General features: G+C 43.4%; 45 protein-coding genes (2 of these 45 running past the window's edge). 31 read left to right on the top strand and 14 right to left on the bottom strand.

Features of this window, described 5'->3' with window-relative positions; translation table 11 throughout:
* Both ACS8FB_RS10765 and ACS8FB_RS10760 read left to right on the top strand, forming a co-directional pair.
* A protein-coding gene (locus ACS8FB_RS10765) for a hypothetical protein (RefSeq protein ID WP_439262847.1) crosses the window boundary here: on the top strand, positions 1 to 609 show its 3' portion. Its footprint begins 903 nt before the window's first position; 609 of the gene's 1,512 nt are visible here — the last part of the coding sequence; its start codon lies off the left edge, out of view; its stop codon occupies positions 607 to 609.
* Between the two features lie 395 nt (positions 610 to 1,004).
* Complete coding sequence (locus ACS8FB_RS10760) at positions 1,005 to 2,690, top strand: OmpA family protein (RefSeq protein WP_439262845.1); 1,686 nt, start codon at positions 1,005 to 1,007, stop codon at positions 2,688 to 2,690.
* Between the two features lie 109 nt (positions 2,691 to 2,799).
* Here the strand turns inward: ACS8FB_RS10760 and nagZ are convergent, their stop codons facing one another.
* Entirely contained in the window at positions 2,800 to 3,885 is a 1,086-nt protein-coding gene (nagZ, locus tag ACS8FB_RS10755) for a beta-N-acetylhexosaminidase (protein ID WP_439262843.1), read from the bottom strand.
* A gap of 486 nt (positions 3,886 to 4,371) precedes the next feature.
* Between nagZ and ACS8FB_RS10750 the strand changes: the two genes are divergently transcribed.
* Entirely contained in the window at positions 4,372 to 6,609 is a 2,238-nt protein-coding gene (locus ACS8FB_RS10750) for a carboxy terminal-processing peptidase (protein WP_439262841.1), read from the top strand.
* A gap of 487 nt (positions 6,610 to 7,096) precedes the next feature.
* Here the strand turns inward: ACS8FB_RS10750 and ACS8FB_RS10745 are convergent, their stop codons facing one another.
* Positions 7,097 to 7,582: an FKBP-type peptidyl-prolyl cis-trans isomerase gene (locus ACS8FB_RS10745; protein WP_299218235.1), complete on the bottom strand. Its 486-nt coding sequence runs from the start codon at positions 7,580 to 7,582 to the stop codon at positions 7,097 to 7,099.
* A gap of 474 nt (positions 7,583 to 8,056) precedes the next feature.
* Between ACS8FB_RS10745 and ACS8FB_RS10740 the strand changes: the two genes are divergently transcribed.
* Complete coding sequence (locus ACS8FB_RS10740; protein WP_439262839.1) at positions 8,057 to 10,060, top strand: M61 family metallopeptidase; 2,004 nt, start codon at positions 8,057 to 8,059, stop codon at positions 10,058 to 10,060.
* Positions 10,061 to 10,062: 2 nt separating this feature from the next.
* On the opposite strand, the gene copM is transcribed toward ACS8FB_RS10740, so the two are convergent.
* The gene (gene copM, locus ACS8FB_RS10735; protein ID WP_439262837.1) at positions 10,063 to 10,887 is read right to left on the bottom strand and encodes a CopM family metallochaperone; all 825 of its coding nucleotides are present in this window, start codon (positions 10,885 to 10,887) and stop codon (positions 10,063 to 10,065) included.
* Positions 10,888 to 11,052: 165 nt separating this feature from the next.
* On the bottom strand, positions 11,053 to 11,670 hold the full coding sequence (locus tag ACS8FB_RS10730) for a pseudouridine synthase (protein ID WP_439262835.1): 618 nt from the start codon (positions 11,668 to 11,670) through the stop codon (positions 11,053 to 11,055).
* A gap of 408 nt (positions 11,671 to 12,078) precedes the next feature.
* Between ACS8FB_RS10730 and icd the strand changes: the two genes are divergently transcribed.
* A complete protein-coding gene (gene icd, locus ACS8FB_RS10725; protein WP_439262833.1) occupies positions 12,079 to 13,338 on the top strand; it encodes an NADP-dependent isocitrate dehydrogenase in 1,260 nt (419 codons plus the stop codon).
* 143 nt (positions 13,339 to 13,481) lie between these two features.
* Here icd and ACS8FB_RS10720 read toward each other — a convergent pair whose 3' ends face one another.
* Positions 13,482 to 15,701, bottom strand: coding sequence for an NADP-dependent isocitrate dehydrogenase (locus tag ACS8FB_RS10720; RefSeq protein WP_439262831.1), 2,220 nt, complete (start codon positions 15,699 to 15,701; stop codon positions 13,482 to 13,484).
* Positions 15,702 to 16,435: 734 nt separating this feature from the next.
* Between ACS8FB_RS10720 and ACS8FB_RS10715 the strand changes: the two genes are divergently transcribed.
* The 3 genes from ACS8FB_RS10715 to glyA all read left to right on the top strand — a co-directional run bounded on the left by ACS8FB_RS10715 (position 16,436) and on the right by glyA (position 19,901).
* Positions 16,436 to 17,761, top strand: coding sequence for a GNAT family N-acetyltransferase (locus tag ACS8FB_RS10715; RefSeq protein ID WP_439262829.1), 1,326 nt, complete (start codon positions 16,436 to 16,438; stop codon positions 17,759 to 17,761).
* A 63-nt stretch (positions 17,762 to 17,824) separates the two neighbouring features.
* Positions 17,825 to 18,328 carry a chorismate--pyruvate lyase family protein gene (locus ACS8FB_RS10710; protein WP_439262827.1) on the top strand — a complete coding sequence of 168 codons (504 nt, stop codon included), beginning with the start codon at positions 17,825 to 17,827 and terminating at the stop codon, positions 18,326 to 18,328.
* A 316-nt stretch (positions 18,329 to 18,644) separates the two neighbouring features.
* Entirely contained in the window at positions 18,645 to 19,901 is a 1,257-nt protein-coding gene (gene glyA, locus ACS8FB_RS10705; RefSeq protein ID WP_439262825.1) for a serine hydroxymethyltransferase, read from the top strand.
* Positions 19,902 to 20,148: 247 nt separating this feature from the next.
* Here the strand turns inward: glyA and ACS8FB_RS10700 are convergent, their stop codons facing one another.
* From ACS8FB_RS10700 to ACS8FB_RS10680, 5 genes are all read right to left on the bottom strand, one after another.
* Complete coding sequence (locus tag ACS8FB_RS10700; protein ID WP_439262823.1) at positions 20,149 to 20,847, bottom strand: ZIP family metal transporter; 699 nt, start codon at positions 20,845 to 20,847, stop codon at positions 20,149 to 20,151.
* Positions 20,848 to 21,040: 193 nt separating this feature from the next.
* Entirely contained in the window at positions 21,041 to 22,315 is a 1,275-nt protein-coding gene (gene gltS / locus ACS8FB_RS10695) for a sodium/glutamate symporter (protein WP_439262821.1), read from the bottom strand.
* Positions 22,316 to 22,403: 88 nt separating this feature from the next.
* Complete coding sequence (locus ACS8FB_RS10690) at positions 22,404 to 22,748, bottom strand: barstar family protein (protein WP_439262819.1); 345 nt, start codon at positions 22,746 to 22,748, stop codon at positions 22,404 to 22,406.
* A gap of 1 nt (position 22,749) precedes the next feature.
* Positions 22,750 to 23,502: a ribonuclease domain-containing protein gene (locus ACS8FB_RS10685; protein ID WP_439262817.1), complete on the bottom strand. Its 753-nt coding sequence runs from the start codon at positions 23,500 to 23,502 to the stop codon at positions 22,750 to 22,752.
* 201 nt (positions 23,503 to 23,703) lie between these two features.
* Positions 23,704 to 25,005 carry a glutamate-5-semialdehyde dehydrogenase gene (locus tag ACS8FB_RS10680; RefSeq protein WP_439262815.1) on the bottom strand — a complete coding sequence of 434 codons (1,302 nt, stop codon included), beginning with the start codon at positions 25,003 to 25,005 and terminating at the stop codon, positions 23,704 to 23,706.
* A 452-nt stretch (positions 25,006 to 25,457) separates the two neighbouring features.
* On the opposite strand from ACS8FB_RS10680, the gene ACS8FB_RS10675 reads away from it, so the two are divergent.
* The 10 genes from ACS8FB_RS10675 to ACS8FB_RS10630 all read left to right on the top strand — a co-directional run bounded on the left by ACS8FB_RS10675 (position 25,458) and on the right by ACS8FB_RS10630 (position 36,862).
* A complete protein-coding gene (locus ACS8FB_RS10675) occupies positions 25,458 to 25,814 on the top strand; it encodes a hypothetical protein (RefSeq protein WP_439262813.1) in 357 nt (118 codons plus the stop codon).
* Positions 25,815 to 26,148: 334 nt separating this feature from the next.
* Positions 26,149 to 26,946 (top strand): ABC transporter ATP-binding protein, encoded by a 798-nt coding sequence (locus ACS8FB_RS10670; RefSeq protein ID WP_439262811.1) that lies wholly within the window; start codon positions 26,149 to 26,151, stop codon positions 26,944 to 26,946.
* Between the two features lie 349 nt (positions 26,947 to 27,295).
* A complete protein-coding gene (locus tag ACS8FB_RS10665) occupies positions 27,296 to 28,096 on the top strand; it encodes a transporter substrate-binding domain-containing protein (protein WP_299218206.1) in 801 nt (266 codons plus the stop codon).
* A 44-nt stretch (positions 28,097 to 28,140) separates the two neighbouring features.
* Positions 28,141 to 29,070, top strand: coding sequence for a transporter substrate-binding domain-containing protein (locus ACS8FB_RS10660; RefSeq protein ID WP_439262810.1), 930 nt, complete (start codon positions 28,141 to 28,143; stop codon positions 29,068 to 29,070).
* Between the two features lie 89 nt (positions 29,071 to 29,159).
* Positions 29,160 to 30,041, top strand: coding sequence for an ABC transporter substrate-binding protein (locus ACS8FB_RS10655; RefSeq protein WP_439262919.1), 882 nt, complete (start codon positions 29,160 to 29,162; stop codon positions 30,039 to 30,041).
* Positions 30,042 to 30,423: 382 nt separating this feature from the next.
* The gene (locus ACS8FB_RS10650) at positions 30,424 to 31,143 is read left to right on the top strand and encodes an ABC transporter permease (protein ID WP_439262808.1); all 720 of its coding nucleotides are present in this window, start codon (positions 30,424 to 30,426) and stop codon (positions 31,141 to 31,143) included.
* Between the two features lie 13 nt (positions 31,144 to 31,156).
* Positions 31,157 to 31,882 (top strand): ABC transporter permease, encoded by a 726-nt coding sequence (locus ACS8FB_RS10645; RefSeq protein WP_439262806.1) that lies wholly within the window; start codon positions 31,157 to 31,159, stop codon positions 31,880 to 31,882.
* Between the two features lie 146 nt (positions 31,883 to 32,028).
* Positions 32,029 to 32,769, top strand: coding sequence for a fumarylacetoacetate hydrolase family protein (locus ACS8FB_RS10640; RefSeq protein ID WP_439262804.1), 741 nt, complete (start codon positions 32,029 to 32,031; stop codon positions 32,767 to 32,769).
* A 227-nt stretch (positions 32,770 to 32,996) separates the two neighbouring features.
* A complete protein-coding gene (locus ACS8FB_RS10635) occupies positions 32,997 to 35,243 on the top strand; it encodes a PhoX family protein (protein WP_439262802.1) in 2,247 nt (748 codons plus the stop codon).
* 125 nt (positions 35,244 to 35,368) lie between these two features.
* Entirely contained in the window at positions 35,369 to 36,862 is a 1,494-nt protein-coding gene (locus ACS8FB_RS10630) for an alpha/beta fold hydrolase (protein ID WP_439262800.1), read from the top strand.
* Positions 36,863 to 36,974: 112 nt separating this feature from the next.
* Here the strand turns inward: ACS8FB_RS10630 and hslO are convergent, their stop codons facing one another.
* Complete coding sequence (gene hslO / locus ACS8FB_RS10625; protein ID WP_439262798.1) at positions 36,975 to 37,952, bottom strand: Hsp33 family molecular chaperone HslO; 978 nt, start codon at positions 37,950 to 37,952, stop codon at positions 36,975 to 36,977.
* A gap of 358 nt (positions 37,953 to 38,310) precedes the next feature.
* Here hslO and ACS8FB_RS10620 point away from each other — a divergent pair, with 358 nt between their 5' ends.
* The 12 genes from ACS8FB_RS10620 (at position 38,311) to ACS8FB_RS10565 (ending at position 54,439) form a co-directional block, all read left to right on the top strand.
* The gene (locus ACS8FB_RS10620) at positions 38,311 to 39,246 is read left to right on the top strand and encodes a glutamate/aspartate ABC transporter substrate-binding protein (protein ID WP_439262917.1); all 936 of its coding nucleotides are present in this window, start codon (positions 38,311 to 38,313) and stop codon (positions 39,244 to 39,246) included.
* A 98-nt stretch (positions 39,247 to 39,344) separates the two neighbouring features.
* On the top strand, positions 39,345 to 40,091 hold the full coding sequence (locus tag ACS8FB_RS10615; protein ID WP_439262796.1) for an amino acid ABC transporter permease: 747 nt from the start codon (positions 39,345 to 39,347) through the stop codon (positions 40,089 to 40,091).
* Positions 40,088 to 40,759, top strand: coding sequence for an ABC transporter permease subunit (locus ACS8FB_RS10610; RefSeq protein ID WP_439262795.1), 672 nt, complete (start codon positions 40,088 to 40,090; stop codon positions 40,757 to 40,759). Before ACS8FB_RS10615 ends, ACS8FB_RS10610 begins: the two co-directional genes overlap by 4 nt.
* Before the next feature lie 127 nt (positions 40,760 to 40,886).
* A complete protein-coding gene (locus ACS8FB_RS10605; RefSeq protein ID WP_439262915.1) occupies positions 40,887 to 41,606 on the top strand; it encodes an amino acid ABC transporter ATP-binding protein in 720 nt (239 codons plus the stop codon).
* A 218-nt stretch (positions 41,607 to 41,824) separates the two neighbouring features.
* The gene (locus ACS8FB_RS10600; RefSeq protein WP_439262794.1) at positions 41,825 to 43,072 is read left to right on the top strand and encodes an FAD-dependent oxidoreductase; all 1,248 of its coding nucleotides are present in this window, start codon (positions 41,825 to 41,827) and stop codon (positions 43,070 to 43,072) included.
* A gap of 306 nt (positions 43,073 to 43,378) precedes the next feature.
* Entirely contained in the window at positions 43,379 to 45,136 is a 1,758-nt protein-coding gene (locus ACS8FB_RS10595) for an AMP-binding protein (protein ID WP_439262793.1), read from the top strand.
* 386 nt (positions 45,137 to 45,522) lie between these two features.
* Entirely contained in the window at positions 45,523 to 47,277 is a 1,755-nt protein-coding gene (locus tag ACS8FB_RS10590; protein WP_439262792.1) for an AMP-binding protein, read from the top strand.
* Between the two features lie 145 nt (positions 47,278 to 47,422).
* On the top strand, positions 47,423 to 49,033 hold the full coding sequence (locus ACS8FB_RS10585) for a carboxyl transferase domain-containing protein (RefSeq protein ID WP_439262791.1): 1,611 nt from the start codon (positions 47,423 to 47,425) through the stop codon (positions 49,031 to 49,033).
* A 207-nt stretch (positions 49,034 to 49,240) separates the two neighbouring features.
* Positions 49,241 to 50,035, top strand: a complete 795-nt coding sequence (locus ACS8FB_RS10580) for an enoyl-CoA hydratase/isomerase family protein (RefSeq protein WP_439262790.1) — start codon at positions 49,241 to 49,243, stop codon at positions 50,033 to 50,035.
* A 56-nt stretch (positions 50,036 to 50,091) separates the two neighbouring features.
* Complete coding sequence (locus ACS8FB_RS10575) at positions 50,092 to 52,215, top strand: acetyl/propionyl/methylcrotonyl-CoA carboxylase subunit alpha (protein WP_439262789.1); 2,124 nt, start codon at positions 50,092 to 50,094, stop codon at positions 52,213 to 52,215.
* 36 nt (positions 52,216 to 52,251) lie between these two features.
* Entirely contained in the window at positions 52,252 to 53,172 is a 921-nt protein-coding gene (locus ACS8FB_RS10570; protein WP_439262788.1) for a hydroxymethylglutaryl-CoA lyase, read from the top strand.
* Positions 53,173 to 53,251: 79 nt separating this feature from the next.
* Positions 53,252 to 54,439 carry an isovaleryl-CoA dehydrogenase gene (locus ACS8FB_RS10565; RefSeq protein WP_299218180.1) on the top strand — a complete coding sequence of 396 codons (1,188 nt, stop codon included), beginning with the start codon at positions 53,252 to 53,254 and terminating at the stop codon, positions 54,437 to 54,439.
* A gap of 232 nt (positions 54,440 to 54,671) precedes the next feature.
* Here ACS8FB_RS10565 and ACS8FB_RS10560 read toward each other — a convergent pair whose 3' ends face one another.
* Together ACS8FB_RS10560 and ACS8FB_RS10555 are read right to left on the bottom strand one after the other, a co-directional pair.
* Positions 54,672 to 55,400, bottom strand: coding sequence for a pantothenate kinase (locus ACS8FB_RS10560; protein ID WP_439262786.1), 729 nt, complete (start codon positions 55,398 to 55,400; stop codon positions 54,672 to 54,674).
* A 37-nt stretch (positions 55,401 to 55,437) separates the two neighbouring features.
* Positions 55,438 to 56,400: a biotin--[acetyl-CoA-carboxylase] ligase gene (locus ACS8FB_RS10555; RefSeq protein ID WP_439262784.1), complete on the bottom strand. Its 963-nt coding sequence runs from the start codon at positions 56,398 to 56,400 to the stop codon at positions 55,438 to 55,440.
* Positions 56,401 to 56,657: 257 nt separating this feature from the next.
* Here ACS8FB_RS10555 and ACS8FB_RS10550 point away from each other — a divergent pair, with 257 nt between their 5' ends.
* Positions 56,658 to 57,461, top strand: a complete 804-nt coding sequence (locus ACS8FB_RS10550; RefSeq protein ID WP_439262913.1) for a sulfite exporter TauE/SafE family protein — start codon at positions 56,658 to 56,660, stop codon at positions 57,459 to 57,461.
* 8 nt (positions 57,462 to 57,469) lie between these two features.
* Here ACS8FB_RS10550 and ACS8FB_RS10545 read toward each other — a convergent pair whose 3' ends face one another.
* A protein-coding gene (locus ACS8FB_RS10545) for a DUF4298 domain-containing protein (RefSeq protein WP_439262782.1) crosses the window boundary here: on the bottom strand, positions 57,470 to 57,671 show its 3' portion. It continues 98 nt past the right edge of the window; only the last 202 of its 300 coding nucleotides appear in the window; the start codon falls outside the window, past its right edge; the stop codon is at positions 57,470 to 57,472.

Below are 57,671 nucleotides of genomic sequence, written 5' to 3'. Positions count from 1 at the left end.
GTAAAGCAAGGTGTTGCTAAGCGTTTATCCAACATCGATGTAGAAGCGTTGCCCCGTGTATTCACGCTACTGCGCGCAGTTCCTTTTGCACGATTACAACTACAGAACGCCGCGCTTAACCTAGAAGTACCGGATGACGTATTACTCCAACGCCTAGTGACTGATGTACGGACTATAATACCGACAGCAATGATTACCCATGCTGCGCCCTTACCATTAGCAAATAGCGACGAGATAACCGTCAATAATAACGATGATATAAGTATGATGAACAGTCGCGATAATCAGTCTAGCGATATAAAAAAACCACTAAACAATACTTATGACGAGACTTATCCTCAAAACAATAACCTTCAAAATAACGATATGAGTTCCAACCAGAGTGCATGGCAATCAAATAACGATACAAGTAGTACAACAGAAACAATACCCTACAATACCAATGCTAATAAAGATATGAATAACCAGCCTAACAACGAGCGCTCGTATACCACTTCAACTGGTTCTATGTCAGCAGCAGAGGTTGATAATTTGGCCAATACTACGATTGTCGCTGAGAAGCTACGTAATGAGAGGCCAGTTGATAAGAATATCGTTCAGGAAAGATAAGCACGCACTGAAATATTCAAACAGTTTTTAACGATTTAATCAAAGTCTACGTAGCGATTGATATTTGATCTTCATACTATTTTTATCTTTATGTTAAGAAGTTGTAAGGTATTAGCGATACAGTTACGTGCCACATCTCAAAAATTACCTAATGTATCATTTGCACAACAGCGTGTTTGTAGAGTTGATTTATGCATTGCTTTTATAATATCTGATAGTTAAGTTTTATAAATGAGTAGTTAATTGTAAATCTTATATGAATAAAATTAGTCAGAATATAAGGTGCTCAGCACTTTTTTATTTGGACTATTTATCTATATACAGATTTATAATAGATTTTTTATATCTTTTGAATGAGTTAGACATAAAACAAGAATGATTGGAGGAAGTACATTATGGATATCATTGGTCATTTAACACGTACCGTTAGCCCTGCAGTATTAGGAGATGATCAGTCTCCCGCTAAAAAAAGTTTGCTAGAACAATTCTATGCGATTTTTGCTGCACGTTTAGCAGACAAAGACACCTATGGACGTTTTGCTAACGAAAATATTGCCCGCGATGATCAGAGCTTTTATGATCGCGTATGGACTGACGGCTCGCACCGTGACAGTATTTCACGTGAGCTTGCTGGTGCTCATAATGTGGACGCAACGGCGGCTCGTGGTTTAGTCGCTATGGCAGCGCCACTTGCTTATCATGAAATCAAAAACCTAGCAGGTACGACGCCTGTACCACAGTTCTTAAGCGATAATTCTGCTGATTATCAGCATCATATTCCTGCTTGGGCCAGTGCAGTAGTTCCTGCTGGTATGCTTGGTGCTGGTGCTGCCGCTGGTACGCGCATTTCTGATACTACCAGTATGGCGCCACTTCAGCACAAAGAAGAAGAATCTGGTAGTTTTATGAAAGCTTTGTTACCTATTATCGGTTTGATTATCTTAGGTGCATTGGCTTGGGCGTTATTAAGAGGGTGTCAAGACAATCCAGAACCTGTAGCTACTCCAGTCGTTACTGAACAGTCAGTCGAAGATGATGGTCAAGCGGTAGCTGCGGTCGCCACTAGTGTGGAGCCAGCCTCTATTCGTATTGCTACTGGCGAGGCAAATACCTTATATGCATGCCGTATGAATGTGGGTGATGAGACATTACAAACAACCATTATGAATGCTATGAGTAGCACCTTCGGCAATGAGGCTGATAAGTGCCGTGCAGATGTAGATGATAATTTTTCAACAGATATGCTAGCTGCCGCACAATTGGCTTCTATCTTACCAATTATCAAAAGTGTGCCAAACGCTAGTATGATTATCAAAGGCGATGAAATCGTGGTTAATTCGGCTGATGCAGATGTACTTGATAAGCTCGTCTCTGACTTACAAGCGGCTGCACCAGCACTATCTATAAAAGCAGAGGGCCCATTAGATCTACAGAGTGAGATTGATGATAGTTTGGTTGCAGCAGATGCTGCTGTTGATAATCTTGGTGAAAACCCAGACCCTCGTGATGTTGCTCGTGCTTTAAGTATTCAGGTAATCAACTTTGAGCTTGATAAAGCGATGATTCCAGAGGTGAACAAACCTTTTCTTGATCGTGCTGCCAATGTTGTCCAAGAAGTCCCTAACGTCGAATTAGTGATTATCGGACATACAGACAATCAAGCCTCTGATGCATACAATATGGAATTGTCTCGTGACCGTGCTGAAGCTGTAAAAGAGTATCTGGTCTCTAAAGGTGTTGATGCAAGTAAGCTTACAACCAAAGGTATGGGTGAAAGCGATCCTATCGCTGATAACTCAACCGAACAAGGACGCTTCCGCAATCGTCGTATCGAATTTGTTGTTAACGACGAAGCTACACTGAATGGTACAGGTACCAGCGGTACGATTACCAATGATGCTATTGACCCAGACTTAAATCCGTTGGATAGCAATAATGATGATATGACGGTGGACGGTGATGACAATGGCGTAGATGCTACTGTGCCAGATCCAGATTTAAATCCATTAGACAACAACAATGATGATGTATTGCCAGATGGTGATGATCCTACTCAAGGTACGGTATTAGACCCACAATAAGGATTAAATTTAACTGCTAATTTAAAAAAACGCACCTTTTAAGGGTGCGTTTTTTTGTTATATAAAATGTCCTCAAAGACGATAAAAACTACTTAACTACCAAAACTATTTATCTGTAGTCAGTTGGGTCTAGTTCCTTATATTCACTTTGGGGTAGCGAAAAATCAGATTGAGCATTAAAAAACGTCTTTAGAACATTCTCCTTAGCTTGCTGCCAATATTCAAACTGCTGGCAGGTCGATTTTAAATCTCCTTGCCATGACGGTACCTGTCCACACATAGTTTTGAGGCGGCTTTGGTTAGGGTAGGGCAGTTCTTGAGCAACCTTGGCCGCTTCATGAGCTGCAATGCGATCATTGCATACTAGAGCAATATCACAACCGGCTTTGATGGCTGCACGTACACGGTCGCTAATGTCGCCAGCCGCTTGTGCGCCTGCCATACATAAATCATCAGAAAATAAAACACCATCGAATTTGAGCTGATCACGAATGATGTCTTGCAACCAAACCTTGGAAAAACCTGCAGGTTTATCATCTACTTGCGAAAATATCACATGCGCTGGCATCAGTGCATCGAGCCATGGTAATGTCTGGGCAAAAGGCTGCATATCAGTGGCTAGTATTTCATCAAGGCTGCGATCATCAATGGCTTCTGCCACATGAGAGTCAGGAGCGATAGCGCCGTGACCAGGGAAATGCTTGCCTGTGGTTGCCATACCAGCCGCTCTCATACCACGCATAAACTGTGTGGCCAAAGCGACGATCACTTGCGGATCTTTATGAAAGCTACGGTCACCGATTACTTGACTAATGCCATCTCTATCAAGTACTGGTGCAAAACTGAGGTCAACCCCCACTGCTAATACTTCAGCAGCCATCAAATAACCACAATCATAGGCGCAGCTTAGCGCCTCAGTTGAATGATGATCAAACAACTCACCAAGCTTACCCATAGCGGGTATTGGTGTAAACCCATTACGTAACCGAGCAACGCGCCCCCCTTCTTGATCGACACCGATGAGAATATCAGGGTTATGATAGCGAATATCGTCACATAGCGCGCGTACTTGTGCGGCATCGACGATGTTACGTGCAAACAAAATTACGCCACCAACTTGAGCTTGTTCTAGTAAACTGATGTCTTCATTTGTCAATGCGGTGCTACCGATATCGATCATTAACACACCATACATGGCAAGATCCTTAGAGTGCTGTGCACTTATATTATGAGTTTTGATAATGACTGGTTATTGATATTATTGGTTTGATGATGACATCATTAAAGCAGCATGGGTGAAAACTGCCTTTTTCTATCAACCTATTATGCCAGTTGTCGCTTATCAGACCTATGTTAATTTAGCAGATACAGCTGTTAGTATATTTATCATCGCTACCATTTAAGTATAGAATTATTACCACAACTTAAGTTGTATAACTGGCGTTGATCAAACCATTACTATAAATATGATAGCACGTACAATAAAGACGATAGAAAGTTTGGTATGTATAGACGTAGCGTGTAAGATTGTTTATACAGTTTGAGACAGTTGTAAGCCAATGACCATGCTAATATTGAACGCAAAGTATTCTATAGTAACAAACCCGTTTAAGACATATTGATAGGACAATTTAAGACACATTTTAGGCATTTTATCACTTAAAACAACCAGGTACACATAATGAAAAAACAACCAGCACAGTGGTTACTCAGCGCAGCGTCAGTTGGCGTAGCTGGGCTTATTCTGACACAAAGCTATGGTACAGCAGTAGCAGATACTGGTACTGAAGGGTTTGTCCAAACTCCTGAACAAAAAATTACAACTAGGCAAGTCGCGGCACTGTTAGACCGCAGTCATTATTTGAACCAACCACTTGATAGTGAAATGGGCAGTGAAATTTTGTCTATGTACATTGATAATCTAGACCCAAATCATACGTTGTTTTTGCAATCTGATGTTGATGAATTCGAAAAGAAATATGCAAGCGAATTTGGCAATCGACTCAAGCGCGGTGATCTATCTGCTGGTATCGACATTTTTGAGCGTTATCGCAAACGCTCAAATGAGTACTTCGATATGGCCACAAGAATGCTCAAAACGGATCTTGATTTGACAAGTGATGAGACCATCATTCTTGACCGAGAGAAGCTTGAACATTTTAAAACCAAAAAAGCACAGCGTGATTATTGGGCACGTCAGTTAAAATTTCAGTTAATAAGTATCTCTTTAGGTAAGGAAAGTGAAAAAGGCAAAGAGCAGATATTTTTAGATAACCCTGACATTACTCGTGGTCAAGATTTAGTACGTGATGATCAGCGTACGCCAAGTGAGATTTTATTAAATCGTTTGTCGCGCCAACAAGGGCAGATGTCACGTCTAAAAGACGATGAGATTATGGAGACAGTACTCAATACTGCCATGCTCACTTACGATCCACATAGTAACTATTATGCGCCTATTCAGGCGACTGAGCTACAGATTCAGTCAAGCTTACAGCTAGAAGGAATCGGGGTTTCTATTCGTCCAGATCGTAAAAACCCAGATTATACACGTATCGTCACTTTAGTCGATGGTGGGCCTGCGGCCAAAACGGGTCAAATCAAACCCAACGATCTCATCATCGGTATCGCTGAAGATGGCAAAACCATGACCGATGTGGTCGGCTGGTCAACGCGTGAGATTGTCGGTTTGATTCGCGGTAAACGTGGGACTTCAGTGACTCTAAAAGTGCGTCAGCCCAATACACCAGAGGCGAGTGCTCGTACTATTACAGTCGTACGTGACATTATCGAGCAAGAAGAATCAGGAGTCACGCACCGTATCGTAGAGGTACAACGTCCTAACATTGATGACACGCCAAAACGCATTGGTGTGCTTGAGATACCAAGCTTTTATTTGAACTATCGTGCGCGGCGCAATGGTGAAGATTATCGTAGTGTCAGTGTTGATACTGAAAAGGCAATCAAAGCCCTAAATAAAGAAAATATCGATGGTCTGGTGGTGGATCTGCGTAACAATCCAGGCGGCTCTTTGGATGAAGTAGCAAAGATGCTAGGGTTATTTATCAAAGGTGGGCCATTAGTACAAATACGCGATAACCGTGGCAATGTCCAAGTATATCGCGATGATGATGGTGGTAAACAGCTATATGATGGCAAGGTAGTGGTACTCACAAATTTAGCCTCAGCGTCTGCTAGTGAGATTTTCGCGGCAGCGATACAGGACTATGGCCGAGGTTTGGTGGTTGGTAGCACAACGACAGGTAAAGGCTCTGCACAGATTCAGCTGGACAATCTAGCGCTGGGTTCTGCAACATTAACTCAGCGTAAGTTTTATCGTATTACAGGGGGTAGTACACAGAATAAAGGGGTTGTACCTGATGTAGAGCTGGTCAATATTTATGATGACGCTACCTTTGGTGAGCGCGCACAGAAAAAAGCGCTACCATGGGATACTATCAAAACAGCGGCATATAAGCCTGAAGGTAAGTTTGCTTCAGACACGCTTGCCACCTTGAACCAGCAATCGAAAATACGTCAACAGCAAAATCCGCAGTTTGTTTATCTATCTACTCTAAATGACATACGCGATATGGATGATGAAAAAAAGCCCATTGATTTGGATATAAATAGTCGCCGAGCGAAGATGGAGTTGATTGAGCAGCGCTCATTGCAAGCTGAGAATAAACGTTTAATAGCGACAGGTAAGAGTCCATATGCCAATTGGGATACTTATCAAGCAGCCATGGATGCAAAATTTGAAGAGCGCAGCAAAATGAAAGTTGATGAACGTCCGCAGCTACCAGAGGACGAAGCCTTTATCAGCGAGGCGGCTTATTTAATGCTAAGCGCTGATCCAAAAGCGACGCTCAGTCCTAAAGAAAAACTGCAAACAACACAAGCAACAATAGAGCCTTAAATACCTTGAACATTTTCTGTAAGCTTATGCTTACAGAAAATGTCGTTTCAACCTCTTACTAAGCAAGGGGCAATCTGCGATTATAGACCCACTGCACAGTTTGACGATACTATGTTTAATACTAGGGATTGGTATTTGTAGATTGTTTATAAATTGTTTCAGGGATGGATTGCTCATTACGGATGATAAGGCTGGATGCCTAACAGTTATACTATGTCTTGGGATTGGGTATAGCATAACGTAAACAAGGATGGTTGGTGATAGAAACCGCATAGCGCTTGTCGTTGTGCGGTTTTATTACGTTTGAAAGGGATTGGTTTTATTTCCAAGACATCCACAACATCTTTTTTACCATAATGTTCAAAGACAACTACTCTTATCGTTTAGACCAAAAAAAACCAGTAGACATCGCTACTGGTTTTTTTGGTTTAAACAATAAGTAATGTTTACTACTCATTGTTCAACGTTCTATCTCATTTATGATAGATTAGTGCTCAACGCCACCTGCGCCATGTACATGGCCGTGGTTGAGTTCGTCTTCAGTTGCTGCACGTACTTCTTGAATTTCTACATCAAACGTTAAACGCTTGCCAGCTAGTGGATGGTTGGCATCAACAGTCACTTGATCATCAGATACTTCAGTAACCGTCACTAACATAACTTGGCCACCAGCTTCTGACTGAAACTGCATACCAGGCTGGATATCGTCAACACCTTGAAAGTTATCACGTGGCACGTGCTGTACTGCTTGCTCTTGGTATTCGCCGTAGCCATCAGCAGGTTCAACGACTGCATTAACTTTTTCGCCAGCAGATTTACCTTCTAGCTGCTGCTCAAGGCCTGGAATAATGTTGCTATGGCCATGCAAATAAGCAAGCGGTTGACCTTCTGGTGACTGGTCAAGAATGTTGCCTTCGTCGTCTTTTAGCGTGTAATTAAATTTGACGGCAGTGTCTTTTGCGATAGTAGTCATAAATTATCCTAAATATATCTATGTAAAAAATTAGATGCGGTTGCAATAAACCTAAAAAAGCCAATCAGTAAGCCAAAAGCCATATCATTAGTCAATTATCGTCAGTTTATTTAAACTTATAAAAGTAACTTTAACAGTTAGCATCTTTAATTGAGATGGTAATAATAACTTTCAAGGCAAAAAACATAAAAAATGCCAATATTCATGAAATTTATTCAATTTTTACTATATCAGTCAGCTTAAAATAAACACAGGGCAAGCGTGTTGATGCGCTACTGATACCACTTTGTCTCGTTAACTTTACGCTTTGCCAGACAAGAGTTAAAAAATTTACCTCAGTCATTGTTTTATTCACCGTCTCAATCACTCTGTATTCATTTTAAGATGCATTGATCATATTACTCATTGCTTATTGGTTGCGTTTTGCACTTGAGGCTTCTACCATAACGTTAAACACCATAATAAGTATCTAATATGACAACACTATCCTTATCACAAAACCGCTCATCAAATCATCAGTCTGCACCAAAACTTACTACTGATATTAGCTATCAGCTCGATTTTGACCGCTTTTTTGAGCATTTAGTCGATGTTACGCTAAGCTTTACAGCAGATACAGCATCACCGCGCTTATGGTTGCCAGCATGGATACCAGGCAGCTATTTGATGCGTGAGTTTGCTCGTAATATTACGGCAGTTTATTACCGAATAGAGAATCAAGAAAGTAAAGAACATAGTGGTGCCAGCTCTTTTAAACAACGTGCTAATAAGATTGATAAAAATACATGGCAACTACCACAGGTTGAAGCTGGGCAGCTGCTAAGCGTCCATTATGAAGTTTATTGTTATGACTTATCAGTGCGTACTGCCTATGTCGACCAGCAGCGTTTGTATGGAAATTTTACGTCGCTTGCCTTGGCTGTAGAAGGACAAGAGAGAAAACCAGTACAGGTAAGCCTTATCGTACCAGCCACATTTTTAGCAGAGCAGAATCTGACGACTAATGATGATAGTGATATCACACTGGCATGCGGTCTTGAGGCCACGCATCTACACGTTGATGCGCAAGATGGTCATGGTAAGCATAGCTATAGTTTACTAGCAGACAGTTACTATGAGCTGATAGATCATCCTTTTGAGATTGCCGCTCAAACATCATTTAACTTTATCGTTCAAGACGATATGCATCAGACATTGAGTCATCGATTTTTTATCTCTGGCAAACACAACGCCAACATGGGGCGCTTGCAGCAAGATGTGACGCAGATTTGTCAGACGTATGTCAATTGGCTGGGTGATGCTCCGTTTGATGACTATACCTTTATGACTTACGCCAGTGGTCAAGATTATGGTGGCCTTGAGCATATCAACTCTACCAGCCTGATCACCCCGCGCCGTGACTTACCAAGTTTTGATGAGCCTAAGATACCAAGTAGCGACTATCAGCGCTTTTTGGGTTTATGTAGCCATGAGTACTTTCATTCGTGGTGGGTCAAGACCGTACGCCCAGATGTGATGCTAGAGGTTGATTTGCGCAAAGAAGTATTCACACCGCTACTTTGGGTGTTTGAAGGTTTTACCTCTTACATTGATGATTTTATGCTGCAAGCCTCAGGCGTGATTGATAAAGCCAGCTATCTAAAACTGTTGGCTGAACAAATTAATAGATACTACCAAACGGATGGCCGTGCGCATCAAAGTGTCGCAGAGTCCAGTTTTGATGCGTGGATTAAGCTTTATCGTAGCGACGAAAATACTGGCAATGCAGGGATCAGTTATTACAACAAAGGCGCATTAGTCGCTCTTTGCTTAGACTTGACGCTACAGCAAAAAAGCGCTGGTCGCTACCGCCTATTCGATGTGGTGAAAGCGTTTTATGAGCAGGCCAAGCAAAAGGACAATAAGCGCATTGGTATCAGTAGTGCTGATATGGGTACGGTGATCGGTCAGTTTATGCCAATAGCAGACTGGGAAGACTTTGAGCGCCGTTATGTCAATGGGGTGGAGGAGTTGCCTCTTGAGCGCTTGCTTACTGACAATGGAATTACCATTCATGATGATGTCAAAGAAACAGCCGATAAAAAGATACCTTGGGGTATACGTTACACTGAGACACCAGCAGGTCTAAAAGTCAATCGAGTACAACGTAGTAGCGCTGCAGCAAAGGCTGGAATATCAGCTCATGATGTCATTATCGCTATCGATGGTATCAAGGCTGATAGTAAACAACTAACAGCTTTCAGTCACGCTCAGCATAAAGTTACTTGTCATCTATTCCGCCGTAATGAGCTGATGTGTGTCACCGTATTGCCTAACGTGATCATGCAAGGTCAAGATAGAGTGGAACAAGCATTTCCACATAAGATAAATTTACGGTTGGCTAAAACAGACAGCTCGCAAGAGCAAGATGGAGCGCGTCAACAGATTGTTCCGGCTTGGCAAATGTGGCTTGATGGCATAGAGCGTTATCAAAAGTAAGGCTATTGATTGAGCTCGTTATTATCGATCTCTTGCAGAGCAATCCAATCTTGCATCAGCTCAATTTCACGCTGCTGTGTATCAATGATCTGCTGTGCAAGCTGACGCATTTCTGTATCTTTACCATACTTCATCTGCACCATTGCCATATCTACTGCACCTATATGATGTGGCAGCATCCCGCGAGCGAATGCCATATCAGGCATCGGGTCTGCGATGCCAAGTGTCATCTCCCCATGCATAGTTTCCATACCCTTAGCATAGGCTTGCTGCATTGCTTGAGTATCAGGTTTGGGTTTAGCGGCATCAGGATGACTGGCAAGCCACTTGTTTATAGTATCAATCTCAACTTGCTGCGAGTCTATAATTTCTTGTGCAAGCTTACGCATAGTCTCATCAGTACCGTATTTAAGCTCAGTTTTTGCCATATCTAAGGCACCGCGATGGTGTCCAAGCATGCCTTTAGCGAATGCAGTATCCGGATCATTATAATTCATCCCGATCATCATCTCATCATGCATTCTTGCCATCGACTTGCTGTAATCTTTGAGCATATCGCTTATTTGTACATCACCAGCGCTCATAGCTGCATCTGGCATATGATGACCTGCATGCCCATCAATCGTTTCATCTACCTTGGTTGCTTGTTCAGTTTCTTGTTCAGTTGCTTGGGTTGAAGGTGCTATAACCTCCTCTATGGTCGTTGTCTCATCGTTTTGAAGGACTGTACTTTCTGAGTTTTCAGTGATTGGCTGGCAAGCATTAAGCACAAGTAGCGTTGTAACACTAATAGCTATAGCAGGAAGAGGATAACGATAAGAAGCCATGATATGTCCTTAACATAAATAAGCCGCTAGTCAGTCAAATGAATGAATAAATTGACAAACCATTTGGCTAAAACACAACAAATAATGGATACTAGCAGATTAGTCTTGCTAATTCGAGTCGCTAACGTTTTAAATGTCAGCAGCAAATTTGCTACAACCTGTGTTCTAGTACTTTATGATACCTAACTGCTGACAGCGCTCTTTACTTAAATGAATACGTACAAACTCACCAACACCTAGATCGCTCAATTCAAACCCAGCCACTGACCATCTGATTAAGCGTAAGCAAGGCAGGCCAACATGTGCTGTCATACGACGTACTTGACGGTTTTTTCCTTCGTAAATGGTCAGCATTAGCCAGGAGTCAGGTACGCTTTTACGCTCGCGAATAGGCGGGTTGCGTGCCCAAAGAGACATCGGTAATTCGTCTTCGTTTAGATGTTTGACTTTAGCAGGCAGCGTCTTACCGTCTTTTAAAACAACACCTGTTACAAGCTGACGTAGTTGCTCAGGAGTTGGGATGCCTTCAACCTGTACCAAGTAAGTTTTGCCTTGTTTGTGCCCATCATTGGCCTTTGGTGGATGCGTGATGGCTTTGTTTATCCGTCCATCACTTGTCAAAATAAGTAAGCCTTCTGAAGTCGCGTCTAAGCGACCAGCCACTCTCAAAGACTTGTCAGTGAAGTATTCAGATAACGTAGTATGGTCATTGTTACTATCGTCACGAAACTGACTTTGTACTCCGTAAGGTTTGTTAAATAAAACAAGGCTTGAGGTTGACATAAGGCAAATATATCCAAACAAAGAAGAAAAAGAAAAGGTTTTATATGATAAAAAAGGAAGATTGCGCTACCTATTATCGTCTGACATTTTGAAACCAAACCGTCTGAGAATAGATGTTAAAATAGGCACTATTCTTTACTCATACTAAGTATGTACTAAGCATGAACAGCTATCATATTATAAATATACCAGTTGATAAGCGTCTAACATAGTCAGACAAAACGAAAGCAGTATTGAGTCAATAGCATACTAAACAAACATCACGTTAGCTAACCTCAATTATAAAACCATGATGGAATAAAGGTATTTGCAGTACTAGTAATCGAAATATTTATAGCAAATATTTGTCATATAGCAAAGTGATCAATGGGCCTGAGAACCCTAACACATAATCAAGGAATTTTATTTATGTCTTATAACAAGGTTATCGTACCAAGAGACGGAGAAAAAGTGACAGTCAACGCTGATTTGTCGTTAAACGTTCCTAATAATCCCATTATTCCATTCGTTGAAGGTGATGGTATCGGTATAGATATCACGCCTGTCATGATAAAGGTGGTCAATGCTGCTGTAGACAAAGCCTACCATGGCAAAAAATCAATCATCTGGATGGAGGCCTACCTTGGTGAAAAAGCTGCCAAAATCTACGAAGGTGACTACTTGCCAAGCGAGACATTAGATGTCTTAAAAGACTATGTCATCAGTATCAAAGGTCCATTAACCACACCAGTTGGCGGCGGTTTTCGTTCATTAAATGTTGCAGTACGTCAAGAGCTTGACTTATACGTCTGTCAGCGTCCAGTACGTTGGTTTGAGGGTGTCCCAAGTCCAGTCCAACATCCTGAATTGACTGACATGGTCATCTTCCGTGAAAACTCAGAAGATATCTACGCTGGTATTGAATGGAAAGCGGGTAGTGAAGATGCCAAAAAGGTCATCGACTTTTTACAAAATGAGATGGGTGTCGATAAAATACGCTTCCCTGAAGACTGCGGTATCGGTATCAAACCTGTATCAAAAGAAGGCACACAGCGCCTAGTGCGCAAAGCCATTCAACATGCTATCGATAATGACTTGCCAAATGTAACCTTAGTGCATAAAGGCAATATTATGAAGTTTACTGAAGGTGCGTTTAAAGAGTGGGGCTATGAGTTAGCTGCGGAGCGTTTTGGCGCCGAGTTGTTAGATGGCGGTCCTTGGATGACGATGAAGAATCCCAAAACAGGTAATGAGATTGTCATTAAAGACGTCATCGCCGATGCATTCTTACAGCAAATACTAATGCGTCCTGCAGATTACTCAGTAGTGGCAACACTAAACTTAAACGGGGACTATATCTCTGATGCACTGGCAGCAGAAGTTGGCGGTATTGGTATCGCACCAGGCGCGAATAAAGGCGGCGCTGTTTCTGTTTATGAGGCCACTCATGGTACTGCGCCAAAGTATGCAGGTCAAAACAAAGTAAATCCAGGGTCGTTAATACTGTCAGCTGAGATGATGTTACGTGATATGGGCTGGGTTGAAGCAGCAGACCTGATTATTGAAGGTATAAAAGGTGCGATTGCTAATAAGACAGTGACTTATGATTTTGAGCGCTTGATGCCAAAGGCTACCTTACTTAGTACCTCGGAGTTCGGTGCAGCAGTCATCAAGCATATGAACGCTTAAAATTTCATGGAAACGTCAGCTTTAAACCTGCGTTGCTTATAACGCTACATAGTGATTCCTTGTTTCACTAATTTCTTAAACCGAAAAAAACACCCCAACGATCTTAGACCGTTGGGGTGTTTTTATTTTAACCAATTACGTACTTATAACGAATTGATAGCTTCGTTGAATGTTGTGCTAGGGCGCATTGCCTGCTCAGCCAACTTTTCATCGGCAAAATAGTAGCCATCGATATCTACAGATTTACCTTGAGCGTCATTGAACTCTTTAACAATAGCGTCTTCTTGACTCTCAAGACTTTGCGCAAATTTAGAGAATTTCTCTTTTAGCTCGCTGTCTTGCTCTTGTGCCGCAAGCTCTTCAGCCCAGTACATAGCCAGATAGAAGTGACTACCACGGTTATCTAACTCACCTGTTTTGCGTGATGGTGATTTGTCATTCAATAGCAGTTTTTCTGTCGCTTTATCAAGCGTATCTGCCAATACCTGTGCTTTGGTATTGTTATCGTTTTTGGCCAAATGCTCCAAAGACTCAGTTAAGGCTAAAAACTCTCCCAACGAATCCCAACGTAGATGGTTTTCTTCTACCAGCTGCTCGACGTGCTTTGGAGCAGAACCGCCGGCACCCGTTTCAAACAGACCGCCACCCTTCATTAAAGGTACAACTGAAAGCATTTTTGCGCTCGTGCCCAACTCTAAGATAGGGAATAAGTCTGTCAGATAGTCACGTAAGATATTACCAGTCGCAGAAATAGTATCCAGACCACGCGCCACGCGCTCTAAGGTATAACGCATCGCACGAACCTGTGACATGATCTCAATATGTAAGCCATCAGTATCATGGTCTTTTAAGTACATATTAACCTTTTTGATTAGCTCGTTTTCGTGCGGACGATATGGATCTAGCCAAAAGATAACAGGCGTATTTGATTCACGTGCGCGGCGTACAGCAAGTTTCACCCAGTCTTGAATCGGTAAGTCTTTGGTTTGACACATGCGCCAGATATCACCCTTTTTGACGTCTTTTTCGAGCAAGACTTCGTCGGTGTCAATATCGACAATACGTGCCATACCGGTATCGCTAGATTCAAAGGTCTTATCATGCGAGCCATACTCTTCAGCTTTTTGAGCCATAAGGCCGACATTAGGGACAGTACCCATCGTCGTTGGATCAAAATTACCATGCCATTTGCAAAAATTAATCATTTCTTGATAGATACGAGCAAAAGTAGACTCAGGCATAACGGCTTTGCAATCGTATAATTTGCCATCAGCGCCCCACATTTTACCGCCATTACGAATCATAGCAGGCATAGAAGCATCTACGATAATGTCGCTTGGAGAATGGAAGTTGGTAATACCTTTTGCAGAGTCGACCATGGCCAGACGCGGGCGATGCTCTTGACAGGCATGTAAGTCCTGCTCAATCTCTTCACGCTTTGATGCTGGTAATACTGAAATTTTATCGTATAGATCAGCCATGCCGTTGTTGACGTTAATGCCTAACTCATCAAAACACGCGCCATGTTTTTCAAAGGCTTCTTTATAGTAGATTCTTACTGCATGCCCAAAGACGATAGGGTGAGAAACTTTCATCATGGTGGCTTTTACGTGCAATGAGAACAAAATACCAGCTTCGCGGCAGTCTTCCATTTCACGCTCATAAAACTCTAGCAGTGCATCTTTACTCATGACCATCAAATCGATGACTTCTTTGTCTTGCAACGCAATTTCAGGCTTTAAGACTTTTTTAGTGCCATCATCGAGCGACAATTCCATGCGGACAGTGCGAGCTTTATCTAATGTTATAGACTGCTCACCGTCATAAAAGTCACCGCCATGCATGTGCGATACGTGCGTGCTTGACCATTGCTTCCATTCACCCATAGAGTGCGGATGTTTGCGAGCATAGTTTTTGACAGCCTTTGGTGCACGGCGATCTGAGTTACCTTCACGCAGTACAGGGTTTACTGCACTACCCAGCGCTTTACCAAAACGCTTACGCAGCTCTTTTTCTTCATCCGTTTGAGGATCTTCTGGAAAATTGGGTATCGCGTAGCCTTTGCCTTGTAGCTCTTTGATTACCGCTTTCAACTGTTGCACAGAGGCACTGATGTTAGGTAGTTTGATAATATTGGTGTCAGGTTCTTGTGTTAGACGACCAAGCTCAGCCAAATTGTCAGGAACACGTTGCTCTTCATTTAAGTATTCAGGAAATTCAGCCAATACTCGGGCGGCAACAGAGATATCGCTGGTCTCAATAGCAATCCCTGCCGTCTGCGTAAAAGCCTTAACAATAGGTAAGAACGACAGAGTCGCCAGCGCTGGGGCTTCATCAGTTTTTGTATAAATAATTTTTGACATTTTAGTAGGGTAATCCTTTAGTCGGTAGTTAATAATAAGGCTTAGTATTATTTTAAATGCTAAATGCTAAATGCTAAATGCTAAATGCTAAATGCTAAATGCTAAATGCTAAATGCTACTAAGCGATAACGAACTATATGGCTATAACTAGTACATTATATGCAGTTCCAAAAGTTAAAACAGCTTAAAATTTTCTATTACTCATGTTCATTTACAGGCGTTAATATAAGATTTCAAAAGGTTGCCCTAAAGAAACCATTTTTAAAAGTAACTGATTGACAGCACATTATAGCTAATCCGCTATAAATTCGCTCAATGTCAATCTTGTTTAATGAACTAAGTGTACTGTTTTTGCTCATATCCTATGTATCTAAATTATATTAATCTAATAACAGCTTTATTCTACCAGTCATCGACACTGATATCATCTTTTCCATGCAATTAACGTTTTTTGCAACTATTATCTAGGGGCAAATTTTTTGGTATATTTATAAAACCAATCGATAACGTAAATATCTGTGGTTTATGTAGCAAACGCCTTGCTTGGCTATAATCATACAACATAATAAGTAAAGTCATCTGCAGCGTTGTAGATGACTTTTTGTATTGGTTGAGCATAAAGCTCAATTTTTTGAACATTATTGTTTGCTTTAATGGGATATTTTGCAAATTGTGACAGCAAAATAGTTGACGTTTGATACGCTAAACCATAAAGAAAATGCAATGTGAGAATTATGAATTTACAATATGCACTACTCAAAGACACAAGCTGGCAGAGTCAAATCGATTGGCAATTGCCTGATACGCCTTTTATGTCGTTTGCCTTTTGGCAGGCATTAATAGATACACATGCCATTGGCGAGCAGGCAGGATGGTTGCCTATTTTCGTTTTGGTTTATCGTACAGATGATGTGGGTCACAAAGCTACGATCGATACTATCATAGAACCAGTAGATATTGCTCAAGCTGTCGCCGTCATGCCAGTATTTGTAAAAAATCATCATCGCGGTGAGTTTGTGTTTGATCATGCATGGGCGCAAGCTTACGCGCAATATGGTCTTGACTATTATCCGCGCCTAGTGACAAGCTCTCCTTATACCCCAATTACTGGGCAGCGCTTATGGTTGGCGGCTGGCGAAACGCTTGATACCAATATCGTAAAAATGATTATGGCAGGAGTAGACGACATTGCCCAGCAAGTAGGAGCGTCAAGCTGGCATGGACTGTTTGTAACGCCAGAATTGGCCAAGCTGGCAATGTCAGCAATGCCTGCTCATAATGTGAGTGATCCGGCACAAATAACCCATACTGAAATAGAGGCGCTTACTGCAAATAATCCTATCCTTGAGCGCCAAGGCTGTCAGTTCTTATGGCAAAATAAGGATTTACTGCAAGATGGCAAGCCGTTTACAGACTTTGATGCGTTCTTAACGACATTGACGGCTAGAAAACGTAAAAATATTCGTGCTGAGCGTAGAAAAGTGATTGCCCAGGGGATTCGTTGCGTTCGTAAATGCGGAGATGAGACTACTGAGGCGGATTGGAAGGCATTTTATCATTGTTACGTAATGACCTATGCCGTCCGCGGACAGCAGCCATATTTAAAAGAAGCGTTTTTTATGGCATTAGCAAAACAGATGCCTGAGTGTCTGTTGTTAGTACAAGCTTACGATACTAATGATGAGATTATTGCCAGTAGCTTGTTTTTATACGACAAACCCCATAGCGACAATGCGACTTTATATGGGCGCTATTGGGGTGCGCTTGGTGAGTATGATAGTTTGCATTTTGAGCTGTGCTATTATCAAGGCATTGAGTTTGCCATTGAGCAAGGTTTGACGCATTTTGATCCCGGTACTCAAGGTGAGCACAAACTCATAAGAGGGTTTATTCCAACTAAAACACACTCATTGCACCGTATTTATGATCCACGTTTTGTACCAGCGATTGCTGACTTTTGCGCAAAAGATCGACTACAAATGGCGCGATATCGCCAGCAAGCGCACGATGCATTACCGTTTAATATTGATAACATGCCAGAGTTTACTGATCACGATTGATAAGGTTTGAGAGTTATGAGTAATATTAGCTTTTCTTTTCTAACTTCTCATATTTAGTCACTTATGCCCAGTTACTCCTTTGATTATTTCAATACTTTGCCACCGCCCATTGAGCTATTACCATGGCTCAATGCCGAAGGCTCATTAACTGCAATGCTAGAAGAAAAGGCAGGGCAGCCATTACGCGTAGAGCGTAGCTTTGAAGGTTATCGTCAGCTTACGTTACACCAAAAGCGGCAACTAGGTCTGCATAACTCCGCACTTAATCGTTCGATGCTAGCATGGGTACGCGAAGTTCGGTTGTATGGTAATGAGGATAAGCCTTGGGTACAGGCGCAGAGTGTCTTTCCTTTAGCAAGTCTAGAGGGAGGTGCGAGTCGTCTGCAGCAATTAAAAGGTATTCCTATCGGCTATGTCTTATTTAAACGCAGCCGTACTTTACCTAACAAGCGCTCTGTCTGTTTAACTGACGATGGGTGGCAACGTCAAACGTGTTATGACTGGTATAGACGTAAATTACTGATTAGTGAAACCTTTTTATCAGCATTTTTGTCTAGTGATGCTTGAGGGTTTTTAATAATCGTAGGTTTGCTAGATAAACATTGCTAGATATGACGTATTTAACATGTGCTGGCATGTATTAAGATAAGAAAAACGCTTATTTTGTTGGCCATTTATTTACGCTATAAAACCATCTAATTCGCTTAGCTTAAGGTAAGGGTTTTTTGCGCTCATAACATAAAATTTCATGTTACACTTGCCCATAGCGATACGCTAAGTGCAGAAGTACATCAAAACTTGTTGCTGATATCGAGGCGCCGACTCTAGGCTTCTTTTTTCTAACAACGCCTTTTTAATAATAGTCAATACGTAGGACATACATATGTTTAAAGATATATCTATCAAGGATTTTGATCCAGAACTTTCAAAAGCCATGGAAGCTGAAAGTGTACGTCAAGAAAACCATATTGAGCTTATTGCGTCAGAAAACTATTGCTCGCAAGCTGTGATGGAAGCGCAAGGTACAGATCTCACCAATAAATACGCCGAAGGCTATCCTGGCAAGCGTTATTACGGTGGCTGTGAGCACGTCGATGTCGTTGAGCAATTGGCTATTGATCGTGCAAAAGAGTTGTTCGGTGCTGAATATGTCAACGTACAGCCGCATTCAGGTAGTCAAGCAAACTCAGCCGTCTTTTTAGCATTGCTTGAGCCTAACGACACGGTACTAGGCATGAGCCTAGACGCGGGTGGTCACTTGACGCATGGCGCGCATATTAACTTTTCAGGCCTTAACTACAACGCCGTACAGTACGGCTTGGTCGAGGGCACTGGCCTTATCGATTATGATGAAGTTGAGCGTTTGGCAAAAGAGCATAAGCCTAAAATGATTATTGCTGGTTTTTCAGCATACTCACAGGTTGTAGATTGGGAACGTTTCCGTGAAATCGCCGACGAAGTAGGCGCGTATTTACTAGTAGATATGGCACACGTGGCTGGTCTTATCGCTGGTGGCGTTTACCCAAGCCCAGTACCATTTGCTGATGTAGTCACTACGACAACGCACAAAACCTTACGTGGCCCGCGTTCAGGTATGATCTTGGCTCGCGATGAGAAGCTGGCGAAAAAGCTCAATTCTGCGGTATTCCCAGGCAACCAAGGTGGTCCATTGATGCATGTAATCGCGGGCAAAGCGATTTGCTTTAAAGAGGCGCTAGAAGACAACTTCAAAACCTATCAGCAGCAAGTCGTCAAAAACGCCCAAGCGATGGCTAAAGTTATCCAAGAGCGTGGTTATGAAATCATCTCTGGTGGTACTGAAAACCATCTAATGCTGATTAGCTTGGTTAAGCAAGAAATGACGGGTAAAGAAGCGGATAAATGGCTTGGCGATGCGCATATCACTGTCAATAAAAACGCTGTACCAAATGATCCAAAATCTCCGTTTGTCACCTCTGGTATCCGTATCGGTACGCCAGCGATTACTACACGTGGTTTTAACGAAGCGCAAGCTAGTGATTTGGCTGGCTGGATTTGTGATGTTCTAGATAGCCGCGGTGATGAAAAAGTCTTGGCCGATGTACGTGACAAAGTAGAAGCCATCTGTAAAGAGCTACCAGTTTACGAAAAAAACCAGTAAGCCAGTTCTCTTAATTTAGCCAGCGCTTATTAGTCGTTGGATAAAAAAAACCGCTCAGCTTAGGCTGAGCGGTTTTTTCTTGTTATAAAAAAGTCTGTCTTTTTATGCTTAAGGTTATGAGTAACTGACAGCCTTGTTATAGCTAAATTTCCAGTCGTGATTTTGGAACATTGATGGTTTGGTCATAGTATTCAGAATTATAGTACACGGAGATTAGGCAGCCAACGTATCAGCCATGCCAAACACATCAACCACCGAGCTGATTTAAGGCCAACGCCAATATCAGGCCAACACTCGCACTGATACCCGCCCAGTGGTTGCCGCGTTTAAAAGCAGTTGGAAACACCTCAGTCGCTAGAGAAGCAATAACAGCTCCAGCAGCGAAACAATCGATAGCACTAATAATCTCTTCATCAACGCCCTTGAGCAGCACCTTACCTAAGATAGCAGCAAGCGATAACAAAACAGCAGCACCGATCCAAAGCATGAGCACTTTCTTGTTACTTTTGCCATTTTTGCGCATCTCTTTGGCACCGCCGGCTGCTTCTGGAAGGTTGGACAACAAGATAGAACCTGCTAATGCAGCGACTTGCATTACGTTACCGCTTAGAAGTGATACGCCTAGCGCCAAATTTTCAGGCACCCCGTCAAGTGTGATAGCAGCCAATAGTCCACCACCGCCTTCTGAGTTGAGTTTTTCATCAATCAGGTAGTCAACACCTGCAAATACGATGGCGCCTAATAAAGTGAAAGCCGCTGTGATCCAAATTCCGCTATCAGTCACAGCTGGTTGTAATAGCTCGATGACCACTGATATCGTCAGTGCGCCGCCTGCGACCGCCAACAAGTTGCCTTCAAGCCAGCTAGGTAGTCGTCCATACAAACCCCAAAGCGCCCCGACGATAAGGGCGCCTGATACAACAATGATTACTGCAAACACTAACATAATTTACCTCAATATTTTTATACAACATTGATAACGGCTAATGGTTTTGGTGTCATTATAAGTTGCGTAACAAAAACGTAAGGTTTGTTCTTTAAACTATGTGATCAGTAAACACGCTAACTAAAAACCCCAACTAACCAAAGTGTAGTTGGGGCTTTAATTATTACTAAGACTGGTCTAAAAAGTCTTGTTTTTACATAAACGGCAAATTAACGAATATTTGCAATACCGTAGCGTTGACAATATCGACAAAGAATGCACCAACCATTGGCACAATTAAGAACGCCTTATACGAAGGCAGGTAGCGATCGGTGACCGCCTGCATATTTGCAATCGCAGTCGGCGTTGCTCCCATACCAAAACCACAATGTCCTGCTGACAAGACAGCGGCATCGTAGTTTTTGCCCATTACCTTAAAGGTTACTAGGTACACATAGATAATCATAATCACCGTTTGTACAATTAAGATAATCAGTACAGGTCCTGCCAAATCAGTCAGCTGCCATAGTTTTAGTGACAACAATGCCATGGCCAAAAACAGGCTCAAAGAGGCGTTACCTAATACATCAATGGCACGGTCAAACATCTCGAAGTTAAAAAATATCGTCAGTACGTTACGAATAATCACACCGCCTGCCAGCGCCCAGACGAAGGTAGGCAACTCAAACCAAGTATCGGCTGCAACCAATGTCATGGTTTCTGCAAACGCCAGTGCACCGGCGAACAATGCCAAAGTTTCGATAGTAGAGGACGCAGTAATAAGACGAATGTGGTCAGGTCTTTCAAAGATTTCTTTATCATTTAAAATGTCGTCTTCGTCGTGCTTGGTACTATATAGTGACTGCGCGCCTGTTACCTTTTCGATATCACTTGGACTTTGATTGTAGGGAGTTGGCTCTATACCAAGCCTTTGAATCAACCGACGAGCTACAGGCCCACCGACTACGCCGCCTGCGACTAGACCATAAGTTGCAACAGCGATACCTAGAGTCGTTGCACCGACTACGCCATATTGCTCCTCTAAAGTAATGCCCCAGGCGCCTGCTGTACCATGTCCACCAGTAAGCGCGATAGAACCTGTGACCAACCCAAGTAAAGGGTCAAGTCCAAGAGCACTTGCCATCGCGACACCAACGATATCCTGCAAGATAATAAAAACGGAAACCACAATGGTGAAAACTAATAATGGCGTACCACCTGCTTTGAGCTTACTAAAATCAGCACTCAGACCGATAGAGGCAAAGAACATCAGCATGGTCGCCGTTTGCAATCCTTGGTGAAAGTTAAAGCTAAATCCCCAAAATATATTTAATATATAAACAACGACTGCAGCGACCAAACCACCTGCAACTGGTTCTGGAATATTAAAGTTTTCTAAAAATTTAATATTTTTAACCAAAAAACGCCCTAGCAGTAGTACTAAAGTGGCTAGTATCAAGGTGTAATAGCCATTTAAAGTAATCTCCATACTTCAATCCTTTCTCTAAATATAAATTAACCCAAATTTGGGACAAAATTATATTTATCCCAAATTTAGGTCTCGTGATAATTAGCGACTAATCCTTGTCTTTTGTCGGCATAGTCACCCAAAGTTGCGGCTTGCCGAAGTCCTTATAGGCATCTTCAATAATGCCTTTAAAAACGTTAAAGTCCTCAGTGTTTATGTTCTCTACCGCAGCCAAATTAAGCGCTAGATATGCAACTTTACTGTCTGTCAAACAATCCCACGCACTGTCCCAGTTATGGGCAAAGTAGCTGGGGAAATCGCACGCTTCGGCTAAACTTGTTAAAAGTGTTTCTTTATCAAAAACCTTACCGATTGGGATATCGATAGCCTGCTCAGGAATGCTATCACTAAGTGTTATACCGTTTTGATTAATATAGTAAATGGCTTGGCTCATGTCAGTTTACCTGCAGTTTTTGAAAGCTATCGTAATGGTCGATGGTCAAATAATAGACGGTAGGAGGGTTGCCACCAGTGACAATACGCCGCGCTCCTCGATGAGACACCCCAGGCGTAGGTACGGTGTACTCACGGTAGTAGCCTTGGGACTGGGCAGGCAGTCTGCTTTCACGATTATAAAAGGTAGTACCGTCTTTATTCGGATATGGAAAAGGTCCACCTTGTTGAATCAGCACAATGGTTTGGTCTATCTGAGGGTCGCCAGTAATAGCGCTTGTCTCTGTTTCAACATAAGAAGAAGCTGACGTAGTATTAGATGGAGCATCACCGAGTAACGCCGGCTTTAATTCTGTATAGCCAAAGAATATGATGGCAATAAGAATAAGTACGCTAAGAGCAGTCGATTTCCAGCTTTTTTTGTTCTGCCTATTAGAGTTACTAGTATCGTTACGGCTATTCACGTCACTTAGTCTCTGACTGCCGCTCTGATGACTTTGGTTTGAACGTATTGAGGCGTGATTTACTTTGGCGGAACTCTCTTCGATACTCAACGAAGCATCCGTAACCTCAGTTGCTCGCAATTGATCTTTATGGTTACGTTCGCTATTAAAATAGACTCGTTGACCTACGGTAATTGGCTGCGACAACCTGACGTTACTGACATGAAAGAAGACATCTTCACTTTGCTCATCAACATCGATAAAGCCATAGCCTTTATCTGAGTTATAGTGCTTAATTTTGCCACTTTGCATGAGATCATGTTCCTATATAATGTTTTCGTTATGTTGCAACCTGATCTTTATCATGGTTTTTATTGAGAAAGTGAGTTTTTATGGCCCATTTACCCTCAATAAAAAAACGCCAGCAATGGGGCTGACGTTTTTTGTGGATTATACTTGAGGTTAGGTCATAAGTGGTAGGTTAAGGAGTAAAAGTTAACAAGAGACAACAAGTTAGGCACGTGTCTCACCATGTCCATAGACGATCCACTTCTGTGAGGTTAGGCCTTCGAGTCCTACCGGGCCACGCGCGTGAATCTTGTCGGTTGAGATGCCAATCTCTGCGCCCAAGCCATACTCAAAACCATCTGCGAAACGACTAGAAGCATTAATCATGACGCTTGCTGAGTCCACTTCACGAATAAAGCGCTGCGACTTAGTATAGTTATCAGTAATGATGACATCGGTATGATGGCTGCCATGGGTGTTGATATGTTCAATGGCTTCATCGATGCCTGCCACGATTTTAATCGCTAAGATAGGCGCTAGATATTCGGTATCCCAGTCCTCATCGGTTGCAGACGATAGGTGACCCTCAAGCTTGGCATTGTCATTCAAGAGAGCTTGCGCCTTATCATCGAGACGTAGTTGCATGGCGTCATCAGCTTGTACGATAGCTTCAGCAATCTTCGGTAATAGCTCATCTGCAATCGTGTCATCGAGCAATAACGTCTCCATCGTGTTGCATGTGCCATAGCGATGGGTTTTTGCATTGACGCTGACATCGATGGCGATTTTTGAATCAGCGTCGCTATCGATAAAGGTATGGCAATTACCGTCTAAGTGTTTGATGACGGGTACTTTGGCATCATTACTAATACGAGCAATCAAGCCTTTGCCGCCACGCGGTACAATGACATCGACGTATTCTGTCATAGTAATAAGCTCGCCAACGGCAGCGCGATCTGTGGTTTGCAGTACTTGTACGCTATGCTCAGAGAGGCCCGCTTTTTTTAGGCCTTGGTGGATACATTTAGCGATTGCTTGATTGGATTCAAAGGCTTCAGAGCCACCGCGTAGAATAATGGCGTTACCTGATTTTAGGGCCAATGAAGCAGCTTCTAAAGTAACGTTTGGGCGTGATTCATAAATCATGCCAACGACGCCAAGTGGCACGCGCATTTTACCTAAGTGAATACCAGATGGGCGATAGGTCATATCGGTGACCTCACCGATAGGATCAGGCAGGGCTGCGACATCTTTTAGACCTTGAAGCATGCCCTCAAAGCGATCTTCGTTGAGCTCTAAGCGATCTAAGAGTGCTGCTTCAAGGTCGTTTTTTTGACCGTTATCCATATCGATTTTGTTAGCAGATAAAATATCTTGTTTGTTATCAACTAATACATCACGAATCGCTATCAATGCTGAATTTTTATCGCCAGTATTGGCAGCGGCAAGCGTACGCGATGCTGTACGAGCTTGTTTGCCGACTTGTTGCATGTAAGTAGCGACATCTGCGGTATTTGATTGACTCATAGAAGGGTTCCTTGTGTGTGTGGATGAGAGTTTTTCACTAATAAGGGGTTGTCATTGGCAAGAATTTACGTTTTTTCGCCTTCACAACGTGATGCTATTTAACATAGAGGAGTTACCGTCGATAGTAAAGATGAATTTGTGAACAGTATCTGCTTTTACTTAGCAATTTTTGTCACTTACAATGTCTTTGCCAGCCTTTATAAATATAAGATTTAAATCAAAATATTGTCTATTTGTAAGTCTGTTAACTCAAAATAATCATATAAAAAACTTAATACGTACGCGGTTACGCACTTTTAACATAACTGTGCTGTAAATACTAAGGTAGTGACAAACAGTTATCAGTATAGTTGAGTACTAAATAACCAGACATTCCCTAAACTCAATATCCATTAAGTGGGTTTAGAAAATTTTTTCATCCCATTATGCTTATTAAGCAACGGAGAGTTCAGATGAATACTATTAAAGATATGACTACCTCAGATACGACCACTCACAAACCTATGCATAAAAAGTGGCTTTACGCTTCTTTAGCAGCAGCGGCTTTAACATTGGGTGCTTGTGCAGATAAAGAAGCACCTATGAGTGAAGAAGAAACAGCTATGGATGCGCAAGTAGAAGTAGAGCAAGATGCCACTAGTGTTGATGATGTCGAGCAAGTCACAGAAGGAGTCAACAGTGCAGATATCTCTGATGATCCTATGGTGAATGATGATGTTGCCGTTGCTACGGCTGATGAGTCTGAAGTGGCTGACGACACTGAGATACTAGACGGTAGCGAATCAGAAGAGCATGTATCAACCTACTAATTTTAATCTCTTAAATTACTATTAATAAGCTTACAGACTGGCTGTTGATAAGCCTATAAACTGGCTATAACTTAAGCTGACTATTACCAGTTTTATATAAAAAACAGTAATATCATATGTAAGCTCAGATATGCTAACACTGTCTGAGCTATTTTTATGGAAAAAGGATAAAGAAGCAAGAGATATCAAGCACAAAAAATAGATAGAAAGTTTGCCTTTTGGTCTTGTTTTAGGCGACAATGTGGCGCAAACGTCCTATAGAACTTATTAGCATCATTTTAAGTTATTATTACGCTTCTCCCTTTATTTATTTTTATTGGAAATCTACCGACCCATGCTTGAGACTGCCGCAAACTCGACTCGCCCTATTGCCTTAGAGTTACAAGATCTTCATAAAAGCTTCGGCTCATTGGCTGTGCTCAAAGGTGTATCGTTGATTGCTTATGATGGCGATGTGATCTCTATCTTAGGGTCTTCTGGCTCTGGTAAATCGACTTTACTACGGTGTATTAATCTACTTGAAAAACCAACACAAGGGCATATAAGCATTGGCAATGAAGAGCTCATGCTAAAGCCAACCAAATCTGGCGAGATGCAAGCAGCAGACAACAAGCAGCTTGATAGCTTACGGGCCCGTGTGGGTTTTGTCTTTCAAAACTTTAATTTGTGGCCGCATAAGACCATTCTTCAAAACATCATTGAAGGACCAACACAAGTATTAAAAGTCAAAAAAGAGCAGGCTATCATTGATGCAGAAAAACTGCTAGATAAAGTTGGTTTGCTTGATAAAAAAGACGCTTATCCTGCCAACTTATCAGGCGGTCAGCGTCAACGTGTTGCGATCGCTCGTGCACTTGCTATGCAACCACGGGTATTATTATTTGATGAGCCAACTTCTGCACTTGACCCTGAGCTGGTCAATGAAGTGCTGACCGTTATGCGCGACTTAGCAGAGGAGGGGCGTACGATGTTAATTGTCACTCATGAGATGCGCTTTGCTCGTGAAGTTTCAAACAAAGTGGTGTTTTTGCACCAAGGTGTGATTGAAGAGATAGGCACACCCGAACAAGTGTTTGACAACCCTACCTCAGAGCGAGTCAAAGAGTTTATGGCATCGCACAATCAAAACTAATAGCTAAACTTATCTATAATCTTTTATATAGCGTGCCATATATTAGCCTTAGCTTCAGATAATCAATTACCTGACCACTATTTGACGTTGTCATTCTGAGTCATTCTGACAGTGTCAGATAGTGGCGATAACATACAAACATTAGGTATGTCTTTTATCCTCATTTGATGCTTTATTGCTCGATAATAACAGTCAATATGCAAAACGTTTGTTTTTGATATTTGAGTGAGGTATTATCGAGTTGTCCATAAAATGTCAATACTTGTTATTGTATTTATATCTGGCAAGGATGCCAGACGTTAAAACTACACAAATCTTTATCAAAATTTTATTAAAAAATGAGGAACGTATGATGTCGAACTCTCGCCTATTGTGGTCGTCAATGACCATCACCGCGGCCATTGCACTTAGTGCCTGTAGTCAACCTGCCAACGAGGCCGCTGATACTAACGCTGATGCACCGGCAGCGGACGCGGCTGGTAAGACGATTCGTATCGCAACTGAGGGTGCTTACCCTCCTTTTAACTATACTAATGCTGACGGCAGCTTGGCAGGATTCGATGTCGATGTTGCCAATGCTTTGTGTGAGCAGATGCAAGCCAACTGTGAAATCGTCGCACAAGATTGGGACGGTATCATTCCAGGTCTATTGGCTCAAAAGTATGATGCTGTGGTCGCAGGTATGTCGATTACTCCTGAGCGTCAAGAAAAGGTTGATTTCACTGAGCCTTACTTTGCAAATACCATGGTATGGCTGACCGATACGACTGGCAGTTTTGATCCAATGGCAATGCAAAACCTGACGTTGGGCGGTCAACGTTCAACGACTCCAGGTGCTTATTTGCAGGACAATTATGAAGGTAAAGACGGTAATACGGTTCAATTATATGATAATTATGATAATGCCTACCTAGACCTAAAATCTGGTCGTAGTGATGCTGTATTGGCCGAAAAAGTATCTGCCAAATCGTGGTTAGCAGATAACCCTGAAGGCTTTGGTATTGTTGGTGATGAGATAGATAATGATGACAACATTGCTATCGCTGTACGTAAAAACGACTCTCTTAAAGATGACTTTAATAAGGCGTTGAGTGAGATCCGCAGCAACGGTGAGCTTGCTCGTCTTGAACAAGAAAACTTTGGTCAATAAAAATCTGTTTTAGAAATAAGAGAGTAGCAATTATGACAATATCTATGACATCATCAATCGTAAATAAAGCCAAATGGTTGGCACCGCTTAGCGCTGCTATGCTGATGCTGGCTGGCTGTAACAATAGTACTGCACCAGAAGAGAGCGCTGCCTCTGATACAGCAGTTTCTGATGCGCCTATTAATGTAAAAATCGCCACCGAATCAAGTTACAAGCCATTTAGCTACACAGATGCTGATGGCAAACTTATCGGTTATGAGATTGAACTGGTCGATGCGCTATGTGCGCAAATGCAAGCTGAGTGTGAGGTAATCTCTCAAGATTGGGATGGTCTTATTCCTGGACTTAATGCACAAAAATTCGATGCGATTATCGCTGGTATGTCGATCACACCTGAGCGTAAAGAAGTGGTAGATTTTACGGATCCGTACTTTCACACTGGCATTATCTTAATCGGCAAAAAAGGCGATGACATCAGTGTCGCTGACCTAAAAGGACAGCCTGTAGCTTCGCAGCGCTCAACGGTCTCGTCACAGTACCTGCAAGACGAATACCCTGATGCTGACATCAAGCTTTATGATACTCAAGACAATGCCTATCTAGACCTAACTTCAGGTCGCGTACGTGCAATGATGTCAGATAAAGTGACAGGTATTGATTGGCTAAAGACAGAAGCTGGTCAAGACTATGAAGTCAAAGGCCAAGAGATTAGTACCGAAGAAGATGCCATGGGCATGGCCTTTCGTAAAGGTGATCCTCTAGTTGCCAAATTCAATGAAGCGTTGGCTGAGCTAAAGTCTAATGGTGTCTATGATCAGATCACTGGTAGCTACTTTGGTACCAGCACAACCGCTGCGGCCCAACAAGCGGCAACCACCGACGGTGTTGAAAAGGTTGTCGTCGTGGACGAAGAGGGCGTCGATGCCAATGCTATGATTGCTGAAGAAGAGCAAACAGAATCGGCGACTAATTAATAGCGGATTTAATAAGTAAAATCTGAGCTGTTGGTCTTTAGTAAATATCAAGGATGATTATGAGCAACCATTTTGTCTCCGCGATCGTAATGGCAAATATGTCTGTTGTGAGATCGACTAGAGTGAATCGTTTATTAGCTCCTTCATTGGCTATGGCGGCAGCGTTTACGTTAGCTGGTTGTAGTAATAGCCAAGAAAGTGCTGAGAACGTTAATGCAACAGTTGATGAAACTACGGCAGCGGCTGAGTCAGGTGAGGTGCTACGTGTTGGTACCGAAGGCGCTTATGCGCCTTTTAACTATACCAATGCAGATGGGACACTCGGCGGTTTCGATGTCGATATGGCCAATGCCATTTGTGCGGATATGCAAGTCACCTGTGAGATTACGGCGCAAGATTGGGACGGTATCATTCCTGGCCTGAAGGCTGGCAAGTATGATGCGATTGTAGCTGCGATGTCTATAACGCCAGAGCGCGCGCAGCAAGTCAGCTTTACTGATCCTTATTTTAGCAATACTTTGGTGTTTTTGGCCAAACAAGACAGTGGCTTTGATCCAAGTCTGAGTAGTGATATCGATGCTCACTCTATCGCCGCCCAGCGCTCGACCATCTCTTCACAGTGGTTAGAGGAAGCTTATCCAAAAGCAAATATGAAGTTATATGATACTTTGAGCAATGCGTTTTTGGACTTAGGGTCAGGTCGCGTTGATGCAATGATCTCTGATAAGCTGCCAGCGCTAGAATGGTTAAGCTCACCATCAGGTAGCGGCTATGTGGTCAAAGGTGATGAGATCGATATCGATGATAACTTTGCAATCGCTGTGCGTCCTGGCGATGATCTGCAAGCAAAAATTAATCAATCATTAAAGAATCTAAAAGCTGATGGTACTTATGATAAGCTCAATCAAAAGTACTTTGCTATGCCAACTGTGGTAACCGATGAACCTATCGCAGATACTGCTGCTCAATAGAGGTGTCTTGCTCTAATGGTTTATAAGCCAACCTCAAAATACTTATCTTATTAGTCAAAAGGATATTGCCAAACTGGTGATATCCTTTTTATTTTGTCGATGGTTTTTTATCTTACTGACTGTACAGTCTTGCCAAATTTATCCTCGTAGTCGGGGTTTTGACAATAGCAATGTTTATTTATAGACAGGTTTTGCTTATGAGCAGTAACATAGAGCTTGCCGATTATGATAAAATCACGGCGCATTTCTACCGAGTCAATCAATCATCGTCTCTGTGCAAGGCGACATTTGTCATTGTTCTAGAAGATATAAGACGATTGATACGGATTCTTTAACTAACATTCTGCTAACTGGCTAATATAAAGAGACTGAGTGGACAACTGTGTTTGACTTACAAGGATTTGGCGCGCTCTTACTGAGCGGCGCAACCGTCACTATCAAGCTTGCTTTGACCAGCTTAATTATAGGCATGGTCCTCGGGCTTTTGGGTGCGACTGCTAAGCTGTCCAAGGTTTGGATACTACGTAAAATTGCGACTGTTTACACAGCCACGATGCGCGGTATCCCCGAGCTACTATTGGTACTGTTCATATATTATGGCGGCTCCATATTGCTCATGAGTATACTCAAAAATTTTGGTTATAATGACTATATTGAGATCAGTGCATTTTGGGGCGGGGTCATGGCCTTGTCTATTGCCTTTGGTGCATATGCGACCGAGATTTTACGGATGTCCATTCAGGAGATTCCAGTAGGTCAAAGCGAGGCGGCTCAAGCGGTTGGCATGCGTCCTCTTCAGACGTTTTATCGGATTACTTTACCGCAAGTGTGGCAGATTGCCCTACCAGGTTTGGGTAATTTATTTTTGGTACTGCTCAAAGATACTGCTTTGGTATCAGTCATTGGTCTTAAAGATATTATGTATCAGTCATCGCGCGCCGCCCAGTCAACCCAGCAGCCTTTTACGTTTTATATGGCAGCAGCGATTATTTATTTGGGGCTGACGATGCTCATAACAGGCTTTATGATGTGGCTTGAATGGCGTGCAAACCCAGCAGCACGCTATGCAAAGAAGCTTAGCCGTCAATCGACCACAGGGTAGAGGAGAGATACTCATGGATTGGAATTGGCAGGTTATTTTTGATCATATCCCAGATTTATTGGGCGGTGCAGTGTTGACCGTGCAACTGGTGGTAGTCTCAGGCATCATTGGGCTATTTTTAGGCTTGGTTTTAGCGTTATTAAGATTGTCCAAAAGCTGGTTGGTACAGATTATACCTTTTTTGTATATCTTCTTCTTTCGTGGTACGCCGCTGCTGGTACAAATATTCTTGATTTACTATGGTCTTGGCCAGTTTGAAGCCGTTCGTGATTCGTTCTTGTGGGAGCCAGTACTTAGCCAAGCTTATTGGTGCGCCATTATCGCGTTTACGATGAATACGAGTGCGTATCTTGCCGAAATTATTCGTGGAGCCATTCAGACCATCCCAGTCGGTGAGCTTGAAGCGGCCGATGCGATCGGCATGTCAAAATGGCAAAAGCTCACCCGTATTACTTTGCCGCGAGCATTTGGTATTGTGATTCCAGCATATAGTAATGAAGTGATTTTTATGCTTAAGGGTAGTGCCTTAGCCTCAACGATTGCGCTGATGGATATCACTGGGGTAGCCCGTACTATCAGTGCTCGTACTTATACTTTGATGGAGTTATTCTTCGCTGCAGGTATTGTTTACTTACTATTATCATGGGTAGTTTTATTCGTTTTTGGCAGGTTTGAAAAACGTATGAATCGTCATACCAGCTACGTACCACCAGATGTCGTGACACGTACTATCCCATGATATAGGACCATGTTTTTATTACATAGATGATCAGACATTACGATAGAGCGGTTGATTGACCGCTACTAAAAGATAATAATGAAAAATAGTGATGAAAGTTGCTTGGTAAATGCTCGTATGACTTCCTTTTATAGTGAGAACGCATTATGACTGAATCCCCTCATGTTTCTTTGATTAATGACATTGTTAGAGAAGCTAATGATTTTAGCATAGACGATGATACCAGCAACCAAAACAAGCGTCATTTGATAGGCAAAGTCGTCTGCGTCGGTCGCAACTATGCCGCTCACGCCGCTGAGCTTGGCAATGCTGTTCCAACGCGTCCATTACTATTTATCAAGCCTGCTTCAAGTATTATCTCTTTATCAGACGTTATTCCTAGTAGTGTCCGTGATACACCTCGTGGAAAAGTATATCCAGTACATTACGAAGCAGAATTCTGTATTCGTTTGGGCAAGGATTTAAAGTCAGCTTCGTTAGAAGAGGTTGTCAGTACGACTGGTTTAATCGAAGCAGTCACGCTAGGGCTAGATTTGACCTTGCGAGACTTACAAAGTGAGCTCAAAGAACAAGGCCATCCATGGGAGCGTGCAAAGTGTTTTGATGGCGCATGTGTGCTCGCTGAATGGGTAGATTCGCAAGCGTTTGGCGACTGCAGTGATGTGCATTACCAGCTTTATATTAATGATGAGCTTAAGCAAGACGGTAATAGCGCGCTGATGCTATTCCCCGTTTATGAGTTACTTGCCGAGATTAGTCAGGCTTTTAGTCTGCAAGCAGGTGATGTAATTATGACTGGCACGCCAAGTGGGGTTGGTATATTGCATGCAGATGATAAACTAAAATTGGTATTGGGCGCGCATGAGTGGCAGGCGCGAGTGCAATAGTGTTGCTTTAACTATAAGCTTAAATAAAAACTTGATGTCTAAAAATATAAAATCCCAAGCCAATGCTTGGGATTTTTTTGTTTAAATAAAGCCTGTTATTTAAATGTCATCGTATCGTCATAAAAGTTCAATAGACTCAAGCGTAATCCGCATCTTCGTAGTGGTAATTACAAAGCTGCGACTGACCCCGTTTATGCTAATCCAGCCTAACAGCAAGGTGACTGACAATGACACTATTGAGTAAAACGACATTACTAAATAATAAGCAAAATCTTGCCCACGAAGTTGTTGAAGACTCTAATCCTACTCATAATACTGACTTTCAAAGCATTATCGATCGTCGTCTAAACCGCCGTAGTATCCTAAAAGGTGGTACAGGATTGACAGCAGCTGCTTTTTTTGGCGCACTTCCTTTAGTCGGATGTGCTGACAATGATGAAAGTAGTGCTGGAAGCCCCATTGTCAATAAAGACAATAATGCTGCTATTCCTGCGCAAGGTGATTTAAAGCGTCCTGAGACTTTAAAGTTTGAAGCAGTCGCACACTCCACTGCCGAAACAATGAGTGTAGCAGAAGGTTATAAAGCTGAGATGATATTACCACTGGGCACGCCATTAATCTCTGGTATTGATGATTGGAAAGACAATCGTGAGCAGTCCGCTGAGTCGTTTGATTGGCGCATGGGTGATAACCATGATGGCATGTGGTTCTTTGGCAAAAAGGGCCATGCGTACAATGCCAAAGCGTCAGAGAATGGTCTGCTAGTCATGAACCATGAATACGTAAATAGTAGCGAGCTAAGCCCGTTTGGTTACCATGTAATCCAAGATAATAATGCTGCGCCTATATTCAAAAATCGCCGCCTCGCAAGCGATGTGCGCCGTGAAGCCAATTGTCATGGCGTGGCTGTAGTTGAGATGACTCGCCGTGCCGATGGCATAGGTTATGAGATGGTACTCAATTCAAAATATAATCGCCGTATTACTAGCAGTACTCAATCGCAGTTAGCAGGGCCAGTTGCTGGCTCTGATTTGGTCAAGACCAAATTTGATCCAACAGGCTTTCAGACTCGTGGGATTAATAATAATTGCGGTGCAGGACTCTCGCCTTGGGGTACATATTTGACCACAGAAGAGAATTTCTTAGGAGTCTTTGCCCGTGGTCAAGATGCCAGTCAATTAACTGCCGCGCAGAATTATGGTCGTGAGCGTTATGGTGCCATAGAAAATTTTGCCAGCTCAGGGTATTTATGGCATACCCCAGAAGCCAAAGACGCCAAAATCTCTGATGAATTTTCCCGCTGGGACATGACTGCTGTCGGTGCAACCGCGACTGACGATTACCGAAATGGTTTTAACACTTTTGGTTATATCACTGAAATCGACCCTTTTGACCAACATTCTATGCCAAAAAAACGCACAGCGTTGGGTCGTTTTGCTCACGAAAACTGTGCCTATGCACCTGTTGAGCAAGGCAAACCAGTGGTTTTTTATATGGGTGATGATGCTCGCGGTGAATATATTTATAAGTTTGTCTCCAAAGCTTTGTGGTCCAATAAAGATATAGGGGTGGGCCTAAAAGCCGGTGACAAGTATATGAATGAGGGCACGCTATACGTTGCAATCTTTCATGACGATGGTAGTGGTGAGTGGCAGCCGCTAGTTCATGGTCAAAACGGACTGGATGCCTCTAATAGCGTGCTGCCCTTCAATGGACAAGATGACGTATTAGTGTTTGCTCGTGCTGCTGCTGACACGTTAGGGGCAACCAAGATGGATCGTCCTGAATGGGTATCGGTCAGTCCCATTACTGGTGAAGTTTATGTGACTTTGACCAATAATAAATATCGCGGTGAACGTGATGACCAACCAGTGTCTGCAACCAACCCACGTAGTTATGAGGCTCGTGGTAAAGCGCGCGGCAATGACAATGGTCATATTATTCGCTGGGCAGAAGCAGGAGGTGATCATGCGGCAACGAGCTTTGAGTGGGATATTTATCTATTTGCTGCGCCGAGTACTTTGTCAGCAGAGAACTTATCGCAATTAAATGACAATAACGACCTTTCTTCCCCAGATGGTCTGTACTTTGACCCACGTGGCGTATTATGGATTCAGACTGATGACGGCGCTTATACCGACACTACTAACTGTATGTTGCTCGCAGCATTACCGGGTAATGTTAGTGATGGCACAACTGTAACCACCTCGGCAGGACAGCAAATACGTGTCGGTATGAGAGCAAATAATGATAATATCAAACGTTTTTTTGTCGGTCCTGAAGGCTGCGAGGTGACGGGTATTACCCTAACACCAGATTTCAAAACATTATTTATTAACATTCAGCATCCTGGTAATACGTGGGGTGCAGTCGCAGGCGGTAGTACACCGCGCTCAGCTACGGTCATGATTACTCGCGAGGACGGAGATGTGATACTGGCAGAGTCGTTTGCAACGGATGTGAGAACGACATAGAGGGTGAGTTGTTCGTATTTATTGAAGATGAGCACAGCAATCTTATGTGACAGGATAGAGGTTTTGTTTATCTGATATAGCAGATACTATGAGTAGGTACTCTTATCATCAGATACGTCAAAACTATGAACAATCTAGATTCTATCGATTCGATTCACAATTTATTTGCCAAAAATAAGCTTGAGCCTAATATAAGCTCTGGCTCTGATGCTAGCTCAAGGTTTCAAGGTGACTTATATGAAGAGCTGGCTAAGCTTGAATATATCTATATCGATGATGCAATAGAGTTACAGGCAAACGATGATAGAACCACCATTGCATATAATCCTATATCTTTAAGCGACTTTTTTGAGGGATTAGCACAGCTTGCTACAATGGGAGTGGTGGAGGTAACTGATATTGTAGAAGCTATTCACCGTGAGATTGTTTTACGTCCTTTGGGGCGTTTTAATGAAAGCAATGTCAGCAAATGGCAACGTGGTCTCACCGGTCGAATCTATGGAGCGGTACGCCGGGTAGCATCCTTGGTTGGCAATAATCTAGCATTGGCCCTGCGATTGTATAAAAACGTAATTAGTCAAAAAGACGCCCGTCCGCTACCAGAATCTTTTAAACAGCTTATCAACGTCCTAAATGGCGTGATGGGCGATCATCTGGTCAATCATGACAATCCCCTCGCGATTCCCATGATTTTATACGACAGCGCCTCACGTCCAAGAAGTGGACAGCTGCAAAACAAAGAGATATCAGGACGCGTTATTATCTTGTGCCATGGTCTTTGCATGAGTCACTTAAGCTGGCAACCAGCTGAACCAAACAGCCTTGGTGCACATATTAAGCGCAGTCTGCCCAAATCCACCGTTTTATATCTTGATTACAATACCGGACGACGTATCTCGCTCAATGGTCGTAACTTCTCCAAAGTACTACAAGAGCTGGTAGCACATAATCCAAACATCAGTCAGATAGACTTAGTTGGACATAGCATGGGCGGATTGGTCGCTCGTAGTGCCCTGTTTTATGGTAAACAGCAAGGCTTTGATTGGGTAAAGCGAGTGGGTAATTTGATTACTCTTGGTTCACCGCATCATGGGGCAAGCCTAGAGCGTATCGGCTATTTTGTACAAGATATGATCGCCAAACTGCCTTTTGCAGGATCACTTGCGAAGTTGGGTGATTTACGTAGTACAGGCATCATCGATTTGCGTCATGGTAGTATTCGTGACGATGACTGGATGTCTTTAGAAGGTCGCAGTGTGCTACCGCAAGACTTTCATCATCCTGCGCGGTTGCCGCTACATGTCAATACGTATTTTATCGCCGCCACACTGGTTGAAGCGCATTATGATTCTAAAGCGACAAGCTTATTGGGCGATGGTTTGGTAACCATAGAATCTGCGCTAGGGGAATATGATGGTGAACATGCTTTGTCAGTACCTGAAGGACACAAGGCTATTTTTTATGGCGTGAGTCATTACAATTTACTTTATAACGATAGAGTGCACAAACAAGTGGTCGCATGGTTGTTGGATAATGGCCAGAGTAACGCCAATCAAGAAGGGGATATATTAGGCACTTGCATCCATTCTTATCCCGAAAATATCGAGGTGAGGGTTTAGCTTTTTAGCCTTACTTTATTATTTAGAATCATCCAGTAAAATAAAACCCCCAAGCATTACACTTGAGGGTTTTAATTATGAGTTCAAATAAAACAAAGCAAGTTAATAATAACTACTCAGCAAATATCGCTGTAACATCGTCTTTGTTAAATTTATAAACTTCACCGCAGAATCCACAATCCATCTCAAAAGTACCGCCTTGCTCTTCGATGATATCCAAAGCTTCTGCTTCACCGATTTGCTCAATCGCCATCTCTGACTTTTTACGTGAACAAGTACAGCCAAAGGCTAGCTCGACAGGGTTAGGGGCGACGACGTTTTCTTCATTGTACAAACGATACAAGATTTCGTTGGTATCAAGTGTGGTCAGCTCTTCAGCTTTGACCGTACGAGTCAACACACTCAAACGCGTCCACAAATCATCATCGATACCCGCGTCTTCGTTTTGCTGTACTTCATAGGTTTCCTCAGCAGTACGAGGCAGCATTTGTACCAATATACCTCCCGCTTGCAAGCCATCAGATGCCAAATTAATCAGCGTTGGAATTTGTGCAGACTGCTTTTGATAATGGGCCAAGCAGTCAGCCAAATTGTCATGGCTACGCTCAACGATACCTTGATACGCCTCACCGCCATCGGGCTGAATATTAATAAATAACACACCTTGACCCATAGCCCCAAGCTCAGCGAAGGCTTCATTAGCACAGGTCATGTTTTCCCATGCTTGTACTTGCTCATCTGTATCAGCTTTCCAGCTGGCAAGTGCACGAATAATACCGTTTTGATCACATTCAGCCATTGCCCAATTTAGCAAACTGTCACTGTCTGATGATTGTAATTGAATAGATAAGCGGCCGTCTATTTTGACAGTACCGATAAGCAAACTGGCCGCCGTTAGCATCTCACCTAGCAAGCGCTTAATCGCTTCAGGGTAAGGCTTTTGAGCGATAGTACTGGCATAACTACGTGATAGACGAACGACATCACCACGTACAGGTGAGTCTTGAATAAAAAAGCGCTGGCGTACGTCGTTATTGGTACAAGCCGTATTAGCCATCGTTACTTGAGTATTGTGATTGGTTTGAGTCATAAGTCGTTAGTAAGATTAAGAAGTTGCTAACTTTATGGGGATTATTGGTAAATTATCAACAACGCCACAAGCATGATAATTAAGTTTAAGTCATAGTGTCCTAATAGAGACTTTATGTGCTGATACAGGTCTTGTTGCAATACATGAGATATTATGAATATACGCAAAAAAGTCTATTAAGAGTGTTAAAAGTATTGTACAGTAACATTAAGTTGCTCTATGATAACTAAAAGTAACAGCAAGGATGCTGGACAGTAGGATAAACAATGTTCAGAGTTATCACTATTTGTACTAATTTGATAAAAGGATGTATCTTATGGCTTACTCGCTCTCAAAACCTCTAACACTAGTTGCTGCTATGGCGTTTGGCTTAGCTGGCTGTAATAACAGTAATCAAACGACCAGCGAAGCTCCAGCAGATGATGCTGCTACGACGGAAACTGCCGCGAGTGCTAGTGGTACCCTACAAAAAATAAAAGATTCTGGCACTATCGTCGTCGGTTATCGTGACTCCTCAATCCCATTTTCTTATATCGCTGATGATCCCAACCAGCCAATGGGCTATGCACACGATTTAGAGATGAAAGTTGTCGAAGCGGTCAAGCAAAAGCTAAACATGCCAGATTTAAACGTCCGTTATAATCTTATCACTTCACAAACTCGTATCCCACTGGTACAAAACGGTACGGTAGACTTTGAGTGTGGCTCAACGACCAATAATGAGGAGCGCCAAAAACAAGTTGCGTTCTCTAATGGCTTTTTTGAGATTGGGACGCGCTTGTTAACCAAAACTGACTCTGGCATTCAAGATTTTGAAGACTTAACAGGCAAAACCTTAGTTACTACGGCCGGTACGACTTCAGAGCGCTACATTCGCAAATATAATGATGAAAATAATATGGACACCAACGTCATCTCTGCAAAAGATCATGGTGAAGGTTTCTTGATGTTAGAGAACGGCCGTGCCGATGCCTTTATGATGGATGATGTACTGCTCGCTGGCGAAAAAGCCAAAGCCAAAAATCCTGATGAATGGGTCATCGTAGGTGAACCACAGTCGTTTGAAATCTACGGCTGTATGATGCGTAAAGACGACCCTGAGTTTAAAGCGGTGGTCGATGAAGCGCTTGCCAATACCTTTAGCTCAGGTGAGATTAACAGCATCTATGATAAATGGTTCTTAAACCCTATTCCACCGAAAAACGTCAATCTCAACTTTGAGATGTCAGACAACTTAAAGGCTCTAATTGCTAACCCGCACGATAGTGCTCAGCCACAAGACGCTGCACAATAAGACATTTGTCCCTCACTATAGCCGACTCATGCGCTTAGGAAAATCATCTAGATTGACCTAACGCTTGAGTCTATCTTCCGCTGCTCGGAGAGACAAAAATGAATTATAGCTGGAACTGGGGTGTGCTCTTTGAGCAAACCGGTATCGGTAATGAGCTGTACTTACATTGGATGATCACCGGTCTTGGCTGGTTGTTGTTGATTGGTAGTATTGCATGGGCGATAGCCATGATCATTGGTACCATCTTTGGTATCATGCGCACCTTGCCAAGTAAGACTGCGCGCAGTGTCGGCACCGCCTACGTCACTTTTTTTCGTAATATCCCCTTATTGGTTCAATTATTCTTTTGGTTTTATGTCGCCCCTGGTTGGCTAACACCGGCCTTACAAGAATGGTGGTATAAAGACTTGTCTCCGAATACCTCAGCCATGCTCTCAGCAAGTATCGGGCTTGGCTTATTTACCGCTGCGCGTATCGTTGAGCAAGTGCGTACGGGTATTGAGTCACTACCACAAGGTCAAATCAATGCCGCTTACGCTCTTGGGTTTAGTGTTCCGCAAGCTTATAAACAAGTCTTATTACCCCAAGCCTTTCGTATCATCTTGCCGCCACTTAGCTCTGAGCTGACCAACTGCTTTAAAAACGCATCAGTGGCCTCTTTGGTCGGCGTAATGGAGCTCATTAGCCAGACCAAAACCATTAGCGAATATACTCAAAATAACCTTGAGATTTATACTTACGCGACTGTTATCTATTTGGTATTTAATCTATCCTTAATCGCCATCATGGGTTTGATTGAGCGCAAACTGCGTGTACCAGGGCTTATTGCAGGGAGTCAGAAATGAGTATGATGACCGAACTTGCAACGGCCTATCCAGGTCTAATGGGTGGCATGCTAACCACCTTAAAAGTATTGTTTTTAGCCATTCTCGGTGGTATCAGTTTAGGAACCGTACTCGCTTTAATGCGCTTATCTGGTATTAAGGCGCTAGAAGTACCCGCCAAACTCTACGTCAATTACTTTCGTTCTGTACCGCTGTTACTAGTATTACTATGGTTTTATTTTGCCGTACCGATGATTTATTTTTGGGTAGCTGGTAAATACTTGCAACTTGATGCCGCCTTTGCTTCATGTGTCGTTGCTTTTATGATGTTCGAAGCCGCCTACTTTTCAGAAGTGGTACGGGCAGGTATTCAGTCTATTGGTAGTGGGCAAGTCAATGCTGCAAAAGCCTTGGGTATGACTTATGGGCAGACCATGCGTTTGGTCGTATTACCACAAGCCTTTCGCAAAATGCTGCCACTTATCTTACAACAATGTATTATTTTATTCCAAGATACGACGTTGGTATTTGCTATTGGTTTGACAGACTTTTTCCGTGCAGCCTACGTCCGTGGTGAGCTGATGGGTTTATTGACACCTTATATATTAGGCGCAGGCGCAGTATATTTTGTCATCAGCTTAAGCGCTTCTATCGGTGTGCAACATGTACAAAAACGTCTGAGGTTTTGAGTGTTTTTTAATAACTTTAAAATAATGTGGTTAGGAGCCAGTGATGAGTAATGCTGATATGTATACAAATGACTTTGGCGGACTGGTGACAAACAATGGTCATGCCAGTGATGAGATAGTCATTCAAATGACTGACGTCAGCAAATGGTATGGCGACTTCCAGGTTTTGAGCGACTGTACTGCCCACGTACATAGGGGTGATGTGGTAGTGGTTTGTGGCCCATCGGGCAGTGGTAAATCGACCTTGATTAAGACTGTCAATGGTCTTGAGCCTTTTCAAAAAGGTGAAATTATGGTCAATGGTATTTCAGTCGGTGCGCCAAAGACTGACCTACCTAAGCTGCGTAGTAGCGTTGGTATGGTGTTTCAGCACTTTGAGCTGTTTCCACATTTAACCATTATCGACAATCTGACCGTCGCACAAATTAAAGTATTGGGCCGTAAAGAGTCTGAGGCCAAAAAGAAAGCGATGGCATATTTGGATCGGGTGGGACTGACAGCGCAAGCGGCGAAGTATCCGGCCGAGTTGTCTGGAGGTCAACAGCAGCGGGTCGCCATTGCCCGTGCGCTTGCAATGGATCCCGTAGCGATGCTGTTCGATGAACCAACCTCCGCTCTTGACCCTGAGATGATTCAAGAAGTACTTGATGTGATGGTCGAGCTGACACGCGACGGTATGACAATGATGTGTGTGACTCATGAGATGGGCTTTGCCAGCCAGGTGGCCAATCGTATTATTTTTATGGATGAGGGCTATATCGTTGAGAATTGTAGTAAGGATGAATTCTTTGAAGGCGCGAAAAGTGAACGCGCGCAGATGTTTTTGTCAAAGATTTTGAACCATTAAAAGTTTATTTCATTTTATAATGATATCAAGCGTCTATAAATAGGCGCTTTTTTGTGTAAGTAAGTTTATATCCTCAATATTGAAATGAGTGACTACATCGTAAGCGATGCGGGAGAATAGATGAGTGCATGGCTGTTTACTGATACAATAAGAGCAATCATATCCAGCAAATTTTGTAAAACTTAACAAACATAATAGTCAACTTAATGGGAGCTTATATGAGTGCAGAACATTCATCTACATCAAAAGGTATCGTCATTGTTGGGGCAGGACTGGCGGGTTGGCATGTCATTGACGCCATTCGTGCGAAAGATAAAGACATTGCAATCACGTTGGTCACGACAGATAGTGCAGATCGTTACCACAAGCCCATGCTAACCATGGCGATTAGTCAAAACAAACGCGCGTCGGACTTAGTACGGGCTACAGGTAGTGATGCAGCTAAGAATGCAAACGTCAATTTACTTGCCAATACCCAAGTCAGTGACATCGATTCAGCCAGTCAGCAATTACATCTTATCTCTGCTACGCGCTCAGATCCGGCCAATGTGGATTACGCCACTATTGGCTATGATAAATTAGTACTAGCAATGGGCGCTCATCCTATCTTTCCGCAAAGCTTGCCAGAAGATTTGGTTTGGCACGTTAATCATATTGAACGCTTTGGTCAACTGCAAGAAAAGCTGGCAACGGGTAGTCAACATGTCGCTATCGTCGGAGCGGGTATGGTTGGGACGGAGATTGCAGAAGATTTGCTAAAAGCTGGGCATGAGGTGACGCTGATTGATTTAAATGATGCACCGCTTTCACAAATGCTACCGTCAAAAGCCACAGCTCGTATCGCTCAAGCAGTCAAATCTCAAGGGATTAACTTTTTGGGTGGTTATCAAGTGTCTGACGTGACGCGTGTTAGCGACAGCGCCAATGATAATGACAGTACAAGTGGCCATGATAAATTACAAGTAAACTATAAGCCGATAGCAGGTGCCGACTCTACGGCTGATCAGCAGCCTGAACCCTTAATCGTAGACCATGTGATAGCTAGTACAGGCCTCACTGTCGATGATAAATTGCCTGCCGCTGCTGGGGTTGAGTTCAATCGCCGTACCGGTATCGTGGTCGATGCGACAACATTACGTACCAATGCTTCTAATATTTATGCTATTGGTGACTGCATGTCCATCAATGGCGTTGCCTGTCGTTATGTCGCGCCACTACGAGCACAAGCGGCTACCATTGCCGACGATATATTAGGTCATGAGCATGAGGGCTATGAGCATAAGCCACCGATGATTCGTTTAAAAAATAAAGCCATCTCTGTCATGGCGACTGGTGTGCCACAAGCGACAGGCAATTGGCAGGTAAAGACTGAAACTGATGACGAGTTAATCATGGATTTGCTAGATGATAACGACGAAGTCAGTGCGACAGTGACTATTAAAGCGCCTGTCATGCCTAAAGCTTAATTGCTAAAACTTCTTAAATCATAGCCAGTGCTGCCATCCCAATGCAGCGCTGGCTTTTTTTAATATCTAGCGGATACTTTTTGTTAATCGTTAACTTGATGGTACTGCGCAACAATCATAATCGATACGTACTGTATCAATATTGTAGACAGGCTTTTATTTGAGGCGCTATATTGGTTAGGGCATGATTTAACTAGATCATATAGTTAACAGAATATTCAAGGAGGAATATTGTATTTACCTTAGCAGCGCTTTGAATGCTTATAAGGCAACAATCAAACTAATAGCAAAACGAAAGGACTCGTTATGACTCAGCTTATCGATTTCGACAGTATTCTTAATAATGTTCCCAAAGTTAATGTAGGTGCGCGCTCAGCGAATGCGCCACTGTCTCAAAGCCATGATAAAGGACTTGATGTGCCGCTGATTGAAGCGACCATCGGTGATTTTTTCGATGCCATTGTCCATAAATATCCTGAGCGTGAAGCACTGGTTTCGCGTCATCAGAATATCCGTTGGACCTATCGCGAGCTACAAGAAAAGGTTAATCAACTGGCTAGTGCCATGATTGAGATGGGGCTTGAAATAGGTGATCGTATCGCTATTTGGTCGCACAACAATAGCGAATGGTTGCTGATGCAATTAGCGACAGCGAAAATCGGCGTCATCCTAGTCAATATTAATCCTGCTTATCGTACCTTTGAGCTGCAATATGCGCTGAATAAATTGGGCTGCTCGGCCTTGGTATTGATGCGTCATTTTAAAACCAGTGACTATACGCAAATGATTCGCGAGCTATGCCCTGAAATTTATCATAAAAGCTATCAACAGCTTGATTTGGTGGAGATTCCAACCATTGAGCGCATTATTTGGATTGATGAGCCAGAGAGCGATGAAGACTTTAATTTTATGCAAAAGTTCTCTAGTTGGATGGCAGAGGGAGATGCCAATGACCCTCGCGTTGCAAAACGCCAAGCCCAGCTCAAAAACACCGACGCTATTAGCGTGCAGTTTACCAGTGGCACAACTGGCACACCCAAAGGCGCCACCTTAACGCATCGCAATATCCTAAATAACGGCTATTTTATGGGCGAAGGAATGAGGCTGACCGAAGAGGATAGGCTATGTATCCCATTGCCACTCTATCATTGCTTTGGCATGGTGGGTGGCAACTTAGCCATTTTAACCCATGGTGGTTGCGCGGTTTATCCCAATGATGGCTTTGATCCGCTGACAGTATTGCAAACAGTGGAGGCAGAAAAATGTACCGCCTTACTTGGCGTCCCGACGATGTTTATCGCGGAGCTGGATCATCCAGACTTCGATAGCTTTGATTTGTCCAGTTTGCGCACCGGTATCATGGGCGGCTCTAGCTGCCCTATTGAGGTCATGCGCCGCGTCATGGATAAAATGCACATGAGTGAAGTAACCATTGCTTATGGCATGACCGAGACCAGTCCAGCTTCTTGTCAGACCAGCTCACAAACGCCCCTTGAAAAGAGAGTGTCGACAGTAGGGATGGTGCTGCCAGCGCTTGAGGTCAAAATCGTGGATACCGAAACGGGTGATGTTGTCCCGATTGGAGAGACAGGCGAGCTACTCACATACGGCTATGCGGTCATGAAAGGCTATTGGGGTAGCCGTTTTAAAACCCGAAAAGCCATTCAGGATGGTTGGATGCATACGGGTGATTTGGCAACAATGGACGAAGATGGCTATATCACGGTAGTTGGGCGTAGTAAAGATATGATCATTCGTGGCGGCGAAAACATCTATCCAGTAGAAGTCGAAAACTATCTCTATCGCCATCCTAAAATCCGTGATGTACAAATCGTCGGCGTGCCTGATAAAAAGTATGGCGAAGTATTAGCGGCGTGGATTATTCCAAAAGAGCCAGGTAGCTTGAGCGAAGAAGAAGTGCGCCAATTTTGTCGTGACCACATTGCTCATTACAAAGTGCCGACCTACCTTCGCTTTGTGACTGATTATCCAATGACCGTGACGGGCAAAATTCAGAAGTATAAAATCGTTGAACAAATGATAAAGGAGTTAGGTTTAGAGTAGACTGTGGTAGATAGATAGCTGTTAACAAACATAAGTCGTTAATTTATAGGCATTAATTTATAAGTGCTATTATTATAAAGACTTACAACTGAATGCTAAAGATATAAAGACAGAAGTGTTAAACACTGATAAAGTCAGCTTTATGCCCTAGTGGTAGCAAGCTGATTTTTTACCTCTGGTTATACTTAATACTGACAAATCAGTAATGGAGGATGTGTCTTTCTTAAAGAGTGCTTTTAAATGATACATATTGTATCGATAATATTGACAGTCTTTCATTTGAAGCGTTACTATAGATAATAATATATGATATAGATTCAAGGATGAAAAATCGGCTTACGGGCTGTTTTTATATAGAATAAAAAGATAAAACGAAAGGACTCGTTATGACACAAAATATTGATTTCGATACTACCCTAGCTAACATTCCCAGCGTCAACATGGGTGCGCGCTCAGTCAATGCGCCACTTTCTCAAAGCTACGACAAAGGTCCTGATGTACCACTGATTGAAGCGACTATCGGTGATTTTTTCGATGCTATTGTCTCTAAATATCCAGAGCGTGAAGCATTGGTCGTTCGTCATCAAAACATTCGCTGGACTTATAAACAGCTGCAACAAAAGGTCAATCAGCTGGCAAGCGCTATTATAGAGATGGGGCTTGAGATTGGTGATCGCGTCGGTATATGGTCTCATAACAATAGCGAGTGGTTACTCATGCAATTAGCGACCGCTAAAGTCGGCGTTATTCTCGTCAATATCAATCCTGCCTATCGTACCTTTGAGTTGCAGTATGCCTTGAATAAACTTGGTTGCTCGGCATTGGTGTTAATGCGCCATTTCAAGACCAGTGATTATACGCAAATGGTGCGTGAGCTGTGTCCAGAGATTTATCATAAAACTTACAATCAGCTGGATTTGGTCGAAATACCGACGATTGAGCGTATCATTTGGATTGATGAGCCGGGTAATGATGAAACCTTTAGTTATATGCAAAGGTTCTCTGACTGGATGAGCGAGGGTGACCCTAACGACCCACGCGTTGCTGAACGGCAAGCACAACTCAAAAATACTGATGCTATCAATGTTCAATTTACCAGTGGTACGACTGGCACGCCAAAAGGTGCGACCTTAACCCACCGTAATATCTTAAACAACGGCTACTTTATCGGTGAGGCAATGAATCTCACTGAAGAAGACATATTGTGTATTCCTGTGCCGCTTTATCACTGTTTTGGTATGGTACTCGGCAATTTAGCCATTTTGACCCATGGCGGTTGTATCGTGTATCCCAACGATGGTTTTGAGCCATTAAGTGTCCTGCAAGCGGTCGAAGAAGAAAAATGTACGGGTTTGCATGGAGTGCCAACGATGTTTATCGCGATGCTTGATCATCCAGACTTTGGAAAATTCGATTTATCCACTTTGCGCACCGGTATTATGGCAGGCTCTAGCTGTCCGATTGAAGTCATGCGCCGCGTCATTGATGAGATGCATATGAGCGAGGTCACTATTGCTTATGGCATGACCGAGACCAGTCCAGTATCTTGTCAGACGAACAAGCACACACCGCTTGAAAAGCAGGTTTCCACTGTCGGACTGGTGCAGCCAGCGCTTGAGGTCAAAATCGTCGATACAGAAACGGGCGAGACTGTACCGCTAGGAGAAAAAGGCGAGCTACTCACGCGTGGCTATTCGGTAATGAAAGGCTATTGGGGCGACCGCTTCAAAACACGCGCGTCCATTCAAGATAATTGGATGCATACCGGGGATTTGGCAACCATGGATGAAGATGGGTACGTCAAAGTGGTGGGTCGTAGCAAAGACATGGTCATTCGTGGTGGCGAGAACATCTACCCAGTAGAGATTGAAAACTATCTTTATCGCCATCCCAAGATTCGCGATGTGCAAATCGTTGGCATACCTGATGCTAAGTATGGTGAAGTATTGGCGGCATGGATTATTCCCAAAGAGCCTGATTGCTTAAGCGAAGAAGAGGTTAAGGAGTTCTGCCGTAATAACATTGCCCATTATAAAATACCTACTCACTATCGTTTCGTCGAAGAATACCCGATGACCATTACGGGCAAAATTCAAAAGTATAAAATTGTTGAGATGATGAAAGATGAGCTGGGCTTATAGTAAGCTTGCTTCTTAGATCTGAAACATTTAGGTTTTAAACATCACGGATTAATCATGTGAGTAACGCTTAAAATAAATACCAGTTAGAATAACTCGCATAACATAAAAAGCTACTCGCATTTACGCATCAAAGAAAAGGGATATCATGAGCGCTATCATAACCAGTAAACTGAGTCCAAACGCTGCTGAATTTCAGCAAAACAGTGCCGCCATGCAAGCGGTAGTCGATGACTTATATGTGCACTTGCGTAAAGTCGTCCAAGGCGGTTCAGAACGTGCCCGAGCTAAGCATCTAGCACGTGGTAAGCTGCTGCCTCGTGAGCGCGTCGAGCGTTTGCTTGATGTGGGTACGCCATTTTTAGAAGTCGCTCCAATGGCAGCGCATGATATGTATGGCGAAGAGATTCCCGCTGCTGGCGTGATTGCTGGTATCGGTCGCATTAACGGCACTGAGTGTATGATTGTCTGTAATGATGCCACGGTGAAAGGCGGAACTTATTACCCATTGACGGTCAAAAAACATCTACGTGCGCAAGAAATTGCCCAAGAAAACAATTTGCCTTGTGTGTACTTGGTGGACTCAGGTGGCGCTAACTTACCTAACCAAGATGATGTATTCCCTGATAAAGAACACTTTGGTCGCATCTTTTTTAATCAAGCCAATATGAGTGCTGCGGGTATTCCACAGATTGCCGTGGTTATGGGTAGCTGTACGGCAGGCGGTGCTTATGTGCCAGCGATGAGTGATGAGTCTATTATTGTTAAAGACCAAGGCACCATCTTTTTGGGTGGCCCACCACTTGTAAAAGCAGCAACTGGCGAAGAGGTCACCGCTGAAGACTTGGGCGGCGGCGATGTGCATACCCGTCTGTCAGGGGTAGTCGATCATTTAGCGCAGAACGATACCCATGCACTATCGATTGCGCGTAATATCGTCAGCCATCTGAACCGTCCTGCCAAGCAAGTTCCGAATCAAATCAAACCACGTCCACCACGCTATGATGCCAAAGAGCTATATGGCGTCATTCCAACGGATAAGCGCAAGCCATTTGATATTAAAGAGATCATCGCCCGTATCGTCGATGACAGTGCCTTTGATGAATTCAAAGCGCGCTTTGGCACCACGCTAGTATGTGGATTTGCGCATATCGAGGGTATGCCAGTCGGTATCATCGCCAACAACGGGATTCTATTTAGTGAGTCGGCGCAAAAAGGCACGCACTTCATTGAGCTGTGTTGTAAGCGTAAAATCCCATTGATATTCCTGCAAAATATCACCGGCTTTATGGTCGGCCGCAAATACGAAAACGAAGGTATTGCCCGTCATGGTGCCAAGATGGTAATGGCAGTGGCCAACGCGAAAGTGCCGAAATTTACCGTCATCGTTGGCGGCTCATTCGGCGCTGGTAACTATGGCATGTGTGGCCGTGCTTATAGCCCACGTTTCTTATGGATGTGGCCAAATGCGCGTATCTCTGTCATGGGCGGCGAGCAAGCAGCATCGGTATTGGCAACGGTCAAGCGTGATAATTTTGACCGTAAAGGCGAGGAATGGAGTAGCGAGGATGAGGCTGCATTTAAAGAGCCGATTCTTGATATGTATGAGAAGCAGGGCCATCCCTATTATGCGACGGCGCGCCTGTGGGATGATGGCGTGATTGATCCTGCTGATACTCGTAACGTACTGGCTTTAGGTCTTAGCGCTGCCTATAATGCACCGATTGAAGAGACGACTTATGGGGTCTTTAGAATGTAAGAATTTTAAGGTCTGCCCATAATAATTTACTACTGCGTCAACCTTATTTGAAGTACGATTTGTACATCTACATTCGGTTTCCTTGTATTAATATTATTATGGATTGACTAAAAGTTTGATTAAGTGTCTTTTAATTAATTATCTATAAAAAGATACATACATAAGAAATATAGAGAAAGTTACTATAAAACATTGAGATAACCCTTTATGAATAACTATAAAAGCCTATTGGTTGATATTGAGCAGCACGTAGCGACGGTGACGTTAAATCGTCCTGAGATACGTAATGCCTTTAATGATGAAATGATTGCCGAGCTGACCGAGGTTTTTACCACGCTTGGCGCTGATGATAATGTGCGAGTCATCGTGTTAGCGGCTGCCGGCAAAGCGTTCTGTGCGGGTGCCGATCTTAACTGGATGCGTGCCATGGCAGATTATAGCTATGAAGAAAATCTAGCGGACGCTGATAAACTCGCGCAAATGCTTAAAACTATCTATGAGTGTCCTAAGCCGACAGTTGCTGCTATTCAAGGTGACGTTTATGCAGGTGGTATGGGTCTAGTGGCTGTTTGTGATGTGGCTATCGCCGTTAAGATTGCGAACTTTTGCTTGAGTGAAGTGCGTTTGGGACTAGCCCCTGCAACGATTAGCCCTTATGTTATTAGAGCGCTAGGTGCTAGAGCATCACAGCGTTATTTCTTAAGTGCTGAAGTGTTTGATGCCAAAAAAGCGCGTCAGCTTGGTTTTATCCACGAGCGAGTCAGCGAAGAAGTATTAGATGAGGCAGTGGCAACATTCTGTGCCAAGATGGTCAAAAACAGCCCCGATGCGGTTAAAACTTGCAAGCAGCTGTTGCATGATATTGCAGGCGCGCCTATTAGTGATGACTTAATTGCCGATACGGTAAAAGGCATTGCTGATATCCGTTCATCCACACAAGGTAAGGAAGGCGTACAAGCGTTTTTGCAAAAACGTAAGCCTGACTGGTTGACGGTAGACTAGCCGCAAACAACGATAGCCAAGACGACAAATAAAAATGACAAGACACAGGGATAGTTATGTTTTCTAAAATTCTAATCGCCAACCGTGGTGAAATTGCCTGCCGGGTGGCCGCGACTGCCAAGCGTCTGGGTGTGAATACCGTCGCTGTTTATTCTGATGCTGACCGCGAAGCCAAGCATGTCGCTGTCTGTGATGAAGCGGTTTATTTGGGTGGATCGTCCCCGAAAGATAGCTATCTTAAAGGCGATGCGATCATTGCAATTGCTCTCGATGTTGGCGCACAAGCGATCCATCCGGGTTATGGGTTTTTGAGTGAAAATGCGGATTTTGCGCAAGCCTGTCAAGATGCAGGTCTGGTCTTTATTGGTCCATCTGCCGATGCGATTCGCGCCATGGGCGGTAAGTCTGAGTCCAAGCGTTTGATGGAAGCGGCAGGCGTGCCACTGATACCGGGTTATCATGGTGACAATCAAGATGCCCAGTTTTTAAAACAGCAAGCAGATGATATTGGCTATCCGGTATTGATTAAAGCCAGCGCTGGCGGTGGCGGTAAAGGCATGCGTATCGTAGAGCAGGGCAGCGACTTTATTGACTTGTTAGATTCATGTCGCCGTGAAGCGATTACCAGCTTTGGTAATGATCAAGTATTGATTGAAAAATACGCCCTCAAACCACGCCATATCGAGATCCAAGTATTCGGTGATACGCACGGCAACTATGTGCATCTGTTTGAGCGTGATTGCTCGGTACAGCGTCGCCATCAAAAGGTGCTAGAAGAAGCACCAGCGCCAGGCGTTGATGAGGCTATGCGTAAAGCGATGGGGACAGCAGCGATAGAAGCCGCGCGTGCCGTTAGCTATGTTGGTGCAGGTACGGTTGAATTCATCGTTGAACAGCGCGAAAGCGCTATGAGTTTTTATTTCATGGAGATGAACACCCGTCTGCAAGTTGAGCATCCAGTCAGTGAGGCCATTACTGGTGTAGACTTGGTTGAATGGCAACTCTTGGTCGCGGCAGGTCAGCCATTACCAAAAACGCAAGATGAGCTTGCGATCAATGGTCATGCGATTGAAGCGCGTATCTGTGCTGAAAATCCTGACAATGACTTCTTACCAGCGACAGGTACTTTATTTACCTATCAAAAGCCTGAACATAGTACCTTTATAATTAATAATGACAGCGCAGGCGTGCGCATCGATGATGGTGTACGCGAAGGTGATGTAATCAGCCCGTTTTACGACTCTATGATTGCAAAGCTTATCGTTCATGCGCCAACGCGCGAGCAAGCATTGGCGAAACTCGATCGAGCACTGGGACAAACGCGCATCGTTGGTTTACCGACGAATGTGGCGTTTTTGCGTTATATTCTTAATACTGAGTCATTTAGTAAAGCCAATCTTGATACTGCGTTGATTGAACGTGAGCATGATGAGTTGTTTAATCAGCATCCGCTTGAGTTATCGACGCTGGTTGTGACTGCTATTACGCAGCAGCTTGCCAGTGAAGGCGCTGCCCAAGGTACAGATGCAGATCCATTTAGTAAGCCTACTGGTTTTCGTGCTTATAACGATTATACAAGATCGTTTAGCTTGGGTTATGATGAGCAATCTTATAGCGCTCGTATTAGCAATTGGCACAATGCACATTATTCTGACAGCAAAAAGGGTGCTGAAAATACCAGCAGCTTTACATTGATTATTGAAAAAGAGATCGCAAGTAACGATACTCAAAATAATGTTAATGTAGCCGCTCAGACAGAAAGTATTTATGAGAGTGATGTGAGTTATGCCAGCAGCGACGCACATAATCATACTTTATGGATTGATGGCGCACGTATTAGCGCTCAAAGTTGGGTACATAATGAGATCGTTTATGTGTTCACCGACAGCGGTCGTGACGAGATTACGCTGATCGATATCATGGCGCACGTGGGCGAAGAGTCTGCAGCGGTCGGCAGCTTAAAGTCACCAATGCCAGGTCAGGTAGTGGCATTTAAAGTAGAAGTCGGCGACACAGTCAAAAAAGGTGAGCCACTCGCTGTTATTGAAGCAATGAAAATCGAACATACCATTACCGCACCGACTGATGGGGTAGTGGCAGAGTTGTTATTTGCAGCAGGTGACTCAGTGGCTGATGGTGATGAGCTGCTCCGTATCGATACCGAAGCTAGTGAAGCTTAAGAACCGAAGTATAAGGACGATAAAAGGATAATAACCATGAGCCATTCGTATCCAGACCATGTCAGAATCGTTGATGTTAGTCCACGTGATGGCTTGCAAAATGAATCAACGACAGTACCGACTGCAGTGAAGCAAACGCTTATCAACGATTTAATCGCAGCAGGGGTGAAAAAGCTGGAAGCAACCAGCTTTGTCTCGCCAAAATGGGTGCCACAAATGGGCGACAACAGTGAGCTGATGACCGCGCTTGCAGATAATAGGCGTGATGACGTTATCTATTCGGTACTGGTACCAAATATGCGCGGTTTTGAGAATGCCATCGTGCACCGTCCTGATGAAATCGTAATTTTTGGTTCAGCCAGTGAAACCTTTAGTCAGAAAAACATCAATTGTAGTATTGATGAAAGTATTGAACGTTTTGCCCCCGTTGCCGCTGCGGCAAAAGAGCATGGCATCAAAGTGCGCGGCGTTATCTCTTGTACGGTCGGTTGCCCCTATGAGGGCGAGATTGACCCAAGCCAAGTGGCGTACGTGACCAAGCGTTTGGTTGAGATTGGTTCAGAGCAGATTGGTATTGCCGATACCATTGGTGTTGGTACTCCGTTGAAAGTACAGCGCGCGCTACAAGCCGCTTTAGAATATGCTGATATAGCTATGCTATCAGGCCATTTTCATGATACTTATGGTCAAGCCGTTAGTAATACCTTGGCCGCCTTACAGATGGGCGTCAGCGAATTTGATACCTCAGTGGCGGGGCTTGGCGGCTGTCCGTATGCCAAAGGCGCAACGGGCAATGTCGCAACCGAGGATGTCGTCTATATGCTGCATGGTATGGGCATTAGCACTGGCATTGATTTAGATAAATTGGTCGTAACAGGTGAGCGTATTAGTGAGTTTCTCGGTCGCCGCAATGGTTCTAGCGTGGCACGTGCGCTGATTAATAAGCGTCAGTCCTAACTAAATGCACTGAAGATGTAATGGCTCTAAAAACAGATTAAAATTTAATTATTAAAACATTTATATACAAGGAATAGTTATGAGTTTACCTGGATTAAATTTTCAGCTTGGCGAAGATATCGACGCGTTACGTGATGTGGTACAGCAGTTTGCGGCTAATGAGATTGCCCCGCGCGCGGCTGAAATTGACAGTAGCGATGAGTTTCCAATGGATTTGTGGCAAAAGATGGGCGACCTAGGTCTGCATGGTATTACCGTTCCTGAAGAGTACGGTGGTGCTGATATGGGCTACGTCGCCCATATGGTCGCGATGGAAGAGATTAGCCGCGCTTCTGCATCCGTCGCTCTAAGCTATGGCGCGCACTCAAACCTATGTATCAACCAGATTAAACGCAATGGTAATGAGGCACAAAAACAAAAGTATTTACCAAAATTAATCAGTGGTGAATTCGTTGGTGCACTTGCAATGAGTGAGACGGGCGCTGGCTCTGATGTGGTCAGTATGAAACTAAAAGCAGAAGAAAAAGACGGCAGCTACATATTAAACGGTAGCAAAATGTGGATTACCAATGGTCCTGATGCAGACGTGATGGTTGTTTATGCTAAGACCAACCCTGAGATGGGCGCCAAAGGTATGACGGCATTTATCGTTGAAAAAGGCATGGAAGGCTTTGGTACAGCACAAAAGCTCGACAAACTAGGCATGCGCGGCAGTCATACCGGTGAGATGACCTTTAACAATGTTGAAGTCCCTAAAGAAAATATCTTAGGTGGCGTTGGTGAAGGCGTTAAAGTACTGATGAGTGGTCTTGATTACGAGCGCGCAGTATTGGCCGCAGGTCCTATCGGTATTATGCAAGCAGTGATGGACAATGTCGTCCCTTATATCCACGACCGCAAGCAGTTTGGTCAAGCGATTGGTGAGTTTCAGCTCATTCAAGGTAAAGTCGCAGACATGTATACCATCTTGCAAGCGGGACGTAGCTTCTTATATACTGTCGGTAAAAATCTCGATATGCTAGACCAACGCGGCGCAGGTCATAGTCGAGAAGTACGTAAAGATTGTGCCAGTGTGATTTTATGGTGCGCTGAAAAAGCCACGTGGATGGCGGGCGAGGGCATTCAAATCTTCGGTGGTAATGGCTATACCAATGAGTATCCGCTGGGTCGCTTTTGGCGTGATGCTAAGCTGTATGAAATCGGTGCAGGTACCAGTGAGATTCGCCGTATGCTGGTCGGTCGTGAACTGTTTAACGAGACTAAGTAAAAACTATTGAATGTTCGTTGGATATTAATTTCAAAACAACATCGATACATTAATATCCTCGTGCTAATGGGCTAAATTTTTCTTGCTTGCTGTTCGCAGGCGTGACAGAGGCTGTGAAAACTCATCCCATTAGCACTCTGTATGGGTTTGAAATCGAACAGGCTATAACAAAAAAGCAGGTCGCTCAAAACGTCCTGCTTTTTTTATGTCTATTTTCTATCTTATAAAATCATTATGTCTGTTTGCTATGGTCAAAATAGCGTGCCAGACCATTTAATAATAAATCATCACGCAAGCGCACTGAACGGTTGACGTGCTGGGCGATAATGGATGCATCGCCGCCAGTCATGATCACTTCAAAGTTGGGATGGCGACGGCTAATCTCATTGATCGCCCCAACGATAGATAGTAAGATACCGCGATGTACCGCATCTTGCGTGGTGGTGCCCTGACTGACGCTATCAAAAGTACCGTTAGAGATGGTGATTTGCTTGGTACCAGAAAACAATGACTCACGCTGCAAGTAAATACTGGGGAAAATATAACCGCCTAAATGTGTCGCGTGATCAATCAAATCAATTGTCACCGCTGTACCGCAACCAATTACACATTGACGTTTTTTCTTATCGACCGCGCCCAGCATCTGTAACCAACGATCACAGCCAAGTTGCTCATCATTATAGTCGCTACGCATCAATGGGTGCGCCGCATCGACATGGACAAACTCAAATGGGATGTTTAGACGACTCAGCGTTTCTGTTACTTTGGCGTTGAGCTCGTCACCCAGTACAGACGAGATACCGATAAAGTCAGGTGCATAACGTTCAAAGCGATCGGTTAGACCCATGAGTAATTCGGCAGGCGCTTGCAAATGCTGCTTGGCATCGTGTGCGACTATCTGCCCGATATCATCAGTGAGCCAGTATTTAAGACGGGTGTTTCCAAGATCTAACCAGAGCATAAAAATCCCTTTATATAGTGCTCGTTAAGTATGTGCTCTAAGCCTCACGAGTTACGTCAATACGGCCCGTAAAAAGCGCAGAAATCTTACCGTTATCTTCACGCAATTGCAAACACCCGTTTGTATCGATACTGCAGGCATGACCAGTCACCACATGCGCTTTATCATCATGGTCTTGAGTCACACGTAACCGCAGACCTGCCAGTGCATCCATCGTCGCAAATTCTTGCAAAAAGCTGTCCAGATAATAAGTGTGTCCAGTTGGCTTTTCTATCCCAAAGTGCTCAAAGCGCGTCATCGCTGCTATCAACGCTTTGCTCATTTGTTGATAAAGCGTTTGTAAGGTTGGTAGATTGATATCGTTGCTCTTATTATTGGTATCTGCTTTCAGCATCGCGTAAATGTCTTGTAAGCTGATCGCTTGATAGCTCATGCCTTCGCAAGTTTGCGCGGTTAGCTTTGGTGCAGCTTGTACATTGAGTCCAACACCTATGACCACACCGACCAATTTACCTGCTTTCCATACGGGTTCAATCAAAATACCGGCAAGTTTATTAAATTGAATAATTTGGGTGTCTAGTGTGGCTTTGTTTGATTGAGATTCATCTGGTTTAGGCAGGTTTTGATAAAAGCCCAAGTCATTGGCCCATTTGACGCCAATAGGGGTCAAACCTTGCGCGCGCAGCTGCTCATTTAACGTTTGGATAATAGGCATTTTTGCCAGCTCGACACCGACGAGTAACGATAACAAGCCGCTAATGGATGTATGCACTGGATGGTATAACGACAGATAGACATTGCCGCGCGGTGATTGCCATGAACGCCCCCGTTGCCCACGTCCTGCGCTTTGAGTCTCAGCCGTCAATAGATGTAATTCAGTGGCGCTCAGTGTGTCATCTTGGACACGTTCTATCAGCTCAGTATTGGTAGAGGCGCTGCTGATTACATGACAATGCGTAAGCTCAGATAAATAGACGGAGGTGCTGGCTGATGACGGCATAAATTTAGTCACTGTAGTTAAGGTCGTATGGGTAATCTTTGGTATACTGGCGCTTGTCTTAAGTAGACAATATAAGACAAACAGCATAAAGATCGGCTGAGAGTTTGGCAAATGTAATATGGTCGATTATACCTATTTAATACCTCTGATTTAGCTTGAGAGTATGCGCCAAGTAGACAGGCAAAAAAATAAGAAGACAAAAAAGTAGTCAGGCACGACAAAAACATTCAAAAAACAAGCAAAAGGCCAATTCGATGATGTTGTATGTATGGTTTGTGATTGCAGGAGCGTTTGCGGGCGTCAGTGCGGGTTTGTTTGGCGTCGGCGGCGGCATGATTATCGTCCCAGCATTGGTGTGGATTTTTACTGCCTATGATTTTTCACCTGCAGTCGTTACGCATTTAGCGATTGGTACTTCTCTTGCGACCATTGTGGTGACTTCTATTAGCTCATTGACTGCACATAATAAGCGTGGCGGTGTGCGCTGGGAAGTATGGCGCAAGATGGCATTAGGCTTGGTCATCGGTAGTCTAGTGGGTGCAGGCATCGCTGATATGATTGATGGCAAGGTATTGCAGGCCATCATTGGTGTTGGCGCATTATTGGTTGCATTAAAAATGTTGTTTTTATCCAATAAAGAACAATTGGGCAAGCCGTTACCGCCAGCTGGCGTTCAATTTGGCGCGGGGACAGGGATTGGTATGGCATCGTCTATCTTTGGCATCGGCGGTGGTAGTTTGACCGTACCGTTTTTAAATTGGGCAGGACTGCCAATGAAGCAGGCGGTCGGTACTTCAGCGGCTTGCGGTCTACCGATTGCATTGGCTGGCGCGGCAGGATTTGCATGGTTTGGTCAAGATGTGGTCAATCTACCTGAGGGTACGATAGGCTTTGTCCATGTCACAGGATTTATATGTATTTCAGTCGTTAGCTTCGCTATGGCAAAAGTCGGTGCCAAGCTTGCCCATGTATTACCTGCGCTCACGCTTAAGCGTGCCTTTGGCGTGTTGCTATTATTTGCAGGCGGGCAATTATTGTTGAGTGGTATTGGGGTGATTTAGGGCGATTTTTACTTCTTATCAATCGCATCAAGCCCCAGACGCATCCACTTTCTTGCTAACTCATCATGGTCGCTGAGCATACTCCAAAGCGCATCTTCACTAAAGATTGAATACTCTTTACCTGAGTATTCAATTGGCATATCCGCTTCACGATCCGTCATCCATTGCGGATTTAGATAGTAGTCTTTTAATTCGTTTTTCAATGCTTCA

Source organism: Psychrobacter sp. 1U1 (genome assembly GCF_051847535.1).
In the GTDB taxonomy this organism is placed as follows: domain Bacteria; phylum Pseudomonadota; class Gammaproteobacteria; order Pseudomonadales; family Moraxellaceae; genus Psychrobacter; species Psychrobacter saeujeotis.
The sequence above is the reverse complement of the archived record's forward strand: the minus strand, read 5'-3'. Positions and strand labels throughout refer to the sequence as shown.

Bases quoted from the DNA above. Each gene is read 5' to 3' on its own strand.
- ACS8FB_RS10760 (WP_439262845.1), top strand. From the start codon at position 1,005: ATGGATATCATTGGTCATTTAACACGTACCGTTAGCCCTGCAGTATTA.
- nagZ (WP_439262843.1), bottom strand. From the start codon at position 3,885: ATGTATGGTGTGTTAATGATCGATATCGGTAGCACCGCATTGACAAAT.
- ACS8FB_RS10750 (WP_439262841.1), top strand. From the start codon at position 4,372: ATGAAAAAACAACCAGCACAGTGGTTACTCAGCGCAGCGTCAGTTGGC.
- ACS8FB_RS10745 (WP_299218235.1), bottom strand. From the start codon at position 7,582: ATGACTACTATCGCAAAAGACACTGCCGTCAAATTTAATTACACGCTA.
- ACS8FB_RS10740 (WP_439262839.1), top strand. From the start codon at position 8,057: ATGACAACACTATCCTTATCACAAAACCGCTCATCAAATCATCAGTCT.
- copM (WP_439262837.1), bottom strand. From the start codon at position 10,887: ATGGCTTCTTATCGTTATCCTCTTCCTGCTATAGCTATTAGTGTTACA.
- ACS8FB_RS10730 (WP_439262835.1), bottom strand. From the start codon at position 11,670: ATGTCAACCTCAAGCCTTGTTTTATTTAACAAACCTTACGGAGTACAA.
- icd (WP_439262833.1), top strand. From the start codon at position 12,079: ATGTCTTATAACAAGGTTATCGTACCAAGAGACGGAGAAAAAGTGACA.
- ACS8FB_RS10720 (WP_439262831.1), bottom strand. From the start codon at position 15,701: ATGTCAAAAATTATTTATACAAAAACTGATGAAGCCCCAGCGCTGGCG.
- ACS8FB_RS10715 (WP_439262829.1), top strand. From the start codon at position 16,436: ATGAATTTACAATATGCACTACTCAAAGACACAAGCTGGCAGAGTCAA.
- ACS8FB_RS10710 (WP_439262827.1), top strand. From the start codon at position 17,825: ATGCCCAGTTACTCCTTTGATTATTTCAATACTTTGCCACCGCCCATT.
- glyA (WP_439262825.1), top strand. From the start codon at position 18,645: ATGTTTAAAGATATATCTATCAAGGATTTTGATCCAGAACTTTCAAAA.
- ACS8FB_RS10700 (WP_439262823.1), bottom strand. From the start codon at position 20,847: ATGTTAGTGTTTGCAGTAATCATTGTTGTATCAGGCGCCCTTATCGTC.
- gltS (WP_439262821.1), bottom strand. From the start codon at position 22,315: ATGGAGATTACTTTAAATGGCTATTACACCTTGATACTAGCCACTTTA.
- ACS8FB_RS10690 (WP_439262819.1), bottom strand. From the start codon at position 22,748: ATGAGCCAAGCCATTTACTATATTAATCAAAACGGTATAACACTTAGT.
- ACS8FB_RS10685 (WP_439262817.1), bottom strand. From the start codon at position 23,502: ATGCAAAGTGGCAAAATTAAGCACTATAACTCAGATAAAGGCTATGGC.
- ACS8FB_RS10680 (WP_439262815.1), bottom strand. From the start codon at position 25,005: ATGAGTCAATCAAATACCGCAGATGTCGCTACTTACATGCAACAAGTC.
- ACS8FB_RS10675 (WP_439262813.1), top strand. From the start codon at position 25,458: ATGAATACTATTAAAGATATGACTACCTCAGATACGACCACTCACAAA.
- ACS8FB_RS10670 (WP_439262811.1), top strand. From the start codon at position 26,149: ATGCTTGAGACTGCCGCAAACTCGACTCGCCCTATTGCCTTAGAGTTA.
- ACS8FB_RS10665 (WP_299218206.1), top strand. From the start codon at position 27,296: ATGATGTCGAACTCTCGCCTATTGTGGTCGTCAATGACCATCACCGCG.
- ACS8FB_RS10660 (WP_439262810.1), top strand. From the start codon at position 28,141: ATGACATCATCAATCGTAAATAAAGCCAAATGGTTGGCACCGCTTAGC.
- ACS8FB_RS10655 (WP_439262919.1), top strand. From the start codon at position 29,160: ATGGCAAATATGTCTGTTGTGAGATCGACTAGAGTGAATCGTTTATTA.
- ACS8FB_RS10645 (WP_439262806.1), top strand. From the start codon at position 31,157: ATGGATTGGAATTGGCAGGTTATTTTTGATCATATCCCAGATTTATTG.
- ACS8FB_RS10640 (WP_439262804.1), top strand. From the start codon at position 32,029: ATGACTGAATCCCCTCATGTTTCTTTGATTAATGACATTGTTAGAGAA.
- ACS8FB_RS10635 (WP_439262802.1), top strand. From the start codon at position 32,997: ATGACACTATTGAGTAAAACGACATTACTAAATAATAAGCAAAATCTT.
- ACS8FB_RS10630 (WP_439262800.1), top strand. From the start codon at position 35,369: ATGAACAATCTAGATTCTATCGATTCGATTCACAATTTATTTGCCAAA.
- hslO (WP_439262798.1), bottom strand. From the start codon at position 37,952: ATGACTCAAACCAATCACAATACTCAAGTAACGATGGCTAATACGGCT.
- ACS8FB_RS10620 (WP_439262917.1), top strand. From the start codon at position 38,311: ATGGCGTTTGGCTTAGCTGGCTGTAATAACAGTAATCAAACGACCAGC.
- ACS8FB_RS10615 (WP_439262796.1), top strand. From the start codon at position 39,345: ATGAATTATAGCTGGAACTGGGGTGTGCTCTTTGAGCAAACCGGTATC.
- ACS8FB_RS10610 (WP_439262795.1), top strand. From the start codon at position 40,088: ATGAGTATGATGACCGAACTTGCAACGGCCTATCCAGGTCTAATGGGT.
- ACS8FB_RS10605 (WP_439262915.1), top strand. From the start codon at position 40,887: ATGACTGACGTCAGCAAATGGTATGGCGACTTCCAGGTTTTGAGCGAC.
- ACS8FB_RS10600 (WP_439262794.1), top strand. From the start codon at position 41,825: ATGAGTGCAGAACATTCATCTACATCAAAAGGTATCGTCATTGTTGGG.
- ACS8FB_RS10595 (WP_439262793.1), top strand. From the start codon at position 43,379: ATGACTCAGCTTATCGATTTCGACAGTATTCTTAATAATGTTCCCAAA.
- ACS8FB_RS10590 (WP_439262792.1), top strand. From the start codon at position 45,523: ATGACACAAAATATTGATTTCGATACTACCCTAGCTAACATTCCCAGC.
- ACS8FB_RS10585 (WP_439262791.1), top strand. From the start codon at position 47,423: ATGAGCGCTATCATAACCAGTAAACTGAGTCCAAACGCTGCTGAATTT.
- ACS8FB_RS10580 (WP_439262790.1), top strand. From the start codon at position 49,241: ATGAATAACTATAAAAGCCTATTGGTTGATATTGAGCAGCACGTAGCG.
- ACS8FB_RS10575 (WP_439262789.1), top strand. From the start codon at position 50,092: ATGTTTTCTAAAATTCTAATCGCCAACCGTGGTGAAATTGCCTGCCGG.
- ACS8FB_RS10570 (WP_439262788.1), top strand. From the start codon at position 52,252: ATGAGCCATTCGTATCCAGACCATGTCAGAATCGTTGATGTTAGTCCA.
- ACS8FB_RS10565 (WP_299218180.1), top strand. From the start codon at position 53,252: ATGAGTTTACCTGGATTAAATTTTCAGCTTGGCGAAGATATCGACGCG.
- ACS8FB_RS10560 (WP_439262786.1), bottom strand. From the start codon at position 55,400: ATGCTCTGGTTAGATCTTGGAAACACCCGTCTTAAATACTGGCTCACT.
- ACS8FB_RS10555 (WP_439262784.1), bottom strand. From the start codon at position 56,400: ATGCCGTCATCAGCCAGCACCTCCGTCTATTTATCTGAGCTTACGCAT.
- ACS8FB_RS10550 (WP_439262913.1), top strand. From the start codon at position 56,658: ATGTTGTATGTATGGTTTGTGATTGCAGGAGCGTTTGCGGGCGTCAGT.